The organism is Streptomyces longispororuber (genome assembly GCF_024448165.1).
In the GTDB taxonomy this organism is placed as follows: Bacteria; Actinomycetota; Actinomycetes; order Streptomycetales; family Streptomycetaceae; genus Streptomyces; species Streptomyces longispororuber_A.
Genome location: NZ_JAMOLN010000054.1, coordinates 1 through 46,928 on the forward strand (window position 1 = coordinate 1; position 46,928 = coordinate 46,928).

The window sequence follows — 46,928 nt, forward strand, 5'->3', positions numbered from 1 at the left end:
TACCGCCGCCGTGACCGCGGACCCCGCGGCGATCACCGCGAGGACCGGCACATACCAGCCGGACGCCGCCGCGAGCACGGCCAGCGCGCAGCGTTCCGTCTTGCCGACCGGGCCGCCGTTGCGGCGCGGGGCGCCCGCCGCGGCGCCCGCGAGCGCGACCCAGGAGGGGAGCGTGGCCGCGAGCGCCGCCGTCGCCACCAGCCAGAGCGGGGCCACCGTCAGGAAACCGGCGAGCAGCGCCAGATCGGCCGCCCGGTCGCCGAGTTCGTTGAGGACCGCGCCCCGGCGCGTCGTGCGGCCGGTGTCCCGGGCCAGGGCGCCGTCCAGGTTGGCGAAGGCGAGCCGCGCCGCCACCAGGACCGCGACCGGCAGCGCGGCGAGCGGCGCGGGCAGGAACGCCAGGGCCGCGCCCGCCGCGCCGCCGCACACCACGCCCGCCCACGTCAGCGTGTCGGGCGAGACGCCGTGCGCCGCGCACCCGGCGCGGACACCGGCGAGCCGGTTCGCGTACCAGGGCTTGAGGGAGTAGAGGCCGTTCATGGCGTCGACTCTGCCGCCGCGCCGGGGCGGCCGTATCGGGGCACGTACTCAAGTGCGCCCTGAGTACCGTGTCCCGGTGACCACCCTGCGCACCGCCCACACCGCCGACCTCGCCGGTGACGGTGAACTGACCGCCGTCCGCGCCCTGTTGGACGCCGCCTTCCACGGCGACTTCTCCGACGCCGACTGGGCGCACTCCCTCGGCGGCGTCCACGCCCTCGTGCACGACGACGCGGGCGAACTCGTCGCCCACGGCTCCGTCGCCCAGCGCCACGCCGTCCACGAGGGCCGCACCCTGCGCGTCGGGTACGTGGAGGCCGTCGCCGTCCGGCAGGACGCACGGCATGCCGGGCTCGGCGGGCGCGTCATGGGCGCCCTGGAGCGGGTGATCGGGGCCGCCTACGACCTCGGCGCGCTGTCCGCCTCCGAGGAGGGCGCGCGGCTGTACGCGGCCCGGGGGTGGCTGCGCTGGGACGGCCCGTTCGCCGCCTACGGTCCGGACGGCGTCGTCCAACTCCCGGACGAGGAACCGCCGTTCCTCTTCCCGGCCGCGGCCGCCCGCGCCCTCGACCCGTCCCACCGGCTGCTCGTCGACTGGCGGGACGGTGACATCCTCTGAGGGACCGGCGCGGCTAGGCGGCCGCCCGCACGACGATCTTCCCCAGGTTCTCGCCGCGCAGCATCCCCAGGAACGCCTCCACGATCCGTCCGAACCCGTCCACCACGGTCTCGTCGAGACCGATCCGGCCGCTCTGCAGGTGCGGCACCGCGAACGCGTACAGCTCCTCCTGCACGTCCTGGTGGTGGGCGACCAGGAACCCCTCGATGCGCAGGCTCTTCTCCACCACGTCCGCGTGGTTGAAGAGGACCGGCGGCGCGTCCGTGCCGGTGTCGTACTGGCCGACCGTGCCGATCCGCACCACCCGGCCCCGGTCGCGCAGCGCCCCGATCGCCGCGCCCAGCTGCTCCCCGCCGACGTTGTCGACGAAGACGTCGATGCCGGTCGGCGCCGCCTTCGCCAGCTGGTCGGCGACCGGGCCGCCCGTACGGTAGTCGAAGACCTCGTCGTAGCCGACGTGCTCGGTCAGGTACGCCGCCTTCGCGGCCGAGCCCGCGCTGCCCACGATCCGCCCGGCCCCGAGCAGCCGCGCGATCCGCCCGGTCGCCGTGCCCACGCCCCCGGCCGCCGCCGACACGAACAGGTCCTGCCCCGGCCGCAGTTCGGCGATCCGGGTGAGTCCCACGTACGCCGTCAGGCCCGTACCGCCGAGGATGCTCAGGTGCGCCGAGAGCGGCACCCCGTCGAACGACGGGACGTGCCGGACCTCCTCCGGACGCACCACGGAGTGGGTGCGCCAGCCCTGCCGGTGGAAGACGATCTCGCCCTCGGCCAACGCGGGGGTCCGCGAGGCGGTCACCCGGCCGAGTGCGCGGCCCTCCAGCGGCGTGTCCAGGGCGAAGGAGCCGTAGGGCGACTCGTCCATCAGCTCGCGGTGGTAGGGGTCGACGGACCAGTAGAGGTTCTCCACCAGGGCCGTGCCGGGGGCCGGTTCGGGGACCGGCGACTCGACGAAGCGGAAGTGGTCGGCGGTGGCGGGCCCGTTCGGGCGGGCGGTCTGCTGCACGGTGACGGCGAGGTCATTGCTCATGTCCGTGACCGTAGGAAGGAATGCGTGCGCCGGGCAGGGGGTTGCGCTCATACACCGGCCGCGGCCATGAGCGGTCCTCATAGAAGCAGGTGGGACCGTACGTGACTCCGTCGAACGACCTCGCGCCGCACGAGCTGCGGATCCTCGTGGCGGTGGCGGACGAGGGCGGCTTCTCCGCCGCCGCGGCCGCCCTCGGCGTGACCCAGTCCGCCGTCTCCCACTCCGTGCGCGGCAGCGAGCGCAAGCTCGGCGCCGTCCTCTTCGCGCGAGGCCGCTCCGGCGCCCGGCCCACCGACGCCGGTACGAAGGTCGTCGGCCACGCCCGCCGCGTCCTGCGCCTGCTCGCGCTCATGGCGGCGGAGGCCCGCGCCGAACCCGGTACCGTCCAGGGCCCGCTGCGCATCGCCGCGTTCCGCAGCGCCGCGCTGCACCTGCTGCCGCCCGCCCTGGAGGCGCTCGCCGCACGGCACCCCGGCATCGAGCCCGAGGTGCGCGTGGTGCGGGACGTCGGCGCGGGCACCGCGGGGGAGGTCGCGGCCGGGCGCGCGGACCTCGCGATCGCCACGCTCGGCGGCAGCGGCCCGCTGCCGGCCGGGCTCGTCGGCGACGTGCTCGTCGAGGAGGAGTACTCCCTCGTGCACCCGGCCGGCCATCCGGCGCCGCGCACGCTCCCGCTCGTCGACTGGACCGAGAACTGCGGCTCGTACACCCGCGACTGGTGGGCCGCCCAGGACTGGATCCCGCGCGCCACCGTCCGCGCCGAGGACGACGGCACCGTGCTGTCCATGGTCGGCACCGGACTCGGCATGGCGATCATGCCGGAGCTCGCGCTGCGCGGGGCGCCGTCGACCGTCGAGATCACCGACCTCGGGCCGGACCGGCCGGTCCGTTCCGTCGGGTACGTGACCACTCCCGAGCTGGCCGGAACCGGACCGGTCCGTGGCCTGATCCGCGAGCTCAGGGGTCTGAAGGCGTGAGAGCCGTCTCAGATAGTAGGAAGTCCGAGTAATTGTGGAGACAGAAGCAGAGACCTGTCCTAGCTTTGTAGGAGCCGAACGTCTCGCCCACCTGGCGAAGGGCGGCAGTGAGTCGGAGCACCGGGCAGGCAACCCCTGCAGCTCCCCGCTCCCCGCCCCTTCCGGCGCCTCGAAATCCCCGTAGGTGCGCGCACTTTCGCGCGTCCCGATGTGATCTCAAGGAGTCGATCACCATGGCCACTGCGACGCCCGTCCGCCGCCGAGTCCGTCACGTCTCCCCGTCGAGCGAAGCCGACCGGCAGACCGCGAAGATCGCCGCCGCCGCCCTCCAGCGCGCACTGGACCGCAGGGACAACGGCGGCGAGACCGGTCACTGAGACCGGTCCCTGCGCCTCACGCTCCCCGTCGCACCTCGAAGTGGTCGATGCGCTCGCCGCTCTCGGCCAGCGCGGAGACCTTCATCCTGCCCTTCTCCACCTCCACCGCGAGGAACGAGAAGCCGGTGTACCGCACCCGGGACCACTCCACGGTGTCCGGGTCGGGCAGACGTGACGTCGTCCAGTGGAAGGTGACGATCGAGTCCCGGTCGTGCACGTTGCCTTCGTAGCTGTCCTTCACGCCGAGCCCGAAGCCATAGAGGTCCTTGCCGGCGCCGCCCGCGGTGACGTACACGATGCCGTCGCGCGTCGGATCGGTCGACGCGCCGACCGGCACCGGCCTGCCGACCTCGCCGTTCCCGCCGCCCTTGACCGCGTCCGTGCGCTCGTACACGTGGTTGTGCCCGTTGATCACCAGGTCCACCTGGTGCTTGGTGAAGAGCGGCAGCCACGCGTCGCGGACCCCGCCGTCCGACGCGTGGGTGGACGTCGAGTACATGCAGTGGTGGAAGAAGACCACGACGAACTCGATGTCGTCGCGCGCCCGCAGCTCCCCGAGCCGCCTGTCCAGCCATGCGGTCTGCTTGCCGTCCGTGCAGCCCTTGTTGGCGGGGATCTCGTACGAGACGTCGTTCGCGTCGAGCGCGACCACGCCCACGTTCCCGTACGTGAAGGAGTAGACGCCGGGAGCGTTCGCCGGGTCCGGGCCGTTGCCCGGCAGCGACCAGCGCGCGCTCTGCCCGCCGTAGCCGTTCGGCGAGTACCAGGCCTCCATGTCGTGGTTGCCGGTCGTCACCATCCACGGCACCGACTTGGCGACCGTCTCCGTCTGCGCGAGGAACTGGTCCCACACGCGCGCGTCGTACGTGTCCGACTCCTTGCCGTGGCCCGTGGAGTCGGCGTAGCAGATGTCGCCCGCGTGCAGGTGGAAGGACGGGTTCTGGCCCAGGATCACCTGGTCGTTGGCGAGCGCGTCATAGCTGACGCCCTGGTCGCCGAAGGCGGTGAACACGAACGTCTCCGGCGCCGCCGGGGCCGTGCGGAACGTGCCGAGCGTGCCCAGGCGCTCCGCGTCCGCCGGGTCGAAGCCGTCGTGGCCGACGCCGTAGTAATAGGTCGTGCCCGGCTTCAGGCCGTCCAGGGCGACATGCAGATAGTGCTGCTCGACCGCCGGCAGCTTCTTCGACAGCGACGGCGTGTGCAGCGCGCGGACCTCGGCCTCGACCTTCCGGCTCAGCTCCCACGGCTTCAGCCCGACCCGTACGTAAGGGCGGTCGACCGCGAACGGCACCTGCCAGGAGACCCGCATCTGCGTCTTCGGGTCGGCGCCGAAGGCGAGGTGCCGCCCGAAGGGCGCGACCAGCGAGCCGTCGACCCGCACGGCGGCCCGGCGGATCTGCACGGGCGCGGCGTACACCGGCGACGCCGCGGCCGCCCCGCCGCCACCGAGCAGCGCCGCCCCGCCGACCGTGGCCGCCGCCCCGGTCAGGGCGCGCCGCCTGCTGAACTTCGTCCGGAGGTACTCGTGCTGCTCGGGCATGCTCATCCGGCGGGCGAGCTGTGGGGGGATGCCGACGTTCGGAGTGTCCATGACCGAAAACTTCCCAGTAACCTCCAACTCCCGCCAGACATAAGGATGAACAAAGGGGAACGGAAACCTGGCTGTCCGGATGGTGGACATCGCATGTCATCCCATGGGACAAGGAGTACGGTGCTGTGCATGTCGGCAAGTACTCGCATCCTCAATCTCGCAGTGATCCCCGGTGACGGCATCGGCCAGGAGGTCGTGGCCCAGGGGCTCAAGGTCCTCTCCGCCGTCCTTCCGCAGGACGTGAAGCTGGAGACCGAGGAGTTCGACTTCGGCGCCAAGCGCTACCACGCGACCGGTGAGACGCTCACCGACGCCGACCTCGACGCCCTCAAGAAGCACGACGCCATCCTGCTCGGCGCCATCGGCGACCCCTCGGTCCCGTCCGGCGTCCTGGAGCGCGGCTTCCTGCTCAAGCTCCGCTTCGCCTTCGACCACCACGTGAACCTGCGTCCGTCGAAGCTCCTCCCCGGCGTCTCCACCCCGCTCGCCGGCCAGCCGGAGATCGACTTCGTCGTCGTCCGCGAGGGCACCGAGGGTCCGTACACCGGCAACGGCGGCACGATCCGCAAGGGCACCGAGCACGAGGTCGCCACCGAGGTCTCCGTCAACACCGCGTTCGGTGTGGAGCGCGTGGTCCGGGACGCCTTCGCCCGCGCCCAGGCCCGCCCCCGCAAGAAGCTCACGCTGGTCCACAAGAACAACGTGCTGACCTTCGCGGGCCACCTGTGGACGAACGTCTTCAACAAGGTGGCGCAGGAGTTCCCCGAGGTCACCACCGACTACATCCACGTCGATGCCGCGACGATCTACCTCGTCACCGACCCGGCCCGCTTCGACGTGATCGTCACCGACAACCTCTTCGGCGACATCATCACCGACCTCGCCGCGGCCGTCTCCGGCGGCATCGGCGTCGCGGCCTCCGGGAACATCAACCCGGGCCGCGAGTTCCCCTCGATGTTCGAGCCCGTGCACGGCTCGGCCCCGGACATCGCGGGCCAGGGCAAGGCCGACCCGACCGCCACGGTCCTCTCGGTCGCCCTCCTCCTGCGTCACCTCGGCTACGAGTCGGAGGCCGAGCGCATCGAGACCGCCGTCTCCGCCGACCTCGGCGAGCGCGGCGACTCCGTCCGCTCGACCGAGGAGATCGGCGACGCGCTCGCCGCCCGAGTAGCCGGCTGACCCGGCGCTCACCACAGCACGGCAGCAGCCGCCGGGTCGCACACCGCGCCCGGCGGCTTCTCGTATGCGGCCTCCGGGTGCCACCATCAACACCTGGGCCGCATCACACCACGGCACTCACCTGGTCCGTTTCGAGCACACCTCGCCACGCGCGATAATCGAACGCGGGGCCGCGATGTACGTGGAAGCTCGGACGTCCTAGTACAAGGAGTGCAGGCGTGAGCGCGGTCCGTCACAACCAACGGTGAAGGACACGCAACCATGACGACGCCCACGATCGAGCTCAAGCCCTCCTCGACCCCGCTGTCCGCGGCGGAGCGCGAGGCGATCCTGGAGAGCCCCGGATTCGGCCGCCACTTCACCGACCACATGGTCACCGTCAAGTGGACCGAGGGCCGCGGCTGGCACGACGGGCAGCTCGTGCCCTACGGGCCGCTCTCCCTCGACCCGGCCACGAACGTCCTGCACTACGCGCAGGAGATCTTCGAGGGCCTCAAGGCGTACCGCCAGCCCGACGGCACCGTCGCCACCTTCCGCCCCGACATGAACGCCAAGCGCTTCCAGCACTCGGCCTGGCGCCTGGGCATGCCCGAGCTGCCGGTCGAGACGTTCATCGAGGCCTGTGACCTGCTCGTCCAGCAGGACAAGGACTGGGTCCCGGCGCACGGCGGCGAGGAGTCCCTCTACCTGCGCCCGTTCATGATCGCGACCGAGGTCGGTCTCGGCGTGAAGCCGGCGAGCGAGTACCTGTTCATCGTCATCGCCTCCCCGGCCGGCGCGTACTTCTCCGGCGGCGTGAAGCCCGTCTCCATCTGGCTCTCCGAGGACCGCGTGCGCGCCGTCCCCGGCGGCGTCGGCGACGCCAAGACCGGCGGCAACTACGCGGCGTCCCTGCTCGCGCAGGCCGAGGCCGCGGCCAAGGGCTGCGACCAGGTCGCCTACCTCGACGCCGTCGAGCACAAGTGGGTCGAGGAACTCGGCGGCATGAACCTGTACTTCGTGTACGGCGACAAGATCGTCACGCCGACGCTCACGGGCTCGCTGCTCGCGGGCGTCACCCGCGACTCGCTCCTCCAGGTCGCTCGCGACCTCGGCTACGAGTCCGAGGAGGCCCGCGTCTCCATCGACCAGTGGCAGGCGGACTCCGAGTCCGGCGCCCTCACCGAGGTCTTCGCCTGCGGCACCGCCGCGGTCATCACCCCCGTCGGCACGGTCAAGCGCGCGAGCGGCGAGTGGCAGCAGTCCGGCGGCGCGGCCGGCGAGGTCACGATGAAGCTGCGCGACGCCCTGCTCGACATCCAGCGCGGCAAGACCGCGGACACGCACGGCTGGATGCACCCGCTGGGCTGATCCGGCCCGCGTCCCGAAGGGCCGCACCCCGGCGGGGGTGCGGCCCTTCGGCGTACCGTACGGCGGTCAGTAGACGTTGACCCCGTACGCGCTCAGCGCCTCCCGCACCGGCTGGAACAGCGCGGAGCCCACCCCGTTCGTGCAGGTGCCGCCGGAGCCCGAGTGGATGCCGAGCGCCGTCGTGCCGGAGAAGTGGGCGCCGCCGCTGTCGCCGCTGCTGGAGCAGACGTTCGTGCGCGCCATGCCGTAGACGGTGTTGCCGTCGGAGTAGTTCACGGTGACGTTCGTGGCCGTCACCGACCCGGACGTCAGATGGGTCGTCGAGCCGCTCTTGCTGTCGGCCTGGCCGACGACCGGGTCGGCGGCGGACGTGATGTCCTGGTAGCTGCCGTTCCAGAGGTTGACGTTGCCGGCCGGTGCCGAGCCGTCGGTGTACTTCACGATGCCGTAGTCGTTCGTCGGGAAGCTGGTGCCGGTGCGCTGTCCGACGACGGCGCCGCCCGAGACGGCCCGCCAGTCCGTGGCCGCGTTCGTGCAGTGCCCTGCGGTCACGAAGTAGCGGGTCGACCCGGACGACACGTTGAAGGCGGCCGAGCAGCGGTACCCGCCGCCGTAGATCGCGTCGCCGCCCGCGACCTCCTGGGTGAACTTGCCGCCCACGGACCGCACCTGGACGGCTCCGTCCTGCGCGGCGGCCACCTTCTTCAGCCGGGCGAGCTCGGCCGCCGACACGGTCGAGTCGACGTCGACGACGACCTGGTTGCGTCTCGGGTCGACGCCCCAGGTCGTGCCCGGTATCTTCGCGCCCTTCTCCAGCGCGCCGATGGAGGACGCCAGCCGGGCGCCCGAGCGCGCGACGACCTCGGCCCGCGCCCCGGCCGCCCGGACGGTCGCCGCGTCGGCGGTGCTGGTCACCGTGACGACCAGCTCGCCCGTCTCCTGGTCGAGGTAGCTCCCGGCGTCCCGCGCGCCCAGTTCGCGCTCGACGGCCGCACGGGTGCGCAGCAGATCGGCGTCCGCCCGGACCCCGTCCGCGGCGAGGGGGGTTCCGGCCACCGGCGCGGGCGTCGGCGCGGCCCCGGCGGTGCCGAGGGGGAGCAGGGCGAGTGCGGCGCCGAGCGCCAGGGACGCGTACCGCTTGCGGGGCAGAGCGGGCATGGGGGTGCCTCCTGATGGTGGGGGGTGGTGGCTGGTGAGCCGTCAGGAGTCAACCGGGGCAGGGGAGTTGGCGCGAGAGTGCAAGTCCAGACCTTTCGGATCTGTACCCGGCCCTCTTGTGTGGATTTCGTGAAGCGAGGCGGTCAGGCGTGGGGCGTCGCCGTCAGGGCGAGGCTCTCCGGCACGGCCGCGAACGCGACCTCGACCGTCGCGGCGAGACCGGCCGCCGTGGGGTGCGAGCCGCTCTCGGTCCACCGCTCCAGGGCCCGGTGGAAGGCGGCGACGAGGAGGTCGACGGCGAGCCGGGGGCGCAGGTCGTCCGCCGGGTCGGCCAGGTCGAACCGGCGTCGCGCGATCTCCACGGCGGCGCGGCTGGTGCGGTCGCAGAACTGCAGGCCGTGCGCGTCCATCGACGGGGTCCGTGCGGCGAGGCGGCGGCTGGCCAGTGCGCGGTCGGCCCAGCCGTCGTCGGGCATCCGGCGGATCGCCCGCAGCAGCGCGTCGTGCAGGACCTGGACGAGCGGCCGGGCCGGCCCGGCGGCCGCGTGGTCGAGCTCGTCGAGGAAGGCCGCCCACAGGTCCTGCGTGGGGGCCATCGCGACGTCCTCCTTGCTGCTGAACGTCCGGAAGAAGGTGCGCTTGGAGACCTCGACGCTGTCGCAGAGCTCGTCGAGGGTGACGGCGCCGAAGCCCCGCTCCGTGAACAGGTCGAGGGCCGCGTCGATCAGCGCCTGGCGGGTGCGCCGCTTCTTCCGCTCGCGCAGTGAGGGGGCGGGTGCGGGTGCGGACGGCGGTGCGGTCTCGGCCATGCCGGGAGTGTATCCGGGTGGCCAGTGCCCCTTGAGCGCTAATGCCACTCAGTGGCAGAATCTCGGTCGTGCGGTCGGCGCCTGTCGTGCCGTCGACCGTCGCGCTGCCCGTCGCTGTCTGCCGAAGCCTGCCGAAAGGTGCTGCTCATGCGTGCCCTGCTCGTCGACCCCGACGCCCCCGGAAAGCTCCGTCTCGGCACCGCCCCGGAGCCCGAGCCCGCCGCCCACCAGGCCCTGGTCCGGGTCACCGCGACCTCCCTCAACTACGGCGAGGTCCGGTTCGGCCCCGAGTTCGCCGGGCCCGGCGCCGTCCTGGGCTGGGACGCGGCGGGCGTCGTGGAGCGCCCCGCCGCCGACGGATCGGGACCCGCTGCCGGCACCCCCGTGGTCACGCTCGGTGAGGCGGGCGGCTGGGCCGAGCTCCGCGCCGTGGACACCGACCGGCTCGGCGTCGTGCCCGAGGGCGCCGACCAGGGCGCCATCGCCACGGTTCCGGTCGCCGGGGCCAGCGCCGCGCGTGCGCTGGACCGGATCGGCCCGCTGCTCGGCCGCCGTGTCCTGATCACCGGCGCCACGGGCGGCGTCGGCCGGTACGCGGTCCAGCTCGCCCGGCTCGGCGGCGCCCGCGTCGTGGCGAGCACCGGCGACCCCGGCCGGCACGGCGCGGCCCTGCGCGACCTCGGGGCGCACGAAGTGGTGGCGGACCCGGTCGAGGTCGAGGGCCTCCTGGACGGTGTCGTCGACGTGGTCGGCGGGCGCCGGCTCGTCGCCGCGTACGACCGGTTGGCGGGCGGCGGCACGCTCGTCGCCGTCGGGCACTCGGGCGGCGACGGCGAGAGCTTCCCGTACGGCGCGCTCTACGGGGACGCGGGGCGGCACGACCGGTCGATCGTGACCTTCCACCTTCTGGAGTGCGCCGGGGTCGCCCGTGATCTGGAGCGGCTCGCCGGCATGGTCGCGCGTGGCGAGCTCGACGCGGGGATCTCCTGGCGTGGCCCGTGGGGGAAGGCGGCCGATGCCGTCGAGCTGCTGCTGAACCGGCGGCTGCACGGCAAGGCGGTCCTGGACATCGGCACCGACTAGCGCGCCCCGGCGCGTCCCGGCGTACTCCGGCACGCCCTGTCACCCATTAGAGCGATGCTCAATGAGGCATATCCGCAGGTGGCCCTGTATTGCTTTCGATCTCCGAAGGATAGGTTTAGAGTGGCGTTCTAAACCTGAGGAGGTGTGACGGCGTGCGACTGACCCCCACCGAGCGCGACCGCCTGCTGCTGTTCGGCGCGGCCGAGCTCGCCCGGGCCCGCAAGGCCCGCGGCCTGCGGCTCAACGTGCCGGAGGCGACCGCGCTGATCGCGGACACCGTCTGCGAGGCGGCCCGCGACGGGCGGCGGCTCGCCGAGGCCGTCGAGGCGGCCCGGTCCGTGCTCGGGCCCGACGACGTGCTGCCGGGCGTCGCCGACGTCGTCACCGAGGTGCACGTCGAGGCGGTCTTCGACGACGGCTCGCGGCTCGCGGTCGTCAGCGACCCGATCGGCGCGACCGAGGGGGACCGGGCGCCGGGCGCACTGCTGCCGGGACCGGAACACACGGACCCCGCACCGGAGTTGACGCTGACCGTCACCAACACCGCGACCGTCCCCGTCTCCGTCACCTCGCACTTCCACTTCTTCGAGGCCAACCCGCGGCTCGACTTCGCCCGGGACGAGGCGTACGGCATGCGGCTCGCGGTGCCCGCCGGGTCCTCGGTGCGGTTCGGGCCGGGGGAGAGCGCCGAGGTCGGGCTCCTGCCGATCGGCGGCGCACGGATCGCCATCGGGTTCGCCGGGCTCGTCGACGGACCCCTCGACGCCCCGGGCGCCCGCGAGGAGGCCCTGCGCCGCGCCGCCGCCTGCGGCTACCTCGGAGTCGACCAGAAGGAGGACGGGCGATGAGCCGCCCCGGAGGCCACCCCGCCGAAGCCCGCCGGCTGACCCCGCACGAGTACGCGGCCACCCACGGCCCGCGCGCCGGCGACCGGGTCCGCCTCGGCGACTCCGGCCTCACGATCGAGGTCGAGTCGGACTCCCAGGCGTACGGGGACGAGTTCCTCGCCGGGTTCGGCAAGACGGCCCGTGACGGACTGCACCTGAAGGCCGCCGCCGTCCGGGACACCTGCGACGTCGTCATCAGCAACGTCGTCGTGATCGACGCCGCGCTCGGCATCCGCAAGGTCTCCATCGGCATCCGCGAGGGCCGCATCCACGCGATCGGGCGGGCCGGGAACCCGGACACCCTCGACGGAGTGGATGTCGTCGTCGGCACGGGCACCTCCATCGTCTCCGGCGAGGGGCTGATCGCCACCGCCGGAGCCGTCGACACCCACGTCCACCTCCTCTCCCCGCGCATCATGGAGGCCTCGCTCGCCTCCGGCGTGACGACGATCATCGGGCAGGAGTTCGGCCCGGTGTGGGGCGTCGGGGTCAACTCGCCGTGGGCGCTGAAGCACGCCTTCTCCGCGTTCGACGCCTGGCCCGTGAACATCGGCTTCCTCGGCCGGGGCTCGTCCTCGCACGGAGCACCGCTCGTCGAGGCCCTCGCGGAGGGCGGCGCGTGCGGGTTCAAGGTGCACGAGGACATGGGTGCGCACACCCGCGCCCTGGACACGGCGCTGCGCGTCGCGGAGGAGCACGACGTCCAAGTCGCCCTGCACAGCGACGGATTGAACGAGTGCCTGTCGGTCGAGGACACCCTCAAGGTGCTGGAGGGTCGCACGATCCACGCCTTCCACATCGAGGGCTGCGGCGGCGGACACGTACCGAACGTCCTCAAGATGGCGGGTGTCCCGAACGTCATCGGGTCCTCCACCAACCCCACCCTGCCCTTCGGCCGGGACGCCGTCGCCGAGCACTACGGCATGATCGTCTCCGTCCACGACCTCAAGCCCGACCTGCCCGGCGACGCCGCCATGGCCCGCGACCGGATCCGGGCGGGGACGATGGGCGCCGAGGACGTGCTGCACGACCTGGGCGCGATCGGCATCACCTCGTCCGACGCCCAGGGCATGGGCCGCGCGGGCGAGACCGTGCGCCGCACGTTCGCGATGGCCGGGAAGATGAAGGCCGAACTCGGCGACCCGGGCGTCGGCCACGACAACGAGCGCGTCCTGCGCTACATGGCCAAGCTGACCATCAACCCCGCCATCGCCCACGGCCTCGCGCACGAGATCGGCTCCCTGGAAGTCGGCAAGATGGCCGACATCGTGCTGTGGCGCCCCGAGTTCTTCGGCGCCAAGCCGCAGCTCGTGCTGAAGTCCGGCTTCCCCGCCTACGGCGTGGTCGGCGACCCGAACGCCGCCACCGACACCTGCGAACCCCTCGTCCTGGGACCGCAGTTCGGTGCCCACGGCGCGACCCCCGCCGAACTGTCCGTCGCCTTCGTCGCCCAGGCCGCCGTCGACCAGGGCCACGACGGGATGCCGACCCGCAGGCGCCGCGTCGCCGTGCGCGGCACCCGCGGCATCGGACCGGCCGACCTGCGCCTCAACTCCCGCACGGGAGCGGTCGACGTCGACCAGCGCACCGGACTCGTCACCCTCGACGGCGAACCGATCCGCTCCGAGCCGGCCGACTCCGTCTCCCTCAACCGCCTGTACTTCCTGTGAGGTCTCCCCGATGACGTACTTCATGCCGCCCGAGTGGGCACCGCACGAGCGCACCTGGATGGCGTGGCCGGGCCCCAACCCGACCTTCACCGACGGCCAGGAGCTGGCCGGCGCGCGCGCCGCCTGGGCGTCGGTCGCGAACGCCGTGCGGGGCTTCGAGCCGGTGACGATGGTCGTCGGCACCGGACAGCTCGACTCGGCCCGCGAACTGCTCGACCCCGCCGTCGAGCTGGTCGAGCGTGACCTGGACGACGCGTGGATGCGCGACATCGGTCCGACCTTCGTGAAGGAGGCCGGCACCGGGCAACTGGCCGCCGTCGACTGGACGTTCAACGGCTGGGGCGCCCAGGACTGGGCGCGCTGGGAGCACGACTCCAAGATCGCCCGGCACGTCGCCGACCTCACCGGTGTGCCCGTGCACGCCTCGCCCCTGGTGAACGAGGGCGGCGGCATCCACGTCGACGGCGAGGGCACCGTCCTGCTGACCGAGACGGTCCAGCTCGACCCGGACCGCAACCAGGGCTGGTCCAAGGAGCACGTCGAGGCCGAGGTCCACGCCCGGATCGGCACGTCCAAGGCGATCTGGCTGCCGCGCGGACTCACCGGCGACTACGGCGAGTTCGGCACGCGCGGGCACGTCGACATCGTCGCCGCGTTCGCCGCGCCCGGCGTCGTCCTCGTCCACTCCCAGGAGGACCCCGCCCACCCCGACTTCGAGGTCAGCCGGGAGATCATCGGCGTGCTGTCCGGGCAGACCGACGCCCAGGGCCGCCCCCTGGAGATCGTCGAGGTGCCGGCCCCCACCGTCCTCACGGACCCCGACGACGGCTCCTGGGTCGACTACTCGTACATCAACCACTACCTCTGCAACGACGGCGTCGTCCTGTGCGGCTTCGACGACCCGAACGACGAGCGGGCCGCGGCGGTCTTCCGCCGGCTCTTCCCGTCCCGCACCGTCACCCTCGTCGACGCCCGCACGGTCTTCGCGGCCGGCGGCGGCATCCACTGCATCACCCAGCAGCAGCCCGTGGCCGGGGCGTGAGATGAGCCGCCGTCCCGCCCCGCCCCTGGACACCGTCCTCGCCCGGGCCATGGAGATGATCGCCGACAGCGGACTCGACGGGCTCACCATGGCCGCGCTCGGCCGCGAGGTCGGCATGAGCAGCGGGCACCTCGCGTACCACTTCGGCTCCAAGGACGAGCTGCTGCTGCGCACGCTGGAGTGGAGCGAGGGGCGACTCGGCGACGAGCGGCGGCAGTTGCTCGCGGGCACGGGCACCGCACGCGAGCGCCTCGACGCGTACGTCGACCTGTACGTGCCCGACGGCCACCGCGACCCGCACTGGACGCTCTGGCTGGAAGTGTGGAACCGCTCGCGGGGCGCCGACGACCGGGCCCGCGAGCGGCAGGCCGCCATCGAGCGCGCCTGGCACCGCGACCTCGTGGCGCTGCTCGCCGAGGGCACCTCCCGCGGCGAGTTCGGGGCCGTCGACCCGGACCGGTTCGCGGCACGGCTGCGGGCGCTGCTCGACGGGTTCTCGATCCATGTGGCGATCGGGCTCCGGGGGACCGACCGGGATCAAGTCCTGGCCCACGTCAGGGAGTTCGTCGAGGAGGGGCTTGTGGTACAGGACGCCTGACGGGGCGTCCAGGTTGTACGTCATCCGAGGGATTGCCCGTTTCTCCCCGGTGCGGTTGTATCGCCGTGAGCCCTCGGCGCAGGGCCGGGGGACGTGCGTCTTACGGGGGATGCGATGAACAGAAGGATGTGTGCCGCCGTCGTGGCGGCCGGGGTCGCCGTGGTCATGGGGGCGACCGGCCCGGTGTTCGGGGCGCAGGACCGGGGCGGCGCGACCGAGCGGGTCAGCGTCGCCGCGGACGGTACGCAGGGCGACGGGCCGTCGGGCGGCGCCTCGATCAGCGGCGACGGGCGGTACGTCGTCTTCTCGTCCGAGGCGCGGAACCTGGTGCCGGGCGACACGGACGGGGACACCGACGTCTTCCTGCGCGACACCCGGCGCGGCACGGTCCAGCGGATCGGGGACGGCGGTTACGCCCCCTCGATCAGCGGCAACGGACGGTATGTCTCCTACCGGGGCCACACCGGGAGCGTCGAGGGCCACGACTACTACTCGGGCTACTTCCTCCACGACCGCAGGACCGGCCGCACCGAGGTGATCAGCCTCTCCGACGACGACACACCGGTGAGCGGGGGCTTCGGCACCGCCGCCGTGATGAGCGCCGACGGGCGGTACGTGGTCTTCGACTCGCCGCTCAGCGAGAACGGCGACACAAGCGACAGGACCTCGTACGGCATCTATCTGCGGGACCGCGAGAAGGGCACGACGCGCCTCATCAGCCCGACGGTGTTCACGTCCGGGTACTGGACCCTGGGCAGCGCCACGATCAGCGCCGACGGGAGCCGGATCGGATTCTCCGCGGGGCAGGTCAAGCCGGGATTCGAGAGCCGGATCTACGTCCACGACCGGCGCGCCGCGACGACCGGGGTCTTCGCCGTGAACAACGCGGGACAGCCGTACACCCAGACCACCGTGCCCACGTTCAGCGGGGACGGCCGGTACGCCGCGTTCACCTCCAGCGACCCGGCCCTGGTGCCGGACGACACGAACAACACGTACGACGCGTTCGTGCGCGACCTGCGCACCGGGGACACCCGGCGCGTGTCGCTGAACGCGAACGGCGGTCAGTCGGAAGGCAGTTGGGGCGGAGCGCGGATCAGCGCCGACGGCCGGTACGTGGCCTTCACCTCGGCCGCGACGGACCTCGTCGCGGGGGACACGGCCCGGGGGCCGCTGTTCCTCCGGGACCTGAGGACCGGGGTGAACGTCCGGGTGAGCGCCGGGCAGGACGGTGCCGAGAGCGACAACCAGGCCCTGCCGAGCGCCGCGCTCAGCCGGGACGGTTCGGCCGTGGTGTTCGGCTCGGACGCCACGAACCTCGTCCCGGGCGACACGAACGGGACGGCGGACGTGTTCGTCCGCCGCCTCAGCCGACGGTGAACCGCACCGGGGTGCCGGGCACCGCCTGCGCCGCCGCGGCCAGGGCGGATTCCGGGACGACGGCGATCACCGGGTAGCCGCCGGTCGTCGGGTGGTCGTGCAGGAAGACCACCGGGCGGCCGTCCGGCGGCACCTGGACCGCGCCGAGCACCATGCCCTCGCTGGGCAGCTCGCCCGCCGACTCCCGCTCCAGGGACGGCCCTTCGGTGCGCAGACCGATCCGGTTGCTGTGCGCCGAGACGGTGAACGTGGCGGTCAGGAAGGTGCGCACGGCCGCCGGCGTGAACCAGTCCGCGCGGGGGCCGAGCAGGACCGGCAGGACGAGCTCGGCCGGGGGAGCCGGCCACGGCGCCGCCACCGGGAGCGCGGGGAGCGGGTGGGCGCGGCCGACCGGGAGCACGGTCCCGGCGGCCAGCGGCGCCGGGCCGAGGCCCGACAGGAGGTCGGCGGACCGGCTGTCGAGCACCGGGTCGACGGCGAGACCGCCGGCGACCGCGACGTAGGAACGGACGCCGCTGGTGGCCGGGCCCGCGTCGAGCGTGGCGCCGGCCGGGACGTGCACCGGGCTGCCCCACGCCGCGGGGCGGCCGCCCACCGTGACCGGGCACGGGGCGCCGCCGACCAGGACGGTGACCGGTCGGTCGGGGCGCAGGGCGCAGCCCGTGAGGGTGGTCTCCAGGACGGCCGCGTCGGCGGGGTTGCCGAGGAGCCGGTTGGCCAGCCGCATCGACGGCGCGTCGAGCGCGCCGGAGCGGGGAACTCCCAGGTGGGCGTGGCCCGCCCGGCCCGCGTCCTGCACCGTGGTGAGGGCGCCGGGGCGGGTCACGGTCAGTTTCGCCGTCATCGGCCGTCCGCCTCCGTGGGCCGGAACCGGACCTGCGTCCCGGGAGACAGCAAGGCCGCCCGCTCCCGCGACGGATCCCACAGCGGCGTCGGATCGGGCATCGTGCCGATGATCTGCCAGCCGCCCGGCGTCGCCCGCGGGTAGACCGCCGAGTACGGGCCGGCGAGGGCCACCGCGCCCGCCGGGACACGGGTGCGCGGGGTCGCGTGCCGGGGCACGTGCAGTTCCTCCGGCAGTCCCGTCAGATATCCGAATCCGGGGGCGAAACCGCAGAAGGCGACGCGGTACGTGTACGCGGCGTGCCGCGCGGCCACCTCGTCCTCGGCGACGCCCCACAGCTCGGCGACCCCGGCCAGGTCGGGGCCGTCGTACACGACGGGGATCTCCACGACGGCGCCGTCCGCGGGCGGCGCCGTGGGGACGTCCAGGTCCGCGAGCCGGCGCGCCAGCGCGGCCGGGTCCGGGACACCGTCGAGCAGGACGGTCCGGGCGCCCGGCACGATCTCGGCCACCGGCGGCAGCGTGCCCGCGGCGCGGCGGCGCAGCAGCTCCGCGTGGAAGGCGCCGGTGCGCTGCGCGTCGGGAAGCTCCACCAGGAGCGCATGGCGCCCGGCGGGCCGCACGGTGAGACCCGCGCTCATGCGAACGCACCCACCCGCACGCCGGCGTCCTCCAGGGCCACCCGCACCCGGGCCGCGATCCGGGCCGCGCCCGGGGTGTCGCCGTGCACGCACAGCGAACGGGCCGCGACCGCGACGTGCGAACCGTCGGAGGCCGTGACCCCGCCGTCCACCGCGAAGCCGACGGAGCGGCGCACCACCGCGTCGGTGTCCTCGACCACGGCACCCGGCTCGCGGCGCGGCACCAGCGTGCCCTCGGGGGTGTACGCGCGGTCGGCGAACGCCTCCCGCACGGGCCGCAGACCCGCCTCCTGCGCGGCGTCGAGGAGCCGCGAACCGGGCAGGCCGAGCACCGGGAGCGCGCCGCCCGCGAGCGTCACGCCCGCGATCACGGCACGGGCCTGCGTCTCGTCGCGCACGGTCCGGTTGTAGAGCGCGCCGTGCGGCTTGACGTACGCCACCGTGGCCCCGGCCGCCTCCGCGAACACCCGCAACGCGCCGATCTGGTACGCCACTTCGGCCGCCAGCTCGTCCGCGGGCACGTCCATGGCGCGGCGCCCGAACCCGGCGAGGTCCCGGTACGAGACCTGCGCGCCGATGCGCACCCCGCGCTCGGCGGCCAGGTCGCAGACCCGGCGCATCACGGACGGGTCGCCGGCGTGGAAGCCGCAGGCGACATTGGCACTGGTCACGACGGAGAGCAGGGCCTCGTCGTCGGTGAGGGTCCAGCGGCCGAAGCCTTCGCCGAGGTCCGCGTTGAGGTCGAGCACTTCCTGGATCACGTCTTCAACGTAAGGGATTGTTGAACGATTCGACAAGAGTCTCATTGCGGCATCGACCGGCCTCCGGCTCTTGTTCGATCGTTGAACGATCACCTAGGGTCCGTGCATCCCCCACGGAAGCGGCGTGTCCGGTTCCGTGCCCCCTCGTGCCCTGAAGAAGGCCGCCGCATGATCGTTCTTCTCGGCGTGCTCGTGGTGATCCTCGGATTCGTCACGCGCCGCAACCCCGTCCTCGTGGTCGGTGTCGCCGGTATCGCCACCGGACTCCTCGGCAAGATGAACCCGCAGGAGATCCTCGCCGCCTTCGGCAAGGCGTTCGCCGACAGCCGCTCCGTCACCGTGTTCGCCATCGTGCTCCCGGTGATCGGGCTGCTGGAGCGCTACGGCCTGCGCGAACAGGCCCGCACCCTGATCGGGAAGCTCGGCAGGCTGAGCGCCGGCCGCTTCCTCACCGTCTACCTCCTGGTCCGCCAGGTCACCGCGGCCTTCGGGCTCAACAACCTCGGCGGCCCCGCGCAGACCGTGCGCCCGCTCGTCGCCCCCATGGCCGAGGCCGCCGCCGAACGCACCGCGGGCGCGAAACTCCCCGAGAAGCTGCGCGAGAAGGTCCGCTCCTACTCCGCGTCCGCCGACACCGTCGGCCTCTTCTTCGGCGAGGACTGCTTCATCGCGATCGGCTCGATCCTGCTCATCACCGGCTTCGTGAACTCCACCTACCACCAGGAGCTCGAACCCACCCAACTCGCCCTGTGGGCCGTTCCGTTGGCGGTCTGCGCCTTCGTCATCCACGGCGCCCGGCTGCTGCTGCTCGACAAGAAGCTGGAGCGCGAGATGGCGCTCGCCGCCGCCGAGAACGACCTGCCGCTGCCGCAGCAGCCGTCGGGCCAGTCCCGTGAGGAGTCCGCCAAGTGATCAAGGTCGAATGGCTCTACTGGCTGATAGGCCTCGTCTTCGTCGTCATGGCCGTCCAGATGGCGATGGACCGCACCAACCCCAAGCGCTGGACCTCCGCGGCCTTCTGGGGACTGCTCGGCCTCACCTTCCCGTACGGCACCGGGGTGGCCACCGGCGCGACCTGGACGCTGCCCGCCGAACCCCTCGGCGTCGCCGTCCTCGCGCTCATCGTGCTCGCCGGGTTCAACTTCATCGGCAAGGGCGTGCCCGTCACGACGACGGGGGAGCAGCGGGAGGCGTCGGCCGCCCGCCTCGGCAACAAGCTCTTCGTCCCGGCCCTGACGATCCCCCTCGTCGCCATCGTCTGCGCCTCCTTCCTCGACGAGTCCGGCCTGTTCGAGACCGGCAAGGCCACGCTCATCGGCCTCGGACTCGGCTGCATCGCGGCACTGGTCGTCGGCATGCTGGTGACGGGCGAGCGCAAGGTGTCCGTCCCGGTCCACTCCGGCCGCTCGATGCTGGAGGCGATGGGCTCGGCGCTCCTGCTGCCTCAGCTCCTCTCCGTCCTCGGCTCGATCTTCGCCGTGGCCGGGGTCGGCACCCAGGTCGGCAAGATCGTCAACGGTGTGCTGCCCGACAACTCCAAGTACCTGGCCGTGATCGCGTACTGCGTCGGCATGTTCCTGTTCACCGTGATCATGGGCAACGCGTTCGCGGCGTTCCCCGTGATGACCGCGGCGATCGGCTGGCCGGTCCTCATCCAGCAGATGCACGGCAACGAGCCGGCGATCCTCGCGATCGGCATGCTGGCCGGCTTCAGCGGCACGCTCTGCACGCCCATGGCGGCCAACTTCAACATCGTCCCGGCCTCGCTCCTGGAGCTGAAGGACCAGTACGGGCCGATCAAGGCGCAGGCGCCGACGGCGCTCGCGCTGCTCGGCTGCAGCACCGTGATCATGGCGCTCTTCGCGTTCTAGGAGGTTCACATGTCCGGGTCGACCACCCGCGTTCTGCTCACCGGTTTCGAACCCTTCGGCGGGGAGGCCGTGAACCCGTCGTGGCAGGCGGCGTCCCTCGTCGCCGCGGAGCCGCCGGACGGGGTGAGCGTGACGGCCGTCCAGCTGCCGTGCGTCTTCGGGGAGTCGGTGGCGGCGCTGCGGCGTGCGGTCGCCGAGGCCCGGCCCGACCTGGTCGTCTGCCTCGGCCAGGCGGGCGGGCGGCCCGGCGTCACCGTGGAACGGGTGGCGCTGAACGTGGACGACGCGCGGATCCCCGACAACGCCGGGGCCCAGCCGATCGACGAGCCGGTGGTGCCGGGTGGCCCGGCGGCTTACTTCTCGTCCCTCCCCGTGAAGGCGTGTGTGGCGGCGATGCGCTCCGCCGGGGTGCCGGCCGCGTTGTCCAACACGGCCGGCACGTTCGTCTGCAACCACGTCGCGTACGGGCTCGCCCACCTCCTGGCCACGGAACTCCCCGGCGTCCGGGGCGGTTTCGTGCACGTCCCCTGGGCCCCGGCCCAGGTCCCGGACGGCACCGCCCCCGCGCTTCCTCCGGAGGTTGTGGCGGTGGGTGTGCGGGCCCTGTTGCAGACCGCAGCGTCCACGAGCACCGACCTCCGGGTGACCGAGGGCGCCACCCACTAGGCGCGGTTGGCTCCGCCTGGGTGTGGGCGGGTGCGGCTCCGGTGGGGGTTGCCCGCGCAGTTCCCCGCGCCCCTGGAGGTGCGCACTTCGTGCGCCACCTCCATCAGGGGAAAGCGCGGCGAAGCCGCAGCTTTCAGGGGCGCGGGGAACTGCGCGACCAGCCCCCACCGGACCCGCACCCGAAGGGATCGCCCCCACCGGACCCGCACCCGAAGGGATCGCCCCCACCGGACCCGCACCCGAAGAGCGACCACCGAAACGCCCACGACCACCGAAAGGACCCCCATGCTCACCCCGGAGGGCACCGCTCAGCTGGCGGCAGCCAATCTCACGCGCGAGTTCCCCAACTTCACCGCCCACCTGACCACCTCCACGGACGACCGCCCACGCCCCCGCGACCTCCACCCCGCCTTCTACGGCGCCTACGACTGGCACTCGGCCGTGCACATGCACTGGCTGCTGCTGCGGACCCGCCCCGAGGCCCACGCCGACGTGCTCGACCGGCACCTGACCCGGGAGAACCTCGCCGTGGAGGCCGAGTACCTGCTCGCCCACCCGGGCTTCGAGCGCCCCTACGGATGGGCGTGGACCGTCGCGCTGGCGGCCGAGTGCCGCGGCACCCGGTGGGCCGGCGCCCTCGAACCCGCCGTCGCCGCCGTCGAGGACCTGCTCACGCGGTGGCTGCCGAAGGCCACGTATCCCGTGCGCCACGGCATCCACACCAACAGCGCCTTCTCCCTCGGCCTGATCCTGGACACGGGGGAGCGGGCCGGACTCCGGGCCGCGACCCTGGAGGCCGTACGGGACCGGCTGCGCGGCTGGTTCGCCGACGACCACGACGCCCCCGCCCACTGGGAACCCTCCGGCCAGGACTTCCTCTCGCCCGCCCTCACCGAGGCGGACGCGATGCGCCGGGTGCTGGACGCGGCGGAGTTCGAGGAGTGGCTGGACCGGTTCCTGCCGGCCCTGACCACCGGCGCCCCGTGCGCGGTCCTCGACGTACCGGTCGTCTCCGACCACGCCGACCCGCACATCGGCCACCTCCTCGGCCTCGCCCTGTCCCGCGCCGCCGCCCTGCGCCACCTCGCGGACGCCCTCCCCGACGGCCCGGCCCGCACCCGGCTGACGGACGCCGCCGAGGCCCACCTCGCCGCCGGCCTCCCGGCCGTGGACCGCGGCGACTTCACCACCGACCACTGGCTCGCCACGTTCGCCGAACTGGCGCTCACCGCCCCGCGTTCCGGAACGCAATGAACACAATGAACGCAAGTACGCGCGATCGTTGCGCAGTACACCCTTGTCACCGGGCGGCGCGTTCCCGCATCGTGGCCGGTCATGGGACGAGAGCAATGGAAGAAGATCCTGGTCGGCTCGGCCGGGAACATGGTCGAGTGGTTCGACTGGTTCGTGTACGCGAGCTTTGCGACGTACTTCGCGGGAGCCTTCTTCCCCGACGGCAACCCGACCGCCCAACTCATGAACACCGCCGGCATCTTCGCCGTCGGCTTCTTCATGCGCCCGGTGGGCGGCTGGCTGCTCGGCCGGGTCGGTGACCGCAAGGGCCGCAAGGCGGCGCTGACCCTCACGGTCACCCTGATGTCGGCGTCCGCCGTGCTCATCGCGGTCGCGCCCACCTACGAGGTCGCGGGCTACGGCGGCGCCGTCGTCCTGCTCGTCGCCCGCCTCCTGCAAGGACTCTCGGTCGGCGGCGAGTACGCGGCCAGCGCCACCTACCTCACCGAGGCCTCCGACCCGAAACGGCGCGGCTTCGCCTCCAGCTTCCAGTACGTGTCGATGACGGCGGGCCAGATCGTCGGCCTCGGCCTGCTGATCGTCCTGCAGCGCACCCTGTCCGACGACGCCCTGCACGGCTGGGGCTGGCGCATCCCGTTCATCGTCGGCGCCCTCGGCGCGGCGATCATCTTCTACCTGCGCCGCAACATGCTGGAGACCGAGGTCTACGAGGAGTCCGCCGACGCCGACGGAGCCGTGGGCGGAGACGACAAGGGCACCATGAAGGCCCTGTGGGCGCACAGGCGCGAGGCGTTCCTCGTCATCGCGCTCACCATGGGCGGCACCGTGGCGTACTACACGTACACGACGTACCTCACCAAGTACCTGTCCAACTCCGCTGGCCTGAGCAAGCAGACGGCGACGCTCGTCTCCTTCTGCGCGCTCATCGTCTTCGCCTGCCTGCAGCCGCTGGCCGGCGCGCTCTCCGACCGCATCGGACGCCGCCCGCTGCTGATCACCTTCGCCGTCGGCTCGACCTTCCTGACGGTGCCGATCATGACGCTGCTCCAGCACGCGGGCTCGTTCTGGCCGGCCCTCGGCCTGTCCCTGCTCGCGCTCGTCGTCGTCACCGGCTACACCTCCATCAACGCCTGCGTGAAGGCCGAGCTCTTCCCGACCGGCATCCGCGCCCTCGGCGTCGCCCTGCCGTACGCCATCGCCAACGCCCTCTTCGGCGGCACCGCCGAGTACGTCGCCCTGTGGTTCAAGGACGGCGGCATGGAGGCCGGCTTCTACTGGTACGTGGCCGGCTGCGCCGCCGTGTCGCTGATCGTCTACCTGACCATGCGCGAGACCCGCGACATCGACCTGAACCGGGTCAAGACGTCCGACGCCGCGCTGGAGCCGGCGGCCTGACCGCATCGTGAGACCACAGTCCGGGCCCGGCCCGGGCTGTGGCAGACTGCGGGCGTGCTCTCGTTCGCCATGATTATTGGCAGCAGGCGCGCCGGTCCGCAGTGACCACCTCGTACGACCCGGTATAGGTGGACACCGTCGTCCTCGACCCGCGCGCAGACCTCTCGCACCCGCGAGAGGTTTTTCTGTTTCTGGCCCACACTCAGCCAGGCGGACCGCGCGAGGGATCATAGATGGACGGTGGAGCCGGTCATTCCGGTAGACCGAGATCCCATACAGGAGCCAGATCAGCATGAGCAGCAGCACGAGCGAACGCACCGGCGAACTCGACGAATCCCACGACGCCTTCCATGTCTTCGACACGACGCTGCGCGACGGCGCGCAGCGCGAGGGCATCAACCTCACCGTCGCGGACAAGCTGACCATCGCGCGGCACCTGGACGACTTCGGCGTGGGCTTCATCGAGGGCGGCTGGCCCGGCGCCAACCCCCGCGACACCGAGTTCTTCGCCCGCGCGCAGGACGAGATCGACTTCAAGCACGCACAGCTCGTCGCCTTCGGCGCCACCCGGCGCGCGGGCGCGAAGGCGAGCGAGGACCCGCAGGTACGGGCGCTGCTCGAATCCGGCGCCCCGGTGATCACCCTCGTCGCCAAGTCCCACGACCGGCACGTGGAACTGGCGCTGCGCACGACCCTGGAGGAGAACCTGGAGATGGTGCGCGACACCGTCTCCCACCTCGTCGCCCAGGGCCGCCGCGTCTTCGTCGACTGCGAGCACTTCTTCGACGGCTACCGCGCCAACCCCGAGTACGCGAAGTCCGTCGTCCGCGTCGCGCACGAGGCCGGCGCCTCCGTGGTCGTGCTGTGCGACACCAACGGCGGCATGCTCCCCGCCCAGGTCCAGGCGATCACCCACACCGTCCTCGACGACACCGGCGCCCGGCTCGGCATCCACGCGCAGGACGACACGGGCTGCGCCGTCGCCAACACCCTGGCCGCCGTCGACGCGGGCGCCACGCACGTCCAGTGCACGGCCAACGGGTACGGCGAGCGCGTCGGCAACTCCAACCTCTTCCCGGTCGTCGCCGCCCTGGAGCTCAAGTACGGCAAGAAGGTCCTCCCCGAGGGCGCGCTGCGCGAGATGACCCGGATCTCGCACGCCATCGCCGAGGTCGTCAACCTCACCCCGTCCACGCACCAGCCGTACGTGGGCGTCTCCGCCTTCGCGCACAAGGCGGGCCTGCACGCCTCCGCGATCAAGGTCGACCCCGACCTGTACCAGCACATCGACCCCGAGCTCGTCGGCAACCGCATCCGCATGCTCGTCTCCGACATGGCGGGCCGCGCCTCCATCGAGCTCAAGGGCAAGGAGCTCGGCGTCGACCTGGGCGGCGACCGCGAGCTGGTCGGCCGGGTCGTCGAGCGCGTCAAGGAGCGTGAGCTCCAGGGCTACACGTACGAGGCCGCCGACGCCTCCTTCGAGCTGCTGCTGCGCGAGGAGGCCGAGGGGCGGGCGCGGCGCTACTTCCGCGTCGAGTCGTGGCGGGCCATCGTCGAGGACCGCCCCGACGGCACCCACGCCAACGAGGCGACCGTGAAGCTGTGGGCCAAGGGCGAGCGCATCGTCGCCACCGCCGAGGGCAACGGACCGGTCAACGCCCTCGACCGCGCCCTGCGCGTCGGCCTGGAGCGCATCTACCCGCAGCTCGCCAAGCTGGAACTGGTCGACTACAAGGTCCGCATCCTGGAGGGCAAGCACGGTACGTCGTCGACGACGCGGGTGCTGATCTCCACGACCGACGGCTCCGGCGAGTGGTCGACGGTGGGCGTCGCCGAGAACGTCATCGCGGCGTCGTGGGGTGCGCTGGAGGACGCGTACACGTACGGACTGCTGCGGGCCGGGATCGAACCGGTCGAGTAGCACCCGCCCGGACCGGAGGGGCCGGCTGTCCAGCCCCTCCGGCTCCCGCCTACTGCAGCGTCCACTTCTGGTTCGCGGCCCCCGTGCACGACCAGATCTGCGTCGCCGTCCCGTCGGCGCTCGAATTCCCGGTCACATCAAGGCACTTGTCGGCCGCGGTGTTCACCAGATCTCCGGACGACGTCTCGTAGCGCCACTGCTGGGCGCCCGTTCCGTTGCAGTCGTAGAGCTGCACCTTCGCGCCGTCGGCCGTCGAGCCGCCGGACACGTCGAGGCACTTGCCGAGGGCCCGCACCGTGCCGTCCGCCCGCACGGTCCAGGTCTGGTTCTGCGAACCGGAGACGCAGGACCAGATCTGCGCGGTCGTCCCGTTGGCCGTGGAGCCGTCCTTCACGTCGAGGCACTTGCCGCCCAGGCCGTGGAAGGCGCCGGCCCTGTCCGTGCCGCCGGCCTGCGTCCCGCTCCAGGTGAACGTCGCCGACGTCTTGCCCGGCAGCGAGTAAGTGAGGTGCTGGCCGCCCCAGTTGACGGTCACGTCCTTGGCGGACGAGGCGTCGTTGTAGGCGATCAGCGCCTTCGAGCCGTCGGTGTTGCGCCAGGCGACGTTCGGCACGGCGGAGGATCCCGTGGACGCGATGCGCGAGGCGCCCGGCCGGACGAACTTCGTCAGGTGGCCCATCGTGTAGTACTCGATGTTGTAGTCGACCCGGCCGCTGCTGCCGTCGCCGTTGTGCACGGTGATGAGACCGTCGCAGGTGCCGCACCCGCCGTTGTGGGGACCGCGGTTCTGGTCCACGGCCAAGGACCACTTCGTCACCGACTTCGCCCAGTTGCGGGTGTAGTCGATGATGTTCGTCATGTCCTCGCGCTGCTGGTTCGCGATCCAGGTGCCGCCGGAGTGCTCGGTCTGGAAGGCGTCCAGGGACGGGTACTTGTTGTGGATCTCGGTCTGCTTGGCGACGTCCCCGCCGTAGCCGTGCCAGGCGATGCCGCCGAAGTTGGGGTGCGAGCGGACGGCCGCGTCGTCGACGGTCTGCGCCGCGTACGCGTCGTAGGTGTCCCAGTTCCAGTCGTGGGCGAGGACCTTGGTCTTCAGTCCGGCGCTCGCGAGCTTCGGCAGCAGCTCGCTCTTGGTGAAGTAGGCGAGCCCCGACGCGTTCCAGCTCATCGACGGATAGCCGGAGCAGCACGTCGGCTCGTTCTGCGCGGTGACGTAGTCGATGGGGACGCCGGCCGCCTGGTACCCCTGGATGTACTTCACGAAGTAGTCCGCGTAGGCGCCGTAGTCCTCGGCCTTCAGCCAGCCTCCGTTGAGCTGCCCGCTGTCCTTCATCCAGGCGGGGGCCGTCCACGGGGACGCCACCGTCGTCAGCGCCGGATTGAGCTGCTTGGCCTGCTTGGTCAGCGGCAGCACGTCGGCCTGGTCGTGGGCGAGGGAGAACTTGGCGAGCGACGGGTCGGTCTGGCCGGCGGGCACGTCGTCGTACGTGTAGCCGAAGCGCGCGAGGTCCGAGCCGCCCATCGGATTGCGGACGAACGAGAGGCCGATGCCCTCGGTCGGCGAGAACAGCTTCTTCATGGTGGCGTCGCGGGTGGCCTGGGAGAGGGCGCCGCTGCTGTTCATCAGCCAGGCGGCGGTGTCCGTGAAGGAGGCGCCGCCGCCGGTGAACGTCTGGTACCGGGTGTTCTCGTCCACGTTCAGGACGGTGCCGCTGCCGCCGCTGCCCGCCTGGAACGACACCGGGGTCTGCTGCTGCAGCCCGCGCGTGACGTGGCGGCCGCCGGCGTCGTCCGTGGTGGTGAGCCACACGGTGACCTGCTCGCCGGCGGCCTGCGCGGGGGCGGCGCCGGCTCCGGCGAGGCCCGCGGTCGTCAGGGCGCCCGCGAGCAGCAGCCGGGCCAGACGGCGGGCCCGCGAGCGAGGTGTGGGGGGTCTTGTGGGGGTGCGCATGATGCCTCCTGGGTCACAAACAGCCCAACAGTTAACTCTCATGGCTTAGTTCAAGACGTGAGTTAAAGGGTGTTCCTTGCGCGCGTCAAGACTTCACACCGCGAACACCCCGACCCGGCATTCACACCCCGGCTGCGTTAGCGTCGAGGTATGAGGCCCTCGATCGCGGCCCTCGCCGCCACGCTCCTCGCCCTCGGCGCGACACTCACCGTGACGCCCACCGCCGTCGCCGCCACGGACGTCTCCACCGTGGCCGACGCCCTGGAGAAGAGTCCCGTCTACGTCGACCCGGCCGTCTCCGGCGAGCTGACCTCGGCGGACGCGGAAGCGCTCGCGAAGAAGATCAAGGACGCGGACAAGCCGGTGATGGTGGCGGTGCTGCCCGCCGACTTCCCCAAGCAGGACCTGTTCACCGACCTGAGGACGAAGACGGGGGTCGTGGGCGTCTACGGGATCCGGCTCGGCGACGCCTTCGACGCCGCGGCGGATCGTTCCGTCATGTCGTCCGACGCCGTTCACAACCTGACGACGAGCGTCCGGGGCGAGCCGGTCGGACAGCAGCTCGACGAGTTCGTCGACACGGCGGTCCGCACGGCCAAGGGCTCGGCGCCCTCCTCCTGGGGCGCGGGCGGCGGTGACGACGGGGTGCCGGTCGGCGCACTGGTCGGCGTCGGCGCGGTGGTCGTGGTGGGCGGCGCGGGCGCGTACGCCCTGGTCCGCCGCAACCGGCGGCGCCGCGAGGAGGAGCAGCGGGCCGCCCTGGACAAGCTGCGGGTCGTCGTCGACGAGGACATCACCGCGTTCGGCGAGGAGCTGGACCGGCTCGACTTCCACCCCGCGGAGGCGGGCGCGGACGACGCGATGCGGGCGGACTACGAGCGGGCGCTCGACGCGTACGAGAAGGCCAAGCAGTACATGGCTGCCGCCCAGCGCCCCGAGGAGGTGCGCGGCGTCACGCAGGCCCTGGAGGACGGCCGCTTCTCCCTCGCGCTGCTGGCCGCGCGCCGCGAGGGCCGCCCGCTGCCGGAACGCCGCGCGCCCTGCTTCTTCGACCCGCGGCACGGCCCCTCGGTGGAGGACGCCGAGTGGACACCGCCCGGCGGTGCCACGCGCCAGGTCCCGGTGTGCGCGGCCGACGCTACGCGGCTGCGGGACGGCGGCGAGCCGATGGTGCGCACCGTCGACACGGGCGCGGGCGAGCGCCGCCCCTACTACGACGCGGGCCCGGCCTACGGGCCCTGGGCGGGCGGCTACTTCGGCGGCGGGATCCTGCCGGGGCTGCTGGTCGGCACGGTGCTCGGCTCGATGATGGCCAGTCCCGCGTACGCGGCGGACTACGGCTCCGGGTACGGGGACTTCGGCGGTTACGAGGGCGGCGACTACTCGGGCGCCGACTTCGACTCCTCCGACTTCGGTGACTTCGGGGGCGGCGGTGACTTCGGAGGCGGCGGTGACTTCGGCGGGGGTGGCGGCGGTGACTTCGGCGGCGGCGGTTTCTGAAAGCCGTGGATTCCGCATCGGATATCCGGCACCCCATGAATCGGAACAGAGTTTCGACCGCATCGACCGCACATAAAGATGGCCATTCGGCCCCTGGCCGGGTGAATTCGGCACTGCTTTAATTCCCCCACGGCCACGGGGGGAGGAACGGTGAGTGGTGGTGCGGACGGGAACAACGGATCGGGTGGGGCGGGATTCTTCAGCCGCTCGATCGGCGTGTGGACCATTGTCGGAAGCGCGTGCGCGGTCCTCAGCGTCGTCATCGCGCTGATCGCCATCAAACTCGGCACGGCGGGCACGGCCGACGGATCCGGGATGGTGTCCGGCGGCCTGGAGCCGACGCACTCCACGTCGGCGCCGCCCACGACCGAGGAGCCGACCGAGGATCCGACGACCGAGGAGCCGACCGAGGATCCGACGACGGAGGAGCCCACGGAGGATCCGACGACCGAGGAACCCACGGAGGAGCCCAGCCCCACGCCGACCCGGATCCCGCTGCTCTACCGCAGCAGCGGAACCTCCTTCTTCGACTGCGACAGCGAGGGGGAGATCTCCTCGACGGTCGGCGGATCGGTGATCCAATGGCGGATCACCAATGATTCCAGCACTCGGCTGCACGTCTACTACTTGGGCACGGACGGACTCCGCCGGGACGAACGGACACTGGAACCGGGCGGCCACATCAATTTCACGACCATGCACACGGGCCACATTTATCTGTTCGCCCGGACCAATGCGAGCTGCTCCAAAATCATCCGGGTCGACGACGACTCGGTGCGGGCGACCACGACCATCATGGACGACGACTGACGCGGCGCCCGGTCATCGGTCCGCGGCGCCGCCGAGTCGCGCCGCGGTCTCGGCCGGGGTCTCCCGCTCGGTGAACACGGTCCGCGTGGCGAGCAGTTCGGTGCCCGGGTCGTCCAGCCAGTGGGCGAGGAAGTCATGGCCGTCGACGATCCAGGACCGGCCCTTGTCCGCCGCGCAGCGCTCCCGCAGGACGGCGAGCGCGGTGTCGCGGTCGGCGGACGGCAGGACGCGGACCACCTCGCGGCAGCGGTCCAGCGCGGCGCGGGCCGTGGCCAGGTGCGCCGGGTCCGCGTAGCTGGTGTGGCCCGCGCCCAGCGCGAGCACGGCGTCCCCGTGGTCGGCGACGGCACACGCCACGGCGTGCGCCCGGGCCGGCTCCCACTCCGCCTCCGCCGCGAGCCGCCCCACGAGGGCGATGCGCTCGCGGAGCCGGTCGACGCTCCAGCCCGCCTGGGCGTAGTACGGGTCGGCGACCGCGTCCAGGTCGACGAACCGCCGCCCCGTCCGCGCGGCGACCGCCCGCCCGAGCACGCTCTTCCCGGCCCCGGCTGGCCCGACCAGAACCATCCAGGGACCGCTCACGTGGCCGTGCGCAGGAACGCGGTCCAGGTGCCGGGGGAGACGGTGAGCACGGCGCCGGTCGCCGGGTCGTTCTTGGAGTCGCGGATGTGGACGGCGGTGGGGTGCGTGGCCACCTCTACACAGTCGCCGCCCTGGTCGCCGCTGTAGGTGGACTTCCTCCAGAGGTAGGCGACTTCGAGGCAGTTGCCGCCCTGGTCGCCGCTGTAACTGGACTTGAACCAAGTGAGGTCGGCGGTCGGGTGGCCGTGCGGTCGTGCTGCGGTGTTCATGAGGCTCCTAGCAGTCCGTCCAGCAGGCGCGCGCTCCTGTCGGGAGACAGCGCCTGTGACCGCAGCATTCCATACTTCAGATGCAGGTTGCTGACGTCTTCCGGGTCATCCAGGACGCTGCTGACGCGGTGCCCTTCGATGAACGCCACGAAGTCGTGTTCAGGGTCCTCCAGCAGCACCATCGGGCCTTGGATCCCGGCGTGCGGCCACTGCTTCGTCGGCATGATCTGGACGCCCATGCAGTGCAGTTGGCCCAGTTCCAGGATGTGACGGCACTGCTCGCGCATCACGTCCTGACCGCCGACCGGCTTGTGCAGCACGGACTCCTCGATGATGAAGTGCGCGGACGGAGGGTGCTCCCGCTCCCAGATCCGCTGTCGGTCGATGCGTGCGCCGACCCAGTCCTCTGCCGTCTCGTCGGCGAGCGGGGGATAGCTGGAGTCGAAGACCGCGCGCATGTACTCGGGAGTCTGAAGCAGCCCGGGCACCGCCTGCGTCTGGTACGACAGGATCGTCAGCGCCTTCTCCTCGTACTCCACCAGGTCCGCCAGGATCTGCGGATGCTTCTCCTTCGCCGGGACCTTGGACACGGCGACCTCCAACGACCGCCGGGTATCGAGGAGTTCATCGATCCGCAGGGCCAGCGCCATGCCCACCGGCCGCCGCCCCTGCTCGATCGACGCCATCTTGTCCGGGCTGACGCTGAGCCGCTCGGCCAGCTCGGTCTGCGTCAGCCCCGCGTACTTACGGAAGTTGGCGATCTGCGCCCCGATCGCATGCCACGAAGTCACCCGCTTCTTCATGCGCACACCCTTCCCCGCTCCCCCTCGGGTCGACCGGCGACGACTCGTACAAAACCAGATGTACGACCTCTGCGGCCGCCCGCACCAGGCCGCCCGCACCCGGCCGGCGCCGCGCGTCACGTCCACGGGAGCGCGGTCAGGGGCGGGATCACGAGTGCCGGGTGGTGGTGGTCTCCCGGTCGAGTTCGGGGCGGGCTTTGGGGATCTGTGTGCCCGGTCCGAACATCCATCGCGACAGGGCGACGCGGATACGGCTCCGGTCCGGCGCCGCCTCCACCGGCACCGGCTGCTCGTGCTGCGTCAGCCGGTACAACTCGCCCTGCGCCAGCGGCTCGTGGACCTCCACGTACTCCCCGTGCGGCAGCCGCCTGATCCGGCCCGTCTCCCGCCCGTGCAGCACCTTGTCCCGGTCCCGCCGCTGGAGCCCGAGACAGATCCGCCTGGTCACGACGAACGCCAGGACCGGACCGGCGAACAGGGCGATGCGGGCGAACCACGTGATGGCGTTGACGGAGAGGTGGAAGTGGGTGGCCCAGATGTCGTTGCCGCCGGCCGCCATCGCCACGAGGAACCCGGTCAGCCAGCCCACGCCGAGCCCGGTGCGCACCGGCCGGTTCCGGGGCCGGTCGAGGAGGTGGTGTTCGCGCCGGTCGCCGGTGACCCACGCCTCCACGAACGGATACACCCCGATCAGCACCAGCCACAGCGGGAACGCCAGGAACGGGATGAAGACACCGAGGGCGAGGGTGTGCCCGCCGAGCACGATCTCCCAGCCGGGCATCACGCGCACCAGGCCCTCGGCGAACCCGAGGTACCAGTCGGGCTGGGCGCCCGTGGACACCTGGTCGGGGCGGTAGGGCCCGTACACCCAGACCGGGTTGACGGTCGCGATGGCCGCGATCAGCGTCACCACGCCGAACACCAGGAAGAAGAAGCCGCCCGCCTTGGCGACGTAGACGGGGAAGAACGGCTGGCCCACGACGTTGCGTTCGGTCTTTCCCGGGCCGGGGAACTGGGTGTGCTTGTGGTAGAAGACCAGGATCAGGTGGGTGACGACGAGCGCCGCCATGATGCCCGGCAGCAGCAGCACGTGCAGGGAGTAGAAGCGCGCCACGATGTCGTGCCCGGGGAACTCGCCGCCGAACAGGAAGAAGGAGAGGTACGTCCCGACGACCGGGACGGCGAGCGTCATGCCCTCGATCAGCCGCATGCCCGCGCCGGAGAGCAGGTCGTCGGGGAGCGAGTAGCCCAGCAGGCCCTCGAACAGGGCGATGAAGAGCAGCAGCCAGCCGAACAGCCAGTTCAGCTCGCGCGGCTTGCGGAACGAGCCCGTGAAGAAGTGCCGCATCATGTGGACGAACATCGCCGCGATGAAGATCAGCGCCGCCCAGTGGTGGATCTGCCGGATGAGCAGTCCGCCGCGCACGTCGAAGCTGATGTCGAGCGTCGACGAGTACGCCTCCGACATCCGCACACCGCTCAGCGGCACGTAACTGCCGTTGTACGTCACCTCGTTCATCGACGGATGGAAGAACAGCGTGAGGTAGACGCCGGTGAGGATCAGGACGATGAAGGTGTAGAGGCAGATCTCGCCCAGCATGAACGACCAGTGGTCGGGAAAGACCTTGCGCAGGTACTGGCGGCCGAGGCCGTAGATCCCGAGCCGGCCGTCGGTCCAGTCGGCCAGCCGCTCGCCTGGGGCCGGCCGGTCCCGGCCCGCCGGCCGGTCGGCTGTCGGATGAGTGGTCTCGGACATGGCGATCCTCCCCGGGTGCTCATGAACGAGACGGGGCAGGGTCCGGATCTGTGACATCCACGGCCCGCCTGTGGCTCACGTCACAGCCTCACGGGCGCGGCCGCGGGGTCACGCGAGCGGGATGTCCACCCCGGCCTCGGCCACCGGCCGGGGGCCGTGGATCCGGCGCTCGCTCGCGTCGATCGCCACGTCGTTGATGCTCGCCTCGCGCCGCCGCATGAGCCCGCGCTCGTCGAACTCCCACAGCTCGTTGCCGTACGAGCGCCACCACTGCCCGTCCGCGTCGTGCCACTCGTACTGGAACCGCACGGCGATCCGGTTCCCGTCGAAGGACCACAGGCTCTTGCGCAGCGCGTACTCCTGCTCGCGCTCCCACTTGGCCGTCAGGAACGCGACGATCTCCTCGCGGCCGGTCAGGAACGTGTCCCGGTTGCGCCACCGCGAGTCCGGTGTGTAGGCGAGTGCCACGCGGTGCGGGTCGCGGGTGTTCCAGGCGTCCTCGGCGGCCTGGACCTTCTGGCGGGCCGTCTCCAGCGTGAACGGGGGGTGGGGCGGGCGGTCTTCCGGCACGGGGGCCTCCTCGCGAGCGGGTGCCTGACGGTTGAGAACGTGCGTTCTCTACCCGGTCCGCATAAGATAGAGAACGGCCGTTCTCAACGTCAAGAAGCCCAGGAGGAGCGTCGGATGCCCGCCCCCATCACCGCGGAACAGGCGCGCGCGGACCGCGACACGCTGCTCGACACCGCGGAGCGCCTCTTCTACGAGCGCGGCATCCAGGCGGTCGGCATGGACGCGGTGCGGGCCGGGTCCGGTCTGCCGCTGAAGCGGATCTACCGCTGCTTCGCCACCAAGGAGGACCTGGTCGTCGCGATGCTGCGCCGTCGCGACCTGCGCTGGCGCGGCAGTCTGGCGGCCCACGTGGAGCAGGTCGCGGATCCGCGCGAGCGGGTCCTCGCCGTCTTCGACTGGCTCGCGGCGTGGTTCGCCGAGCCCGGCTTCCGGGGCTGCGCCTGGATCAACGCCCACGGTGAGCTCGGCGCCACCTCCGAGCCGGTCCGCGCCGAAGTCCGCTCCCACAAGCGGGAGTTCCACGACCAGCTCGCCGGATGGGTGCGCGCGGCCGGGTCCCCGGCGGCCGAACCGGTCTACCTGCTCGCCGAAGGGGCCATGGTGACCGCGGGCATCACCGGAGACCCGGCCCCGGCCCGGCACGCCCGCGACGCCGTGGCCGCGCTGATCCCGCGCTGATCCGCGTCAGCCGCGGCTCAGCGTGCGCGTCACGCCCGCCACGACCGTCGTCGTCAGGATCCAGCCGACCGCGATCAGCCCGTACGCCAGGCCCTGGACGCCCGGCTCGGCCCAGTGCCAGCCGTCGCGCTGGCCGAGCCCGCCGATCGGCACCATCAGGTCGAGGGCGTAGGGCACGGCGTGGAACGGCGGGCCCTCGCCCTTCTTGTTCGCCACCGGCGTGTGGGCGGCGAACACCGCGCTGCCGAGCAGTGTGAGCAGGGCGAGCCAGATCCCGGCGAGCCACGGGCGGTAGCCGTACCCCACGGTCGCGTCCAGCAGCCGGCCCCAGGCGCGCCCCGCCGGGCCGAGCGTCGCCCGGCGCGTCCGCTCCCTGACCAGCAGGACCCGGCGGGCCTCGGCCTCCTGGCCGGACCGCCGGTAGTGCGCGGCGAGCTGCTCGTAGGGCTGCGGTGCGTAGTGGGGCTGGTGGCGCAGCCAGGCGAGCCGGTTCGTGACGTCCTCGCGGCGGTCGGTCGCGGTCTCGCCGAGCCAGTCGTACGTCAGGCCGTCCAGGCCCAGGTTCGCCGGCCAGGTGCGGGGGTCGTCCTGGATCCGGCTCGCGTGCGCGTTGCGCAGGTTCACGCCGCCCGCGGGGGTCCGTGCGAACCGCAGGTCGAGGGCCTCGGTCCGCATGCCGACGCACATCACCGACGAGCCCGTGCCGCCGAGTTCGGCGCCCTCCAGTGAGACCAGGTCGTCCACCTGCGCGCCGCGCAGCCGTATCCGGCCGTCGGTCCGCAGCCCCTGGAGCCGTACGTTCGACGTCCGCACCGCGTCGCCGTGGAACGCGTACGCCTGCGCCGAGCCGACCGTGATCCGCGCCCCGCGCAGCCACAGGCCGCCCGGCAACTCGGCGCCGGGGAAGCCGACTTCGCCCTCCGCGACGAAGCCGCCCTCGCAGAAGACGCCGCCGCGCGCGACGAGTCCGCCGCCCTCGATCGCCGCCCGGCCCGGCGCGACCAGGTGCGCTCCGTCGAGCCGCAGGCCGCCCGCGACGTCGGCGTGCACGAGGTCGACGGCGGGGTCGGCCCCGTCGCGCTCGCCGATCGTCGATCCGCGCAGGTCGAGCCGGCCGCCGAAGCGGGTCGTCGGTGCGAGGAGGCCCGGGAGGGTGCAGCGGACGATGCCGACGCCGAGGGTGGTCGCGCCCTCCAGGCGTACGGGTTCCTCGAACCGGCACGCCTCGAAGCGTACGGCTCTGCGGATCTCGGCACCGTCGAGCGTGAGCGCTCCGCTGATCCTGGCGTCCCGCAGCACGTACGGCTCCGACCCGGCGCCCTCGTCGAGGATCTCGCGGCGGATGCGCGCGGCGTCGACGTTCATGGCGGCAGCATTCCATGGGGCCAGTGGGTCCGCCCGGGTTTCGTCGTGGCTGGTCGCGCAGTTCCCCGCGCCCCTGAGAGGCGCACTTCGTGCGCCATCTCATGGGGCGCCGATGGAGCTGCGGCGGAGCCGCATGCTCCAGGGGCGCGGGGAACTGCGCGACCAGCCCCCACCGGGCCCGCACACGCCCACGAGGCGGGCACCCGTGGCGAGTTGGCCGAACGCATGCCCTGCTCATGGGTACTCCCGCCGATTTGTCCGCAGCGATCAGGTCATCTATCGAAAACGGTCGCGTTCCGTGCATGGACGCTCACCAAGTGGCAATGATCGCCGTGGTGTTCACAAGTTGCACACCAAGCACGCCAATCACATCCGTTACACGCACGTGAGATGGAGAGATGGTCATGAAGAAGCAGACGCAGGAGAAGAAGAAGAGCTACGCCAAGCCGGCGATGGTGAAGCAGGGCGACTTCACCAAGACGACGGCCGGGTACTTCTACGGCGCCTACTCGGAGTGGATCACCCGCCGCTTCACCTGATCCCCCTCAGCGCACCGACGCCGACGCAGACCGAGGAATGGTGAAGATGCCCGGCCGCCCCACGCCGCCGCCCCACGCACGCGACTCCTTCGTCGTCCTGCCGGACACCCCGGCGGGCCGGACGGCGGCCGGGCGTCTTCCCCGCCCCGACCAGGTGTTCCGGTACCCGTCCGGCCGTCCGTGGCTGGTCGTCCGGACCTCGCTGCGCCGCATCAGCGCCGCTGCGCACGGCGCCGACGCGGTCGTCGTCATCGGCCCCTGCGCGGTCCCCGGCCTCGACGCCGATCTCCGCGCGGCCCGGGGCAACGCGGACCTGCACGCCCGGCTGGCCCGCCGACTGCCCGGTGTCCACCACGTCATCTCTCGTACAGGGGGCGAGAGCTGGGTGCGCGGCACCGCGTCGGGCCTGCGCCGGGTGTACGCCACGACCGGCCCGGGCCCGCACTTCGCGTCGGACCGGCCCGCCGTACTCGCCCACCTCGGCGGCGGCGGGCTGGACGAGACCGCGCTCGCCCTGCGCCTGCTGGACTTCCTGCCGCACCCGCTCGGCGGACGCCCCCCGTGGCAGGGCGTGACCGAGACCGATCCGGCGTACGCGCTCGTCCTGACCGGCGCCGACGACCCGCCCGTCACCCGCCGCTGGTGGCACGCGCCGGAAGCCGAACTGCCTCTCGAAAAGGGGGCGTCGGCGCTCGGCGACGCCCTCGACCGCGCCGTCCGCGCCCACCTGGCCGACCGCACCCGCGTCAGCTGCGAGCTCTCCGGCGGCCTCGACTCGACCTCGCTCGCCTTCCTCGCCCGCCGCGCGGGACCGGACCGCCTCGACCTGCTGACCGTGGCGTCCAGGGAGCGCCATGCGGAGGACGAGACCTGGGCGCGCCGCGCCGTGGCGCTGGCCGGGAGCGACGACGGGCTCCGGCACGACGTCGTCCCCGCCGGGGAGGCGCCGCTCTTCTACGCGGGCGTGGCCGACCCGCCGGGACCCGACGACGTACCGACCGACGAACCACTGCCCGTCGCGCCCGCCCGGGCCCGCGCCCGGATGCTGCTCGCCCGGGCCGCCGCCGCGGGATCCGAGTGCCACCTCACCGGCTACGGCGGCGACGAACTGTTCATGGGCCTCCCGGCCGCCTCCGGCGACCTGTTCCCCGGCCGGCCCTTCGCCGCCTGGAACCGGATCGGCGCCGTGCGGCACCAGCTGGGCTGGCCGCTGGGCGCGACCGTACGGGCCCTGCTCACCCGGCCCCCGTTCCGCGCCTGGCTCGCGGACGCCGTCACCGACGCCCCGCCGCCCACCTCCCGTACCCCACAGCTGTCCTGGGGGGTACGCCAGACGCTGCCGCCCTGGCTGACCCCCGACGCGCGCGACCTCGTGCGCGACGCGTTCCGTGCGGCCGCCGAGCACGCCCGGCCGCTCGCCCCGCGCCCGGGCCGCCACCTCGACCTCGACACCGTCCGGATCGGCGCCCGCCACTTCCAGGCGATGGAGGAGTACGGGCTCGGTATCGGACTGCCGGTGGCCGCCCCGATGTACGCAGACCACGTCATCGAGGCGACCCTCGCCGTGCGCCTCGCGGACCGCATCGACCCCGGCCGCTACAAGCCGCTGCTCGCCGAGGCCGTCCGTGACACCGTGCCCGCGCCGCTGCTCGCCCGCACCACCAAGGACCACATGAACGGCGACCACACCCAGGGCCTCGTCCGGCACGCCGACGACCTCCGGCGGCTGTGGGAACCGGGCGCCTCGCGGCTCGCCGCCCTCGGTCTCGTCGACGTCGCCCGGCTCGACGCCCTCGCCGCCGACCCGTACGCCCCCCTGCACACCCGGCACTCCATCGACGCGACCGTCGCCACCGAGATGTGGCTGCGCGCCACTCACCCCGTCACCGCACCAGTCCACAGAGAGGCCCTCATCCCGTGAAGCTCAGAGACGGCGTCGCGGTCACCAGCACCGACTTCGGCGGTGTGCTCCTCGACCAACGGGCCGGCACCTACTGGCAGTTGAACGAGTCCGGCACCCTCGTGATCAGCACCCTCGCCGAGGGCCACGGCCCGGACACGGCGGTGGAGCGGCTCATCACCGCGTTCGATGTCGACCGCGCCCGGGCGGAGGCCGACGTCGCCGAACTCACCCGACAGCTCGTCGACGCGAAGATGGCCACACCGTGAGCACCGAGATGACGATGCCGGGGCCCGGCGCCCGGCGCGGCCCACGGGTCAGGGCCGCCGTCGGCGTGGCCCTCGTCGTCGCCCGGCTCCGCCCCGACCGGCTGCGCCGCCTGCTCACGCTCCTCAGCCGCGGCGCCGCCCCCGCCCCGCACACCACCGCGCTGGCCGCGTACGAGTCGGTCGTCGCCACCAGCCGCCGCTGCGCCGGCTGGTACGGCTGCCTGCCGCGCTCGGTCGCCGTCGCACTGCTCTGCCGGCTCTCCGGCACCTGGCCCGACTGGCACGCGGGCGTCCGCGCCGCGCCCCCGTTCGCCCCGCACGCCTGGGTGCAGGCCGAGGGGCGCCTGGTGGGGGAGCGGGCGGCGGCCTCGGAGTACCGGCCGCTGATCACCGTGACGGTCGCACCGGACGAGGCGGTCGGCGTTCCCGAGGGCACGGATGCCCGCTGACCTGCGCCGTCTCCTCGCCCACGCCCGTCCGCACGCCCGCACCCTGGCCGTCGGGGGCGTCCTCACGCTCGCCGGGTCGGGCGCCGGGCTCGCGATGCCGGTCATGGCGAAGTACGCGGTGCAGGCGTTCGCCGAGAACCGCTCGCCCGCCCCGGCCCTGCTCCTGCTCACCGCCGTCGTGCTCGCCGGGGCGGCGCTCACCGCGAGCGGCACCTATCTGATGTCCCGTACCGGCGAGGCGGTCGTGCTCGGCGCCCGGGAACGGCTGGTCGGCCGGATGCTCCGGCTGACCGTCGCCGCCGTGGACCGGCTCACCCCCGGCGATCTGCTCACCCGCGCCACGAGCGACACGACGCTGCTGCGCACGGTCCTCTCCCGCAGCCTCGTCGAATCGGCGAGCGGCGCGCTCACCCTCGTCGGCACCGTCGTCCTGATGGGCGTCATGGACCTGGTCCTGCTCGGCGTGACGCTCCTGGTCCTCGCCCTGATCGCGGCCGCCCTCGCCCTCCTCATGCCGCGGATCCGGCGCGCCCAGACCCAGGCGCAGGAGGCGGTCGGCGACATGGGCTCGGCGCTCGACCGGGCCCTGCAGTCGTTCCGCACGGTCAAGGCGAACGGCGCCGAGAGCCGCGAGCGGTCCGCCGTCACCGCCGCCGCCCGCCGCGCCCACGACAGGGGCCTCACCGTCGCCCGCTGGACGTCCGCGTCCGACGTGGCGATGCTTGTCTCGGTGCAGGTGGCGTTCCTGTGCGTGCTCGGCGTGGGCGGCGCGCGCGTCGCGTCGGGCGCGCTCGACCTCTCCTCGCTGATCGCGTTCCTGCTCTACCTGTTCTATCTCGTCGCGCCGCTCGGGCAGCTGACGGAGGGCTGGGTGGGCCTCAACAGCGGCCTGGCCGCGGTGGCCCGCCTCGCGGAGATCGAGGACCTGCCCGGCGAGCAACCCCGACAGGGCGTGGACGCAAGGGAATCGGCGGGGCCCGTCCCCGTCGCCTTCACGGACGTCGTCTTCCGCTACGCCGACGAACGCGCCCCCGCCCATGACGGCGTCACCTTCGACGCCCCGGCCGGCGGCCTCACGGCGCTCGTCGGCCCGTCGGGCGCGGGCAAGTCCACGGTCTTCGCGCTCCTGGAACGCTTCTACGACCACGACGCGGGCACCGTCACGGTCGGCGGCCGCGACATCCGCGACTGGCCGCTCGCACAGCTGCGCGCGACCCTCGGCTACGTGGAGCAGGACGCGCCGGTCCTCGCCGGCACCCTGCGCGACAACCTGCTGTACGCGGCCCCGGACGCGACGGACGACGACGTGCGCGACGTCGTCGCGCGGACCCGCCTCGACGACCTGGTGGCCCGGCTGCCCGAGGGCCTCGACACCCCGGTCGGCCACCGCGGCGTCCTGCTCTCCGGCGGCGAACGCCAACGCGTCGCCATCGCACGGGCGTTGCTGCGCCGCCCGGCCCTGCTGCTCCTGGACGAGGTGACGGCGAACCTGGACGCGGTCAACGAGCAGCACCTGCGCGCGGTCGTCCGCGAGCTGGCCACCCGTACGACGGTCCTGGTGATCGCGCACCGCCTGTCGACGGTCGTCGACGCGGACCGCATCGTGGTCCTGGAGGACGGCCGGGTGCGCGCCCAGGGCAGCCACGCCGAACTCCTCGAACAGGACCCGCTGTACGCCGAGTTGGCGGCCACGCAGTTCGTGGCCGCCTCAACTCATTGACGGTGTCGGTCGCTCCGGTTGCTTCGGTGACCCCGGTGGCTCCGGGGTACCGGTGCTCAGGCGCTCTTGATCGCCGAGATGTCGAAGTTCAGCTTGATCTTGTCGGAGACCAGCACGCCGCCCGTCTCCAGCGCGGCGTTCCAGGTCAGGCCCCACTCGGAGCGCAGGATCTCGGACTTGCCCTCGAAGCCCACGCGCTCGTTGCCGAACGGGTCCTTCGCCGAGCCGTTGAACTCCAGGTCGATGGTGAGCGGGCGGGTGGTGCCCAGGATGGTGAGGTCGCCGGTGATGCGGTAGTCGTCGCCGCCCAGGGACTCGGCGGACGTCGAGCGGAACGTCATCGTCGGGAACTCGTCGGTCTTGAAGAAGTCGGCGCTCTTCAGGTGACCGTCACGGTCGGCGTTGCCGGTGTCGATGCTCTCCATCTGGACGTCGAAGGAGGCCGTCGACTTGACCGGGTCCGAACCGTCCAGGTGCAGCGAGCCGGTGAAGTCGGTGAAGCTGCCCTTCACGTTCGTGACCATGGCGTGCCGGGCGACGAAGCCCAGGGTCGTGTGCGCCGGGTCGACGGTGTACTCACCGGTGAGCGAGCCCAGGTCGGGACCGGCCTGCGCGGCGGTGGTGGTGGCGGTCTCGTCGTTCTTACGGCCGAAGATGCCCATGACGTGCTCCTTGGGGACGGGCGGCACGGGGGTGCCGACGTGATGTTGAAAGTTGAACCATCAACTGAGAGCGACTCTAGCGCGATGATGTTCAACTTTCAACATCAAACAGTGTGTGTCTCTCCGATTACACCCGGTGGATCTTGTTCGCGCTCTACCGGACGCGCGTAGAACCGGGCACGATCTCCTTGCTCCACCTGCACCACAGCCGTCTCACAGCCAGCACGGTCAACAGCAGGAAGGGAACCCCCACCATGCGCATCCGCTCGGCGCTCACCGCGCTCGCGCTCACCACCGGCGCCCTCGTCGCACCCGGCTTCGGTGTCCTCGCCACCGCGACCGACGCCTTCGCCGCCACCAAGATCAGCCACGCCACCGCCACCTCGATGTTCAGCTCGGTCGGCATCACCTGGTCGTCGTCCGGCGGCTGCTCCAACCGGAACAACGCCACCTGCACGTCCTTCGACCAGCTCAACCTCGCCACCGCCCAGGGCGCCCAGACCCTCAAGCGCGCCACCGGCTGCGCCCTGAACATCACCGGCGGCACCGAGACCGGCCACGCGAGCGGCACGTACTCGCACTGGAACGGCTACAAACTCGACTACGGCAAGAACACCTGCGTCACCAACTACATCAAGAACACGTTCACGTACATCGGCCTGCGCGGCGACGGCGCCCCCCAGTACCAGTCGGGCTCCGGCAACATCTACGCCGACGAGGGCAACCACTGGGACGTCCTCTACTACAACTGCGGCGGCTGCTGAGCGACTGTCGGGGCCGGGGCGCCGCGCGCGCCCCGGCCCGGGCACTTGGACTTCCGGACGGCAATGGTTGGACTGCCAACGCCCTTACCGGGTCCCTCCGTTGACCCGGGCCGTGCCGCGCCGATACCCAGACCCCATGTCCCGAAGATCCCGCGCAACGCGCGCCCTGGTCCTGGCGGCGGCCACCGCAGTCGTGGCCGCCCTCGCGGCACCCGTCTCCGCGGCCGCGCCGGACGAGCCCGCCCCCGGTCTCGTCCTCGCGTCCCCACAGCTGAAGGTCACCGTCGCCGACGACTTCCCCCGCGTCCTGTCCTACGCGGACGCGAGCGGCGCCCGCCTCCTCGGCAGCACGCACACCGTCACCGAGGTCACCCTCAACGGCACGGCGTACGCCACCCGCCTCAAGGCCGCACCCCAGGTCACCGGGGCCACGGCCGCGTACACCCTCACCTTCCCCGACCTGCCGGACGTGGAGCTCGACGCCACCCTCGGCGTCGCCGGGCGCACGACCACCTTCAAGGTGACGGCCGTGCGGGACACGGCGGCCTTCCGGGTGGGCACGATCGACATCCCGGGGCACGACCTGGTGTCCGTGGGCAGCGCGGACGGCGGTGCGCAGACCGCCTTCACCAAGCTGGACCCGGACTCCACGAAGACCGCGGACGTCTTCGGCAAGGTCACCGCCGACACCCCGGCCGAGCAGTCCGCGACCGGCGCCGCGTACGCCATCGTCAACACCGGGCGGCTCGCCGCGGCCGTGGAGTCCAACTCGGCGTACGACAAGCCGAGCGGCGCCACGAACGGCGACGACGCCCGCTTCTGGCACCAGGCCCGCAAGGACGCCGACGGCGGCACGCGGGTGGGCGTCTGGTCCGGGCAGTGGACCTACCGCGGCGCCGGTGCCCCGGCCCCCGCCACCGGCAAGGACCTGCCGTGGGCGAAGGTCGTCGTCACCCCCGACGCCAACGGCGACGGGACGGTCGACTGGCAGGACGGCGCCGTCGCCTTCCGCTCGATCGGCGTCCGGGCGAAGGGCAGCGAGGCGACCGCCGACCGGGTCGTCACCCACATCCCGTTCAACTTCGCCAGCCAGGCCCAGCACCCGTTCCTGCGCACCCTCGACGACGTCAAGCGCATCGGGCTCGCCACCGACGACCTCGGCCAGTTCGCCCTGCTCAAGGGCTACGCGTCCGAGGGCCACGACTCCGCGCACCCCGACTACGGCGGCAACACCAACAAGCGGGCGGGCGGCCTCAAGGACCTCAACACGCTGCTCAAGGCAGGAAAGAAGTACGGCGCCGAGTTCGGCGTCCACGTCAACGCCACCGAGGCGTACCCGGTCGCCGAGCACTTCAAGGACGACCTGGTGAACCCCAAGTCACCGGGCTGGAACTGGCTCGACCAGAGCTACTACATCGACCAGCGCCGCGACATCACCAGCGGCGACCTGGCCGCCCGCTTCAAGCAGCTGCGCGACGAGACCGACAAGAACCTCACCACCGTCTACGTCGACGTCTACTACACGCACGGCTGGATCGCCGAGAAGACGGCCGACGCCATCAACGGCCAGGGCTGGAACCTCGCCACCGAGTGGGCCGACAAGTTCGAGCGGCAGTCCCTCTGGTCGCACTGGGCCAACGACCTCGACTACGGCGGCGCCACGAACAAGGGCCTCAACTCGAAGATCATCCGGTTCATCCGCAACGGCGAGAAGGACGTCTGGAACAACGACCCGGTCCTCGGCCAGTCCGCCCTCGTCGACTTCGAGGGCTGGACCGGCGAGAACGACTGGAACGACTTCTACGCCAACATCTGGCAGCGCGACCTGCCCGCCAAGTACCTCCAGCACCAGAAGATCACCCGCTGGGACGGCAACGACATCACCTTCACCGGCGGCCTGCGCGGCACCGTCGAGAACGGCACCCGCACCTTCTACGACCACGGCCGCAAGGTCCTCGACGGCGACCGCTACCTGCTGCCCTGGGACCAGGGCAAGAAGCTCTACCACTACAACAAGGCGGGCGGCACGACCAGTTGGGCCGTGCCCAGCGGCTCGTACACGGTCTACCGGCTCACCGACAACGGCCGCGTGAAGACCGGCACCGTGCGCACCGACTCCGCCGGAAAGCTCACGCTCAAGGCCGAGGCCGGACAGCCGTACGTCCTCTACCCGGCCGACGGCACGCCCCGCGCGAGCGACCCCGTCTGGGGCGAGGGCACCGGCCTCAAGGACCCCGGCTTCAACGACGCGCGGCTGACCGGCTGGGGCAAGGACGGCCAGGTCGCCCGCGACACCGACGGCAACGGACGCAACAGCGCCCGTCTGTCCGGCACCGGCGCGGCCTCGGTCGGCCAGCGCGTCTCGGGACTCGAACCCGGCAAGCGGTACACCGCGTCCGCCTGGGTCGAGATCGAGCCGGGCAAGACCCGCCGCACGACGCTGAGCGCGGGCGGCGCGTCCGCCGCGCTCGACCGGTCCACGCTGCCCGACACCATGGCCGCCAGCGACTGGCACGGCACGCACATGCAGCGCGTGAAGGTGAACTTCACCGCGCCCGCCAACGGCGCCACGACCCTGCGGGTGGCGGCCGCGAAGGACGCGGCGGGCGCCACGGTCCGCGTCGACGACGTACGCGTCGTGCGCAACGCCCCGACGACCGAGCCCGGCACCGTCGTGCACGAGGACTTCGAGGACGTCGACCAGGGCTGGGGCCCGTTCGACAAGGGCGACGCGGGCGGCGTCACCGACCCGCGCACCCACATCGCGCAGCAGCACGCCCCGTACACACAGGCCGGCTGGAACGGCAAGCTCGTCGACGACGTCATCGGCGGCGGCGAGTCCCTCAAGTCGCACGAGGAGAACGACGGCGTCGTCTACCGCACCTCGCCCGCGACCGTGCCGATGAAGGACGGGCACGCGTACCGGGTCGACTTCGCCTACCAGTCCAGCCACGCGGGCGCCTACCAGTGGATCAGCGGCTACGACCGCGGCGACGACGCCGTGGAGACCGCCGCCGTGCCCGTGGGACAGCAGCGCACCACCGGCCGCTTCACCACCACCGTCACCGCGGGCTGCGGCGACACCTGGACCGGTCTGCGCAAGCTGTCCGGCGCCCCGGACGGCGCCGACTTCGTCCTCGACGACTTCACCGTGACCGACCTCGGCCCGGCGAAGGACGAGGCGGCCTGCGGCACGCTCGCCCTCACGGCGGGGGAGACCCTCGAACCGGGCCGGCCGAACAAGGTCGAGGCCACCTTCACCAACTACGAGACGGCCGAGATCAAGGACGCGACCGTCACCCTCGCCCTGCCCGACGGCTGGCGGGCCGAGCCCGCTGCCCCCACCGCGCTCGCCCCGGTCGCCCCCGGCGCGAAAGCCACCGCCACCTGGCAGGTCACCCCGCCCGCCGACGCGAAGTACCAGCCCTACCAGCTGGACGCGAAGGCGACGTACACGGTCGCCGGCACGTCCCGCACCCTCACCGCGGCCACCCCGGTCCGCACGCTCCCGCCGCCGCCCACCACGGACACGTACGCGAGCGACCTGGACTGGACGTCGTCCGACAACGGCTGGGGCCCCGTCGAGAAGGACCTCTCCAACGGCGAACAGGGCCAGGGCGACGGCACCCCGCTCAAGATCGGCGGAGTCTCCTACGCGAAGGGCCTCGGCACCCACGCGCCCGCCGAGGTCCGCTACTACCTCGGCGGACAGTGCACCTCCTTCACCGCGGAGGTCGGCGTCGACGACATCCAGACCAGTCGCGGTAGCGTGCAGTTCTCGGTGGCGGCCGACGGTACCGAGAAGGTGAAGTCCCCGGTCCTCAAGGCCACCGACACGGCCTGGCAGCTGTCGGCCGACGTCAGCGGCGCCACGTACGTCGACCTGATCGTCGGGGACGGCGGCGACGGCAACGGGAACGACCACGCGGACTGGGGGAACGCCCGCTTCCACTGCGGAGTGTGAGCGGCATCTCACCGCACCCCTTTGTGTGACCCCTACAAGCCGACGGGGCCCTGAGCAGTAACTTCGGCTGCACGTCGCCGGGGTTCTGTTCGGGGCTACCAGGAAAACGGGCCGGAGACTGTACGGAGTCAACGGCCCGTTTTCCTTGGTCGGCTTCGTAAGGTCACTACATGACCGTTTTGGACGACACCGCCTCGCACCCCGGGGACGAGCCCACCGACGCCCGCGGGCGTACGGCAGAGCTGCACGCGATCCGTGCCCAGGCGCTGGCCGGGCCGAGTGAGAAGGCGACCGAGGCCCAGCACGCGAAGGGCAAGCTGACGGCGCGCGAGCGTATCGAGCTGCTCCTGGACGAGGGGTCGTTCAACGAGGTCGAGCAGCTGCGCCGGCACCGGGCGGTCGGGTTCGGCCTGGAGGCCAAGAAGCCGTACACGGACGGTGTGATCACCGGCTGGGGCACGGTCGAGGGCCGTACGGTCTTCGTGTACGCGCACGACTTCCGGATCTTCGGTGGCGCGCTGGGCGAGGCCCACGCGACGAAGATCCACAAGATCATGGACATGGCCATCGCGGCCGGTGCCCCGCTGGTGTCGCTGAACGACGGTGCGGGTGCCCGTATTCAGGAGGGCGTCTCGGCGCTCGCCGGGTACGGCGGGATCTTCCAGCGCAACACCAAGGCGTCGGGTGTCATCCCGCAGATCAGCGTGATGCTGGGCCCGTGCGCGGGTGGTGCG

44 protein-coding genes are annotated in these 46,928 nt (G+C 72.2%); 28 read left to right on the forward strand and 16 right to left on the reverse strand.

Features of this window, described 5'->3' with window-relative positions; translation table 11 throughout:
• Positions 1–540: CDP-alcohol phosphatidyltransferase family protein (locus M4J07_RS17425; protein ID WP_255972880.1), on the reverse strand; the 540-nt coding region annotated here is incomplete at its 3' end.
• Between the two features lie 76 nt (positions 541–616).
• Here M4J07_RS17425 and M4J07_RS17430 point away from each other — a divergent pair.
• A complete protein-coding gene (locus M4J07_RS17430) occupies positions 617–1,159 on the forward strand; it encodes a GNAT family N-acetyltransferase (protein WP_255972881.1) in 543 nt (180 codons plus the stop codon).
• Positions 1,160–1,172: 13 nt separating this feature from the next.
• Here M4J07_RS17430 and M4J07_RS17435 read toward each other — a convergent pair whose 3' ends face one another.
• The gene (locus M4J07_RS17435) at positions 1,173–2,189 is read right to left on the reverse strand and encodes an MDR family NADP-dependent oxidoreductase (RefSeq protein WP_255972883.1); all 1,017 of its coding nucleotides are present in this window, start codon (positions 2,187–2,189) and stop codon (positions 1,173–1,175) included.
• 101 nt (positions 2,190–2,290) lie between these two features.
• Here M4J07_RS17435 and M4J07_RS17440 point away from each other — a divergent pair, with 101 nt between their 5' ends.
• Positions 2,291–3,166, forward strand: a complete 876-nt coding sequence (locus tag M4J07_RS17440) for a LysR family transcriptional regulator (RefSeq protein WP_255972885.1) — start codon at positions 2,291–2,293, stop codon at positions 3,164–3,166.
• Positions 3,167–3,399: 233 nt separating this feature from the next.
• The gene (locus M4J07_RS17445; RefSeq protein ID WP_255972887.1) at positions 3,400–3,543 is read left to right on the forward strand and encodes a hypothetical protein; all 144 of its coding nucleotides are present in this window, start codon (positions 3,400–3,402) and stop codon (positions 3,541–3,543) included.
• A 16-nt stretch (positions 3,544–3,559) separates the two neighbouring features.
• On the opposite strand, the gene M4J07_RS17450 is transcribed toward M4J07_RS17445, so the two are convergent.
• A complete protein-coding gene (locus M4J07_RS17450; protein WP_255972888.1) occupies positions 3,560–5,134 on the reverse strand; it encodes a purple acid phosphatase family protein in 1,575 nt (524 codons plus the stop codon).
• 129 nt (positions 5,135–5,263) lie between these two features.
• Between M4J07_RS17450 and M4J07_RS17455 the strand changes: the two genes are divergently transcribed.
• The gene (locus tag M4J07_RS17455) at positions 5,264–6,313 is read left to right on the forward strand and encodes a 3-isopropylmalate dehydrogenase (protein WP_255972889.1); all 1,050 of its coding nucleotides are present in this window, start codon (positions 5,264–5,266) and stop codon (positions 6,311–6,313) included.
• 261 nt (positions 6,314–6,574) lie between these two features.
• Positions 6,575–7,663 (forward strand): branched-chain amino acid aminotransferase, encoded by a 1,089-nt coding sequence (locus tag M4J07_RS17460; protein ID WP_255972891.1) that lies wholly within the window; start codon positions 6,575–6,577, stop codon positions 7,661–7,663.
• A gap of 66 nt (positions 7,664–7,729) precedes the next feature.
• On the opposite strand, the gene M4J07_RS17465 is transcribed toward M4J07_RS17460, so the two are convergent.
• Together M4J07_RS17465 and M4J07_RS17470 are read right to left on the reverse strand one after the other, a co-directional pair.
• Positions 7,730–8,821: a S1 family peptidase gene (locus tag M4J07_RS17465; RefSeq protein WP_255972893.1), complete on the reverse strand. Its 1,092-nt coding sequence runs from the start codon at positions 8,819–8,821 to the stop codon at positions 7,730–7,732.
• Positions 8,822–8,964: 143 nt separating this feature from the next.
• Entirely contained in the window at positions 8,965–9,630 is a 666-nt protein-coding gene (locus tag M4J07_RS17470; protein ID WP_255972895.1) for a TetR family transcriptional regulator, read from the reverse strand.
• 147 nt (positions 9,631–9,777) lie between these two features.
• Here M4J07_RS17470 and M4J07_RS17475 point away from each other — a divergent pair, with 147 nt between their 5' ends.
• From M4J07_RS17475 to M4J07_RS17500, 6 genes are all read left to right on the forward strand, one after another.
• Positions 9,778–10,713: a zinc-binding dehydrogenase gene (locus M4J07_RS17475; RefSeq protein ID WP_255972897.1), complete on the forward strand. Its 936-nt coding sequence runs from the start codon at positions 9,778–9,780 to the stop codon at positions 10,711–10,713.
• 152 nt (positions 10,714–10,865) lie between these two features.
• A complete protein-coding gene (ureA, locus tag M4J07_RS17480) occupies positions 10,866–11,561 on the forward strand; it encodes an urease subunit gamma (protein WP_255972899.1) in 696 nt (231 codons plus the stop codon).
• Positions 11,558–13,270, forward strand: a complete 1,713-nt coding sequence (locus M4J07_RS17485; protein ID WP_255972901.1) for an urease subunit alpha — start codon at positions 11,558–11,560, stop codon at positions 13,268–13,270. Before ureA ends, M4J07_RS17485 begins: the two co-directional genes overlap by 4 nt.
• Before the next feature lie 10 nt (positions 13,271–13,280).
• Positions 13,281–14,312 carry an agmatine deiminase family protein gene (locus M4J07_RS17490; RefSeq protein WP_255972903.1) on the forward strand — a complete coding sequence of 344 codons (1,032 nt, stop codon included), beginning with the start codon at positions 13,281–13,283 and terminating at the stop codon, positions 14,310–14,312.
• 1 nt (position 14,313) lies between these two features.
• Positions 14,314–14,910: a TetR/AcrR family transcriptional regulator gene (locus tag M4J07_RS17495; RefSeq protein ID WP_255972905.1), complete on the forward strand. Its 597-nt coding sequence runs from the start codon at positions 14,314–14,316 to the stop codon at positions 14,908–14,910.
• 114 nt (positions 14,911–15,024) lie between these two features.
• Positions 15,025–16,290: a hypothetical protein gene (locus M4J07_RS17500; protein ID WP_255972907.1), complete on the forward strand. Its 1,266-nt coding sequence runs from the start codon at positions 15,025–15,027 to the stop codon at positions 16,288–16,290.
• Here M4J07_RS17500 and M4J07_RS17505 read toward each other — a convergent pair.
• From M4J07_RS17505 to M4J07_RS17515, 3 genes are read right to left on the reverse strand one after another with little or no spacing between them, the layout of a single operon-like run.
• A complete protein-coding gene (locus M4J07_RS17505; RefSeq protein ID WP_255972909.1) occupies positions 16,277–17,134 on the reverse strand; it encodes a 5-oxoprolinase subunit C family protein in 858 nt (285 codons plus the stop codon). The two genes, M4J07_RS17500 and M4J07_RS17505, sit on opposite strands and share 14 nt — an antisense overlap.
• On the reverse strand, positions 17,131–17,775 hold the full coding sequence (locus M4J07_RS17510) for a 5-oxoprolinase subunit B family protein (protein ID WP_255972911.1): 645 nt from the start codon (positions 17,773–17,775) through the stop codon (positions 17,131–17,133). Before M4J07_RS17510 ends, M4J07_RS17505 begins: the two co-directional genes overlap by 4 nt.
• On the reverse strand, positions 17,772–18,524 hold the full coding sequence (locus M4J07_RS17515) for a LamB/YcsF family protein (RefSeq protein WP_255972957.1): 753 nt from the start codon (positions 18,522–18,524) through the stop codon (positions 17,772–17,774). The genes M4J07_RS17510 and M4J07_RS17515 overlap by 4 nt, the downstream gene beginning before the upstream one ends.
• Positions 18,525–18,704: 180 nt before the next feature.
• Here M4J07_RS17515 and M4J07_RS17520 point away from each other — a divergent pair, with 180 nt between their 5' ends.
• The 6 genes from M4J07_RS17520 to cimA all read left to right on the forward strand — a co-directional run bounded on the left by M4J07_RS17520 (position 18,705) and on the right by cimA (position 25,643).
• A complete protein-coding gene (locus M4J07_RS17520) occupies positions 18,705–19,448 on the forward strand; it encodes a DUF969 domain-containing protein (protein ID WP_255972913.1) in 744 nt (247 codons plus the stop codon).
• Positions 19,445–20,407, forward strand: a complete 963-nt coding sequence (locus tag M4J07_RS17525) for a DUF979 domain-containing protein (protein WP_255972915.1) — start codon at positions 19,445–19,447, stop codon at positions 20,405–20,407. Before M4J07_RS17520 ends, M4J07_RS17525 begins: the two co-directional genes overlap by 4 nt.
• A gap of 9 nt (positions 20,408–20,416) precedes the next feature.
• Positions 20,417–21,073, forward strand: a complete 657-nt coding sequence (gene pcp, locus M4J07_RS17530; RefSeq protein ID WP_255972917.1) for a pyroglutamyl-peptidase I — start codon at positions 20,417–20,419, stop codon at positions 21,071–21,073.
• 285 nt (positions 21,074–21,358) lie between these two features.
• Positions 21,359–22,327, forward strand: a complete 969-nt coding sequence (locus tag M4J07_RS17535; protein WP_255972919.1) for a DUF2891 domain-containing protein — start codon at positions 21,359–21,361, stop codon at positions 22,325–22,327.
• Between the two features lie 81 nt (positions 22,328–22,408).
• On the forward strand, positions 22,409–23,722 hold the full coding sequence (locus M4J07_RS17540) for an MFS transporter (RefSeq protein WP_255972921.1): 1,314 nt from the start codon (positions 22,409–22,411) through the stop codon (positions 23,720–23,722).
• A 292-nt stretch (positions 23,723–24,014) separates the two neighbouring features.
• A complete protein-coding gene (cimA, locus tag M4J07_RS17545; RefSeq protein ID WP_255972922.1) occupies positions 24,015–25,643 on the forward strand; it encodes a citramalate synthase in 1,629 nt (542 codons plus the stop codon).
• 49 nt (positions 25,644–25,692) lie between these two features.
• On the opposite strand, the gene M4J07_RS17550 is transcribed toward cimA, so the two are convergent.
• A complete protein-coding gene (locus tag M4J07_RS17550) occupies positions 25,693–27,594 on the reverse strand; it encodes a ricin-type beta-trefoil lectin domain protein (RefSeq protein WP_255972924.1) in 1,902 nt (633 codons plus the stop codon).
• A 150-nt stretch (positions 27,595–27,744) separates the two neighbouring features.
• Here M4J07_RS17550 and M4J07_RS17555 point away from each other — a divergent pair, with 150 nt between their 5' ends.
• Together M4J07_RS17555 and M4J07_RS17560 are read left to right on the forward strand one after the other, a co-directional pair.
• A complete protein-coding gene (locus M4J07_RS17555) occupies positions 27,745–29,094 on the forward strand; it encodes a hypothetical protein (protein ID WP_255972926.1) in 1,350 nt (449 codons plus the stop codon).
• Between the two features lie 150 nt (positions 29,095–29,244).
• Positions 29,245–29,904, forward strand: coding sequence for a hypothetical protein (locus M4J07_RS17560; protein WP_255972927.1), 660 nt, complete (start codon positions 29,245–29,247; stop codon positions 29,902–29,904).
• Positions 29,905–29,916: 12 nt separating this feature from the next.
• Here M4J07_RS17560 and M4J07_RS17565 read toward each other — a convergent pair whose 3' ends face one another.
• The 5 genes from M4J07_RS17565 to M4J07_RS17585 form a co-directional block, all read right to left on the reverse strand.
• Complete coding sequence (locus tag M4J07_RS17565; protein ID WP_255972929.1) at positions 29,917–30,471, reverse strand: shikimate kinase; 555 nt, start codon at positions 30,469–30,471, stop codon at positions 29,917–29,919.
• A gap of 11 nt (positions 30,472–30,482) precedes the next feature.
• On the reverse strand, positions 30,483–30,755 hold the full coding sequence (locus M4J07_RS17570) for a DUF397 domain-containing protein (protein WP_255972931.1): 273 nt from the start codon (positions 30,753–30,755) through the stop codon (positions 30,483–30,485).
• Positions 30,752–31,558, reverse strand: a complete 807-nt coding sequence (locus M4J07_RS17575) for a helix-turn-helix domain-containing protein (protein WP_255972933.1) — start codon at positions 31,556–31,558, stop codon at positions 30,752–30,754. Before M4J07_RS17575 ends, M4J07_RS17570 begins: the two co-directional genes overlap by 4 nt.
• A 148-nt stretch (positions 31,559–31,706) precedes the next feature.
• Entirely contained in the window at positions 31,707–33,314 is a 1,608-nt protein-coding gene (qcrB, locus tag M4J07_RS17580) for a cytochrome bc1 complex cytochrome b subunit (RefSeq protein WP_255972935.1), read from the reverse strand.
• A gap of 108 nt (positions 33,315–33,422) precedes the next feature.
• Positions 33,423–33,884, reverse strand: a complete 462-nt coding sequence (locus tag M4J07_RS17585; protein ID WP_255972936.1) for a nuclear transport factor 2 family protein — start codon at positions 33,882–33,884, stop codon at positions 33,423–33,425.
• Between the two features lie 114 nt (positions 33,885–33,998).
• Here M4J07_RS17585 and M4J07_RS17590 point away from each other — a divergent pair, with 114 nt between their 5' ends.
• Complete coding sequence (locus tag M4J07_RS17590; protein ID WP_255972938.1) at positions 33,999–34,562, forward strand: TetR/AcrR family transcriptional regulator; 564 nt, start codon at positions 33,999–34,001, stop codon at positions 34,560–34,562.
• A gap of 6 nt (positions 34,563–34,568) precedes the next feature.
• Here M4J07_RS17590 and M4J07_RS17595 read toward each other — a convergent pair whose 3' ends face one another.
• Positions 34,569–35,927, reverse strand: coding sequence for a pentapeptide repeat-containing protein (locus tag M4J07_RS17595; protein WP_255972940.1), 1,359 nt, complete (start codon positions 35,925–35,927; stop codon positions 34,569–34,571).
• A 404-nt stretch (positions 35,928–36,331) separates the two neighbouring features.
• Here M4J07_RS17595 and M4J07_RS17600 point away from each other — a divergent pair, with 404 nt between their 5' ends.
• The 5 genes from M4J07_RS17600 to M4J07_RS17620 are packed head-to-tail and all read left to right on the forward strand — an operon-like array spanning position 36,332 to position 40,804.
• A complete protein-coding gene (locus tag M4J07_RS17600) occupies positions 36,332–36,466 on the forward strand; it encodes a keywimysin-related RiPP (RefSeq protein ID WP_255972941.1) in 135 nt (44 codons plus the stop codon).
• 46 nt (positions 36,467–36,512) lie between these two features.
• A complete protein-coding gene (locus M4J07_RS17605; protein ID WP_255972943.1) occupies positions 36,513–38,387 on the forward strand; it encodes an asparagine synthase-related protein in 1,875 nt (624 codons plus the stop codon).
• Positions 38,384–38,635, forward strand: a complete 252-nt coding sequence (locus M4J07_RS17610) for a lasso peptide biosynthesis PqqD family chaperone (RefSeq protein WP_255972945.1) — start codon at positions 38,384–38,386, stop codon at positions 38,633–38,635. The genes M4J07_RS17605 and M4J07_RS17610 overlap by 4 nt, the downstream gene beginning before the upstream one ends.
• Positions 38,632–39,084 carry a lasso peptide biosynthesis B2 protein gene (locus M4J07_RS17615; protein ID WP_255972947.1) on the forward strand — a complete coding sequence of 151 codons (453 nt, stop codon included), beginning with the start codon at positions 38,632–38,634 and terminating at the stop codon, positions 39,082–39,084. Before M4J07_RS17610 ends, M4J07_RS17615 begins: the two co-directional genes overlap by 4 nt.
• Complete coding sequence (locus tag M4J07_RS17620; protein ID WP_255972949.1) at positions 39,074–40,804, forward strand: ABC transporter ATP-binding protein; 1,731 nt, start codon at positions 39,074–39,076, stop codon at positions 40,802–40,804. Before M4J07_RS17615 ends, M4J07_RS17620 begins: the two co-directional genes overlap by 11 nt.
• Positions 40,805–40,860: 56 nt before the next feature.
• On the opposite strand, the gene M4J07_RS17625 is transcribed toward M4J07_RS17620, so the two are convergent.
• Positions 40,861–41,466, reverse strand: a complete 606-nt coding sequence (locus tag M4J07_RS17625; RefSeq protein ID WP_255972951.1) for a YceI family protein — start codon at positions 41,464–41,466, stop codon at positions 40,861–40,863.
• Between the two features lie 254 nt (positions 41,467–41,720).
• Between M4J07_RS17625 and M4J07_RS17630 the strand changes: the two genes are divergently transcribed.
• The 3 genes from M4J07_RS17630 to M4J07_RS17640 form a co-directional block, all read left to right on the forward strand.
• The gene (locus M4J07_RS17630) at positions 41,721–42,230 is read left to right on the forward strand and encodes a hypothetical protein (protein ID WP_255972953.1); all 510 of its coding nucleotides are present in this window, start codon (positions 41,721–41,723) and stop codon (positions 42,228–42,230) included.
• A gap of 136 nt (positions 42,231–42,366) precedes the next feature.
• Positions 42,367–46,194, forward strand: coding sequence for an endo-alpha-N-acetylgalactosaminidase family protein (locus M4J07_RS17635; RefSeq protein ID WP_255972955.1), 3,828 nt, complete (start codon positions 42,367–42,369; stop codon positions 46,192–46,194).
• A gap of 170 nt (positions 46,195–46,364) precedes the next feature.
• The coding region (locus M4J07_RS17640) for a carboxyl transferase domain-containing protein (RefSeq protein WP_305127830.1) at positions 46,365–46,928 on the forward strand (564 nt) is incomplete at its 3' end.

What these genes read in the sequence shown, in the direction of transcription:
- M4J07_RS17435 (WP_255972883.1), bottom strand. Translation starts at nt 2,189, where the DNA reads ATGAGCAATGACCTCGCCGTCACCGTGCAGCAGACCGCCCGCCCGAAC.
- M4J07_RS17445 (WP_255972887.1), top strand. Translation starts at nt 3,400, where the DNA reads ATGGCCACTGCGACGCCCGTCCGCCGCCGAGTCCGTCACGTCTCCCCG.
- M4J07_RS17450 (WP_255972888.1), bottom strand. Translation starts at nt 5,134, where the DNA reads ATGGACACTCCGAACGTCGGCATCCCCCCACAGCTCGCCCGCCGGATG.
- M4J07_RS17455 (WP_255972889.1), top strand. Translation starts at nt 5,264, where the DNA reads ATGTCGGCAAGTACTCGCATCCTCAATCTCGCAGTGATCCCCGGTGAC.
- M4J07_RS17460 (WP_255972891.1), top strand. Translation starts at nt 6,575, where the DNA reads ATGACGACGCCCACGATCGAGCTCAAGCCCTCCTCGACCCCGCTGTCC.
- M4J07_RS17465 (WP_255972893.1), bottom strand. Translation starts at nt 8,821, where the DNA reads ATGCCCGCTCTGCCCCGCAAGCGGTACGCGTCCCTGGCGCTCGGCGCC.
- M4J07_RS17470 (WP_255972895.1), bottom strand. Translation starts at nt 9,630, where the DNA reads ATGGCCGAGACCGCACCGCCGTCCGCACCCGCACCCGCCCCCTCACTG.
- M4J07_RS17475 (WP_255972897.1), top strand. Translation starts at nt 9,778, where the DNA reads ATGCGTGCCCTGCTCGTCGACCCCGACGCCCCCGGAAAGCTCCGTCTC.
- M4J07_RS17485 (WP_255972901.1), top strand. Translation starts at nt 11,558, where the DNA reads ATGAGCCGCCCCGGAGGCCACCCCGCCGAAGCCCGCCGGCTGACCCCG.
- M4J07_RS17490 (WP_255972903.1), top strand. Translation starts at nt 13,281, where the DNA reads ATGACGTACTTCATGCCGCCCGAGTGGGCACCGCACGAGCGCACCTGG.
- M4J07_RS17495 (WP_255972905.1), top strand. Translation starts at nt 14,314, where the DNA reads ATGAGCCGCCGTCCCGCCCCGCCCCTGGACACCGTCCTCGCCCGGGCC.
- M4J07_RS17500 (WP_255972907.1), top strand. Translation starts at nt 15,025, where the DNA reads ATGAACAGAAGGATGTGTGCCGCCGTCGTGGCGGCCGGGGTCGCCGTG.
- M4J07_RS17505 (WP_255972909.1), bottom strand. Translation starts at nt 17,134, where the DNA reads ATGACGGCGAAACTGACCGTGACCCGCCCCGGCGCCCTCACCACGGTG.
- M4J07_RS17510 (WP_255972911.1), bottom strand. Translation starts at nt 17,775, where the DNA reads ATGAGCGCGGGTCTCACCGTGCGGCCCGCCGGGCGCCATGCGCTCCTG.
- M4J07_RS17520 (WP_255972913.1), top strand. Translation starts at nt 18,705, where the DNA reads ATGATCGTTCTTCTCGGCGTGCTCGTGGTGATCCTCGGATTCGTCACG.
- pcp (WP_255972917.1), top strand. Translation starts at nt 20,417, where the DNA reads ATGTCCGGGTCGACCACCCGCGTTCTGCTCACCGGTTTCGAACCCTTC.
- M4J07_RS17535 (WP_255972919.1), top strand. Translation starts at nt 21,359, where the DNA reads ATGCTCACCCCGGAGGGCACCGCTCAGCTGGCGGCAGCCAATCTCACG.
- M4J07_RS17540 (WP_255972921.1), top strand. Translation starts at nt 22,409, where the DNA reads ATGGGACGAGAGCAATGGAAGAAGATCCTGGTCGGCTCGGCCGGGAAC.
- cimA (WP_255972922.1), top strand. Translation starts at nt 24,015, where the DNA reads ATGAGCAGCAGCACGAGCGAACGCACCGGCGAACTCGACGAATCCCAC.
- M4J07_RS17550 (WP_255972924.1), bottom strand. Translation starts at nt 27,594, where the DNA reads ATGCGCACCCCCACAAGACCCCCCACACCTCGCTCGCGGGCCCGCCGT.
- M4J07_RS17555 (WP_255972926.1), top strand. Translation starts at nt 27,745, where the DNA reads ATGAGGCCCTCGATCGCGGCCCTCGCCGCCACGCTCCTCGCCCTCGGC.
- M4J07_RS17565 (WP_255972929.1), bottom strand. Translation starts at nt 30,471, where the DNA reads ATGGTTCTGGTCGGGCCAGCCGGGGCCGGGAAGAGCGTGCTCGGGCGG.
- M4J07_RS17570 (WP_255972931.1), bottom strand. Translation starts at nt 30,755, where the DNA reads ATGAACACCGCAGCACGACCGCACGGCCACCCGACCGCCGACCTCACT.
- M4J07_RS17575 (WP_255972933.1), bottom strand. Translation starts at nt 31,558, where the DNA reads ATGAAGAAGCGGGTGACTTCGTGGCATGCGATCGGGGCGCAGATCGCC.
- qcrB (WP_255972935.1), bottom strand. Translation starts at nt 33,314, where the DNA reads ATGTCCGAGACCACTCATCCGACAGCCGACCGGCCGGCGGGCCGGGAC.
- M4J07_RS17590 (WP_255972938.1), top strand. Translation starts at nt 33,999, where the DNA reads ATGCCCGCCCCCATCACCGCGGAACAGGCGCGCGCGGACCGCGACACG.
- M4J07_RS17595 (WP_255972940.1), bottom strand. Translation starts at nt 35,927, where the DNA reads ATGAACGTCGACGCCGCGCGCATCCGCCGCGAGATCCTCGACGAGGGC.
- M4J07_RS17600 (WP_255972941.1), top strand. Translation starts at nt 36,332, where the DNA reads ATGAAGAAGCAGACGCAGGAGAAGAAGAAGAGCTACGCCAAGCCGGCG.
- M4J07_RS17605 (WP_255972943.1), top strand. Translation starts at nt 36,513, where the DNA reads ATGCCCGGCCGCCCCACGCCGCCGCCCCACGCACGCGACTCCTTCGTC.
- M4J07_RS17620 (WP_255972949.1), top strand. Translation starts at nt 39,074, where the DNA reads ATGCCCGCTGACCTGCGCCGTCTCCTCGCCCACGCCCGTCCGCACGCC.
- M4J07_RS17625 (WP_255972951.1), bottom strand. Translation starts at nt 41,466, where the DNA reads ATGGGCATCTTCGGCCGTAAGAACGACGAGACCGCCACCACCACCGCC.
- M4J07_RS17630 (WP_255972953.1), top strand. Translation starts at nt 41,721, where the DNA reads ATGCGCATCCGCTCGGCGCTCACCGCGCTCGCGCTCACCACCGGCGCC.
- M4J07_RS17635 (WP_255972955.1), top strand. Translation starts at nt 42,367, where the DNA reads ATGTCCCGAAGATCCCGCGCAACGCGCGCCCTGGTCCTGGCGGCGGCC.